This is a genomic window from Breznakibacter xylanolyticus (assembly GCF_003254275.1).
Taxonomy (GTDB): domain Bacteria; phylum Bacteroidota; class Bacteroidia; order Bacteroidales; family Marinilabiliaceae; genus Breznakibacter; species Breznakibacter xylanolyticus.
The window spans coordinates 1-57,671 of record NZ_QKZK01000020.1 but is presented as its reverse complement, the minus strand read 5'-3'; the positions used below and the strand labels follow the sequence as shown (position 1 = coordinate 57,671).

Genomic DNA, 57,671 nt, shown 5'->3' with positions numbered 1-57,671 from the left:
TGCCGGCAGACTTATTGGGGACCCTGATTTATAGCCAAAAGAACGAAGAGTTTGTGGTTCGCAAAGGGCCCTTATTTACCAATTTTGTGCTGGCCGATGAGATAAACCGTGCCCCGGCAAAGGTTCAGAGTGCCTTGCTCGAGGCCATGCAGGAACGTCAAGTCACCATTGGCGATCACACTTATCCTCTGGAGGAACCATTCTTGGTCATGGCCACCCAAAACCCCATTGAACAAGAAGGAACCTACCCATTACCGGAAGCACAGGTAGACCGTTTCATGCTCAAGGTGGTGATTGATTATCCTAAGAAAGAGGAGGAACAACTCATTATCCGTCACAACCTTGCCAAGAGTTTCCCCAAGGCATCAGCGATTTTAAAACCCCAGGACATCATTAAAGCCCGCCAGGTGGTGAAAGATGTTTACATGGATGAAAAAATTGAAAAATACATTGTCGACATCGTTTATGCCACTCGTTTTCCGGCCGATTACAAGTTGTCGCAATTCAAGGACATGATTTCATACGGCGCTTCGCCGCGTGCTTCCATCAGCCTTGCCATGGCCTCCAAGGCATATGCATTTATTAAGCGCCGCGGCTACGTAGTGCCCGAGGATGTGCGTGCCGTGTGCCACGATGTCATGCGTCACCGCATTGGCTTGTCGTACGAAGCAGAAGCCAACAACGTGACCTCAGAGGAAATCATTAGCGAAATACTAAACACAGTAGAGGTACCATGATCATTTGCCTTTGAGCATATCAAAATGCGCCGGAGTAGAATAGAATAATGGTATCAATGGTTACGTCATGATAAAAGAGGAAAGGCTAAGAATGACAATGTCATTACCCAGCCTTTTCTCAATGAAGATTGTGATAATCCCAAGGGACTAAGGATTCATTCTTTTGTCCGGCCTTTCATAAGGGACGAAACGGTGTTGTTTGGTGTGATATAGCGACAATTTCACGTTAGAAAATGCATTAGCGGCGGTTGTTTAAAGACTCATCGGTATTTCAGACAAACACCAACCCAACAACACTGTTTTTAGGATAACATTTTTGTCATCCATCAAAAAAACGAATGACTTGGAAGCAACAGAACTGATTAAAAAAGTCCGGCAGATTGAGATCAAGACGCGCGGTCTTTCCAATCACATATTTGCCGGCGAATATCACTCGGCCTTTAAAGGGCGCGGGATGACTTTTAGTGAAGTACGTGAGTATCAATTCGGCGATGATGTTCGGAACATCGACTGGAACGTGACTGCCCGACTCAATCACCCATTTGTAAAGGTGTTTGAAGAAGAACGGGAACTGACTGTGATGCTGCTCATCGACGTATCGGGATCACATGAGTTTGGTACGCAAATGCGCTATAAGCGCAATGTTGCCACCGAAATAGCAGCTACATTGGCTTTTTCGGCCATCCAAAATAACGATAAAATCGGGATGGTGTTTTTCAGTAACAAAATTGAGAAATTCATTCCCCCCCAGAAGGGGCGTAAACACATCCTTCACCTCATTCGGGAGTTAATCACCTTCACCCCCGAAAATAGTGAGACAGATATTTCGGAAGCACTGCGTTTTATGAAAAATGCCATAAAAAAACGGTGTACATGCTTTGTGATATCCGACTTTATGGACGATCGTTTTGAAGATGCGCTCAAAATTGCCAACCAAAAGCACGACATCGTGGCCTTGAAGGTGTATGATAAGCGTGAAACAGAAATTCCCCCCGTGGGATGGATGAAACTCAAAGACGCCGAGACCCAACAGATTCGTTGGGTGAATACATCAAGCAGTCAGGTGAGAGAACATTACCGACGTTGGTGGATAGAAAACCACACGCGCACGCAAACCATCTTTCGCAAGAGCGGTGTAGACCATGTTTCTGTGGCCACTGACGAGGACTACGTGAAAGCATTGATGTCATTGTTTCACAAACGCTAGGAAAGACCATGATACCATATAAAAAACGAACAGCTTTAGTACTCCTGTCCATGTCATTATTGGGCTTATGGCCGCAGAGCACTGCCCGGGCTCAAAACATCACGGCCAGCGCCAGTATTGATTCGATGCAGATTTTTATTGGCGGGCAAATAAACCTGACCCTTGAGGTGAGTCATCCCCAAGGCATGGCGGTGACATTCCCTATTTATGCAGATACGTTGGCGCAATCCATCGAAGTGGTAAACAGGGGAAAAATAGATACCCTTTCCATTGAGAACAGCCGCATTCAATTGCGACAGGTTTACCGCATCACCTCTTTCGACAGCGGGATGCACCTGATACCGGCCATCCGATTTATGGCACAAGGGGACAGCAGCCAATTTGTACAAACACGCGAAATGGCCTTGAAGGTGTATAATCCATTTGAAGAAGTTGATCCGGAAAAAGGCATTTTTGACATCAAGCAACCCATCAATACCCCATTTTCGTGGACCGAATTGATTCAATACTGGCCCTATGCAGCCGGATTTTTAGGTTTGATGCTATTGGTAGCCCTCTTTTTGGTATGGAAATACAACCGCAAGTTACTGACCCCCATCCTGGGCAAAGAGAAACCGATTGATCCCCCCCATGTGATTGCACTAAGAGAACTTGAACGCATCAAGGAGGAAAAATTATGGCAAAAGGGTCAAGAGAAGCGCTATTACAGCGACATTACAGATGTCTTACGGCACTACATTGAAACCCGTTTCACTCTGCCGGCGTTGGAACAAACTACCGATGAAATTATCCAATCGCTCCGTCCCATCGAAAGCGTTGACAACACATCATTAACCAATCTGCAAATGTTACTTCAAACATCGGATTTGGTAAAGTTTGCCAAGCACATTCCTTTGGGTGATGAAAACGATTTGAGTATGATACATGCCGTTTTCTTTGTGAATCAAACCAAGCTTGAAATCGTGAAAACGATAGAGGAACAGAAAGAAACATCGCAAAAAATCTAAATCAACAGAATGTGCATTCCACAGAAGCACATCAACCATCAATCAAAAAAGTATGTCCCAGATAAAATTTCTACATCCCGAGATGTTCTTCCTGATGCTAGGGCTGTTGCCCATGATTGGGTGGTACATCTGGAAACACAAAACCATACAGGCCTCGTTGCAAATCTCAAGTTTAAAAGGATTTGCCGCAAACAGCGGACAATGGATGGAACTGGTCAGACATTTGCCCTTTGTTCTGCGAATGATTTTGTTTGCACTCATCATCACCATTCTGGCAAGGCCACAATCGTCGAATCAACTCCAAAACCGAATCACCGAGGGTATTGACATTGTGATGACGTTGGATATTTCGGGCAGTATGTTGGCGCAGGACTTTAAACCCAACCGCCTTGAAGCGGCCAAGGATGTGGCAGTTCAGTTTATAAATGGTCGACGTGATGACAAAATCGGGTTGGTGATTTTTGCCGCCGAGAGTTTCACCCAATGTCCCATCACCACCGACCACACGGTACTCACCAATTTGTTTATGGACATTCGCACCGGGATGCTCGAAGACGGAACAGCCATTGGGATGGGATTGGCCACTGCAGTTGCCCGATTGAAAAGCAGCGAAGCCAAAAGTAAGGTCATCATACTGCTGACCGATGGAGAAAACAACCGAGGCGACATTGCTCCCATGACGGCTGCAGAGTTGGCCAAAACCTTTGGCATACGAGTTTATACCATTGGTGTTGGCACCATCGGCAAAGCCCCCTACCCCGTTCAAACCGCGTTTGGATTGCAATATCAGGAAGTGGACGTAAAAATTGATGAACCGCTGCTCAAAGAAATGGCGCAACTCACCGGCGGCGAATATTTTAGAGCCACGGATAAGGAAAAACTCCAACAGATTTATGCAAAAATTGACGAGTTGGAAAAAACAAAAGTTGAAGTGCAGGAATACACCAAGCGACAGGAAGAATACCAGATATTTGCTCTTATGGCCATTGCCTGTTTGTTGGCTGAAATAGTTCTGCGCAACACGCTTCTGCGTAATTTGCCCTGATTTATTGATTATTAACCGAATTAAAACAACCGCTATATGTTCCGATTTGCAGAACCTCAATATCTCTATTTGCTGATATTGATTCCGGCATTGGCATTTTTACAGTTGTACTTGAGCAACAAACGCAAAAAAGACATCACTCGCTTTGGAGACCCGGTGCTGCTTGACAAGCTCATGCCTCATGTATCGTATTCACGTCCTATCATAAAACACTATTTGTTGCTATTGGGCTTAGCAATGTTGATTGTAGCCATGGCACAACCTCAATTTGGATCAAAACTGGAGACCGTAAAACGTAAAGGCATCGAGTTGATGGTGGCACTGGATGTGTCGAACAGCATGAATGCCAACGACATTGAACCCAGCCGACTGGAACGAGCCAAACAAGCCATTGCTCAGTTGGTTGATAAACTTAGTAATGATAAAATCGGCATTGTGGTTTTTGCCGGTCAGGCATACACCCAGTTGCCAATCACTACTGATTATCCATCGGCAAAAATGTTTTTGAGAGGCATCACCACTGATATTCTTGATGTACAAGGCACAGCCATTGGTGCAGCCATTCAAAGCTCCGCAAGAGCATTTACGGCCACCGAAAATATTAACCGCGCCATTATCATTATTTCAGATGGCGAAAACCACGAAGACAATGCCATTGAGGCAGCAAAACTCGCCTATGAAAACGGCATTCGAATATACACTGTTGGCATGGGCTTGCCACAGGGAGGGCCAATTCCGCTGAGTCCGGGTTCCCAAACAGACTTCTTAAAAGATAAAGACGGTAACGTGGTGATTACCAAAATGAATGATCAGATGATGCAGGACATTGCTCTGGCCGGTGGCGGGAATTACATTCCGGCAAACAATATTCGTAACGGGATGAATCAGTTGGTGGAAGAATTAAGCCGTTTGGAGAAATCGGAAATCGAAAGCAAAATCTACACCGATTATGACGATCAGTTTCCCTACATTGTCCTGATTGCATTGTTACTGATGATTGCCGACTTCTGCATATTAGAACGCAAAAACAAGTTTTTTGAAAATATCCGCCTGTTCATTCCCAAGCGGCTGACCTTATCGAAATAACTCAAAAAATGATGATGATGAAACGATATCTGCTCATTGCCGGCATCTTGATTGTGAGCACACAAGCGTTTGCCCAACAAGAACGCAAGCACATCCGCAAAGGCACCTCCGAATACACGGAACAAAAATTTCTTGAGTCAGAAATAGAGTACCGTAAAGCACTGGATAAGAATCCCGAATCGTTTGAGGCCCAGTACAACATAGGTGCGTCACTCTACAAGCAGCAAAAGCTTGACGAGGCCATGAAACAATTTCAAACACTGGCTCAAACGGAAAAGGATCCGGCAAAACTGGCTCAGATATATCACAACATGGGCAACATATATTTCGCAGCCGACAAAATAGACGAAAGCATTGATGCCTATAAAAAATCATTGAAAAACAACCCATTGGACAATGAAACCCGCTACAATTTGATTGCAGCCCAAAAGAAGAAAAAAGAGCAAGAAAATCAGCAACAACAACAACAGCAACCACAAGAACAAGAGCAGCAACAAGATAAACAAGAACAGCAACAACAGCAGCAGCAACAACAAAACCAGATGAACAAAGAGGATGCTGAGCGCTTACTCAATGCCATTCAACAAGACGAAGACGATTTGCAAAACAAACGGAAAATCAACGCCGCCGAAAAGAAGCAAATTGAAAAGAACTGGTAAATCCATTACATTTGACACCCAAACTTCAGACAAGGTAATATGAAGAAGATTCTCTCAATATTGACTCTAATCATCCTGACATTCACAAGCAGCCAGGCGCAAAAATTAAAGGCCGATGCCCCTCGTGCTGTCATTGCCGGCGAAAAATTTCAGTTGCGATACTCCATCGACACTGAAGCCAGCGATCTTCGCCTGCCGGTCATGGACAATGACATACAGATTTTGATGGGCCCCAGCACCACTCAATCGACAAATATGACCATTGTCAATGGTAACGTTCAAAGAAACAGCACGTACGCCTTCACCTATATTTTAAAAATTGACCAGCCGGGCAAGTACACCATTCCATCTGCCACCATTACTTCAGGAGGCAAAAAAATAGAATCAAATGCCATTGAATTGGAAGTGGTGAAGGGAGATGATAAAGCAGCAGCTCGTCAGTCGACACAAGCAGATGAAGTTGGAGCAGCCCAAATTTCAGGAGATGAATTGATGCTAGTGGTGACAGCCAATCGCAAGGAGGTTTTCAAGGATGAACCCATTGTTCTCACCACCAAAATTTATGTCCGCGATGTTGCTTTGCAAGGAATCTCGAGTGTCAAAAACCCTGAGTTGCGCGATTTCATTTCACAAGAGCTTCCCCGAAAGGAAAACATTGAGTGGACAATTGAAAACATCAATGGCAAAACTTATAACGTAGGAGTGTACGAGCAAAAACTCTTATTCCCACAAAAAACAGGATCGCTCACCATTTCGCCGGTCGAGATTGAATTTTTGATAAAGCAGCGGGTGGCTCGTCGCTCGCAAAGTATTTTCGATGAATTTTTCGAGAGCAACTATCGCAATGTTAAAAAGTTAGTGGCATCCAAACCGCTTAATATACAGGTAAAAAATCTGCCAACTCCTGCCCCCTCCGATTTTTCGGGCGTGGTGGGAAGCATTAAAATGGATGTTTCGACATCAAAAAACCAGGTAAAAACCAATGATGGCGTCACGATCAAGTTGGTTGTTTCGGGAAGCGGGAACCACAAACTGATGAACACGCCAAAAATGAATATCCCCTCTGACTTTGATCAATTTGACCCCAAAGTGACCAACGACATCAACAACACCGTTGCCGGCATGAGTGGAAGCAAAACATTTGAATATCTGGTGATTCCTCGTCATGCGGGTGATTTCACCATCCCTCCTGTCACGCTATCGTATTTCGACATCCACACAAAACAATACAAGCAATTAAGCTCGGGCAACATCACCATCAACGTTGAAAAAGGTTCGGGCGACGAAAGTGCCGCAGTCATTCAACAATTTGCTGCATCGCGTGAAGATTTGAAATTTATCGGCAAAGACATCCGATACATCAAAACCGACAAGGGCAAAATGAAGCCTCGAGGTTCGTTCCTTTATGGCTCGCTCATGTTTTGGGTGTTGATGATAGTGCCCGTAATCGGCTTCATCATTTTCATCTTAGTGATTCAAAAGCAATTGCACGACAGTGCCAACGTGATACAAACCCGCCATCGCAAAGCGAGCAAACTGGCCACCAAACGCCTCAAGCAAGCATCACATCTATTGAAAACCGGACATAAGGAAGGATTTTACGATGAGCTGTTGCGTGCCTTATGGGGCTACATGGGCGACAAACTGAAGCTTCCCGTCGCACAACTCTCGCGGGATAATGCCAGCAACCTGATGTCACAAATGCAGGTGCCGGAAGGAACCATTCAACGTTTCATGAATATTCTCGACACATGTGAATTTGCGCGTTATGCCCCTGCATCGGGCAGTGCTGAAATGGATAAACTATATCACGAAACCATTGAAACCATCACGTTGCTGGAGAATCAAATGAAGGGAAACTACAATAGTCGCAAAGTAGCAAAGTAACAGAGCCCCTAAGTTTCACGATTTATTTGTGAATAATTCATCAAATAGAGTTTTTTAATGAACACAGAGTCAAAATAAACGCTGAGGCGCGAAGGCGCTGAGTTGGTTTGATTCATAGATTGCGTTTAAATATGAAAGCAGATAACTCAGCATTTAATCATTGTCCTCTACTTAACGAACTAAGAACTGACGCTGAGTTGCAGTGAGATAAGATGAGAACCAGTGAGGAGAAGAAGCTTCAGTGCCACTCGGTAAAAGAGTAATATAGTAGACACAAGGACACAGAGTTTAATTTTGATGTATTATATAATCCTGATAAAACTTTACTCCCCTTGTTCAAATAAAAAATCAGATAACACAAAAGAGTTATATCGTAGAGTCAAGCTAAAACTTATAAGACATGAACAAATTACTCACCATATTCATTCTCACAATTCATCTATCAGCCTGGGCAAATGACCAACGGTTCAGCGCGGCCAATGAACAATATTCCAAAAATGAGTTTGAGCAAGCCGCAACAGCCTATGAAGATATCCTGAAAACCGGGGTAGAAAGTGAAGCGCTTTATTTTAATCTGGGCAATGCCTATTATAAGCAGGGACAGCTACCGCAAGCCATTCTTAATTATGAGCGTGCCTTATTACTGGATCCAGACGATAAGGACATCCTTTACAATCTGGAATTGGCCAATAGTCAAACGGCCGATCGGATTGTTCCATTGGGCGAATTTTTTCTTACAGCTTGGATAAAGGGCATCATCAACAAGGGAACAAGTGACTTTTGGGCTTGGACAGCCATTTGGGCATTCTTAATCTGTGTGATATTTGCGGCAGTTTATGTGTATATGACCAATCCCGGAGTGAAAAAAGGGGCTTTCTACACCTCGATGATCATGCTGCTGGTGGTAATATTATCAGTAACATTTGCATCTACACAAAAGCAACAACTCACCGAGCGGAAATATGGCATCGTGTTCACACCGTCTGTCACTGTAAAAAGTTCGCCAGACATAAGCGGAACCGATATTTTTGTAATTCACGAAGGGGTTAAAGTCAAAATATTGGAAAAATTAGGTTCCTGGAATAAAATTCAATTGAAAGACGGATCAGAAGGCTGGCTGCAGGAATCAGCAGTGGTCATCATCTGAAGCCATAAAACAAAAAAAGGTTGCCGTAAATGGCAACCTTTTTCATTTTGCATGAAGCGAAGCGACATTAAATAACCACCATTGTGGCGCCGTAGCCATATTCTTTAAAGGATGCATCCTGATAATAAAGATGTTTGTATTTTGACTTAAGCAAGCGGATGATCTCCTGCTTGAGAACGCCATTGCCCACGCCATGAATAAAAATTAAACGCACCCCTTTTGTTTGCAGATGTTCTTCGATGGTATGTGTAAAAGTATCAATTTGAATTTTCATCATTTCACTGTTACTCATGCCACGAGAATCAGCCACCAATTCGTGAATGTGTAAATCCACCTCGAGAGTTTCGCCGGGCTGTAATTTACGGGTTGATTTAGTAGGCTTTGCTTGTGTGGGTATATCCTTCGCAATCCCATTCTCAATCAACTCTTCAGCCTTGACATGCAATTTGCTTTTGAGAACCGGGAATAAAAAAGCTTTTTCTTCAAAATAGTCGTTTTTCAGGGCACCTCCTTCGCGCACCAGCTTGTGCAGTTTCATCTTAAAGGTGTTGCTCACGGGTTCGTGTATGGCATAATGGCCGCCTTTTTTGAATAGGAGAAGTTGCACAACCAATGCTTTGTCATCAATCAAACGACCGGGTACTTTATCGAGCAACGGTTTAGAGAAGGGCTCAGCCACCCCCTGATACATCAAAGCCATACCGGAAGCATTGACCACCGATGACGCCACGGTATAACTGACATGAAATGGCGAATCGTTGACAAAAAACACACGAAAATCACCGGTTTGGCTATTGGGTTTATCGCCTTGTAAAAATGCCAGATATGCAACCGGATCAGCTTCGCGATCGTTGGCACGCTGAGATGTCGTCAACAACGATGCATCATCAACCTTTCGAACCTGCTCTTGACGAGGCTTCTCTTTGGTCTCGACCAAAACCACCTGCGTGATCAGGGCGGGTATTTCAAACCCGTCATTGTCTTCCACATATACCGTTTTTCCAACAATGCGAGTGACCACTCCGCCTCCCACATCGTTTAGAAAACGAACTTTATCTCCTTTTTCGATATTCATTTTATTGCTTATTATCTGCACAAAAGTAATCATTCACACCAATCATTGTTCCCATTTTTGTGACCACAATGACATGCAGCTATACATTCTTGGTTAATTTTGTGGTCTAAAACCGTGCGCATGATTCCATCTTTGTCCATCGACTCATTCAATTACCATTTACCGGACGATAAAATCGCCAAATATCCGTTAGCCGAACGGGACAATTCGAAATTACTGGTTTATCGGAACAACACCATCCATGAAAGTTGTTTTAAGTCAATCACCGATCATCTGCCGCCACATACGCAGATGGTGTTTAACAACACCAAGGTGATTCGGGCACGAATGGAATTTACAAAGCAAACAGGTGCCCGAGTTGAAATATTTTGCCTTGAGCCCACTGCACACACCGAAATGCAAACGGTATTTGCAGCCACACAAAAAACCCAATGGAATTGCATTGTGGGTAACCTGAAAAAGTGGAAAACAGGAGCACTACATAAAGAACTTGTAATCAACGGTCAACCAATCACCCTAACGGCGAATAAACTGCAATCGCTGGCCGACTCACACGTCATTGAGTTCAGCTGGAACGGCGATGTCACATTCAGCGAAGTGCTCGACGCTGCCGGCAACACCCCCATCCCACCCTATCTGAATCGTCAAAGCGAATCCATCGATACTCAGCGATATCAAACCGTCTATTCGGAGCATCAGGGAAGTGTGGCTGCACCCACAGCCGGGCTGCACTTTACCCCCATGATTATACAGCAGATGCACGACAAAGGGATCAGCACGAGGTTTGTCACACTGCATGTGGGCGCAGGCACTTTTAAGCCGGTGAAAAGCCCAACCATCGACGGACACGAGATGCATGTAGAACTCTTCACGGTCGATCGGGGCACCCTCGCCGGACTGACTCAGCACCAGGGTCCACGCATTGCAGTGGGAACGACAAGCGTACGAACCCTCGAAAGTCTTTATTGGATTGGCGTAAAACTCAGTCAAGGAGACCATTCTCTGGTGGTAAACCAATGGGATGCCTACCAACTGAAAGCCCATTTAAGTTATTCAGAAGCCATCCAACAAATCGTTGACCACCTCGACGCCAGGCAAGCCAACCATCTCACCGCCCATACAGGCATCATGATAGCGCCCGGTTACCAATTTAAAAGCATTGATGGCATGGTGACCAATTTTCATCAGCCACAAAGCACACTATTGTTGTTGCTCTCGGCATTTGTAGGTGATGCATGGCGCGACATATACAATTATGCACTGACACACGATTTTCGGTTCTTAAGCTATGGAGACAGCTCACTTCTGCTAAAACCGGGACATTAAATGCACCCAAATTAGACCTTATCGTCAAAAAAAATATATTTCTGACGACAAGGTCTACATATTTGTGTGCCCACACTTAATGCATAAAATAAAAACCCCGACCATTAATTGACATTTATAGGTTCATTGAGTTTTCGTTTTAGTCATTGTGCATCAGATATACACCCCATGAATGCTTAAAAATAAACCTCAGCATGCAGATTCGCTGCGGGGACACCTTGATTTTCAAGAATATCGTACACCTCGTGAATCATATCATAATTGCCACACATATAACAATGCGTATCGGGCGTTACCGGATGCTCTTTGAGGTAATCGGTTACACGGCCGTAATAATCACCTTCGGCATCGCGCGAGGTACAGGCCACATACCGTTTGGGCTGATAACGATGTCGTTCGTAAGCCTCCTTGCCGTGACGAACGCCATGTAAAATGGTGTAATCGATGTCACTATAAGTCTGTACAAAACTGTGAAAAGGAGAAATACCAGTTCCCGATGCGATGAACAAATGCTTGCGTTCGGCAATTTGAGCAGGATCGAGGGTGAAATACCCCATTGAATCCTGTACCACCAACGAATCACCGACTTGTAATTTTTTAAGCACAGGCGATACCAATCCGCCTTCGACTTCACGAACCAAAATCTCCAAGGCGTCATCGTCGGGCGAACTATACACTGAATACTCACGCGTGTGGATGCCATTGGGAGGGCCCACGGAAATGTGCTGACCGGCACGAAAATCCAATCCCAACCGTTCAAAACGCAGGACAAAGGTTGATTCTGTCAACTCTCTCTTTTCCAATATCTGATGTAATTTAAATAGTTTTCGTTCCATATAGACTCCGCTTTAATTATATTTTCGGATGTAAATATCGCAATTTATTCTTTCCCCAAAGACATATTCATACTTTTTTGTCTTTTATTAGCATATTTAAAAGAGGGGGTAAAGAATTAACAAAACCATCACATCCATTCCAACCACAAAGCCCGACTTTGTCGTAGTTTTACATCCCAAATGACATTTATTCACCCAAAAAAAATGATTCATATAAAAACCATGAAAATTTCGTATTTTTAATGATATTCACTGAGTCAATCATTGTGAATATCATTAACAGATACCAATTCAGTCCCTGATGTAAACAGACACCATTATGCACAGAATCAAATCCTGTTTATCTGTGAATTAAGTCAGATTAAAATGCCAATTCACAACATGAGAGTGATAAACAAAGTGAGTATTCTTTAGGTTACCAATACTCAAAACCAAATTCAACATTCCACTGCACCACAAAGCCATACATCAACCATGCTCACAAAGCCCCATAAATACATCCCCAAAGAATTCAGCTGGTTAGCTTTTAACGGACGCGTTTTACAAGAAGCTGATAAACATGACGTTCCTGTGATTGAACGGCTAAAATTTTTGGGTATCTACTCTAACAACCTCGATGAATTTTTCAGAGTTCGGGTGGCCATTCTTAAACGCATTGCCTCCCTTGGGAAACATGCTCAGGTGGAAGGTGGATCAGCAGAAGAGATTCTGGTGCGAATTCAAGATATTGTGATGCAACAATCACAGGAGTTTACGCGAGTTTACAATGGCATCATCAAAGATTTAAATGCACAAAACATTTACATCATCAGCGAAAAAGAGCTGAATGAGGAACAGGGACGATATGTGCGCCAATTTTTTCTTCGCTACGTGCGGCCACGTCTCATGCCCCTGATCATCACCAAGGAACGTGACTTGCCCGATCTTAAAGACGAAGCCATTTACCTTGCAGTAGAACTCATCTCTAATAAAAAACGCAACACATATGCCCTGGTTGAAATCCCAAGCAATCAGGTCGGACGATTTATTCGTCTACCCAACGAAGGGGATAAGAAATATCTCATTCTTCTGGATGACGTGATTCGTTACGAACTCAACGACCTGTTTTACATGTTCGAGTTTGATGAAATCAGAGCATACGTGATTAAACTCACGCGTGATGCAGAGTTGGATTTAAACGACGACATCTCCGAAAACTACGTTAAGCAAATCGCGCAAGGTTTGGAAAAACGCAAGGAAGCACATCCTGTTCGATTTGTTCATGACGAGGACATTCCCCAACCGTTTTTGGATTTACTGCTCAAAAAATTAGGTTTCAGCAAAGGAGATGCCATCATCAAAGGGGGTAGATACCATAACTTTAAAGATTTTATGGCATTCCCGGATATGGAAAGCCCCAAGCTGGTATATCCGCCATTGGTACAAATCCCGCACCCTCACATCGAATATGGGATGTCAATCTTTTCAATACTCAAAAAGCGAGACCTTCTCATCAACTTTCCCTATCATTCGTTTCACCATTTTATCGATGTGTTGCGCGAGGCATCCATTGACCCCTTGGTGCGTGAAATTAGAATGACCATTTACCGCGTGGCCAAACAGAGCAACGTGATGAACGCCTTAATAAATGCAGCCCGTAACGGCAAAAAAGTCACAGCCATCCTGGAGTTGCAGGCACGATTCGACGAAAGTGCCAATATCAAATGGTCCAATCGACTGAAAGACGAAGGCGTGCGTGTGATTTATGGTGTTCCCGGACTTAAAGTGCACAGCAAATTGTGCCTGATTTCAAGAAACGAAAAAGGCAAACTGGTGAATTACGTTGGCATTGGCACGGGTAACTTCAACGAAGACTCGGCACGAGTATTCAGCGACTGCATCCTGCTCACCCGCAACCCGGCCATTACACAAGAAACGTCTTGGGTATTTGAGTTTTTCGATAAAAACTACAAAGTCCCCCCCTACCGTCACTTACTGGTATCTCCATTCGTTCTCCGCAAAAAAATTGAACAACTCATCAACGTTGAAATTAGAAATGCCAGGGCCGGTAAACCCGCATACATCTACCTAAAACTAAACAACCTGGTTGACAACGACATGATTCAGAAGCTATATACGGCTCACAAAAACGGAGTGGATGTACGACTAAATGTACGAGGCATGATGTCACTCATGCCCATGCATGATCCCAATTTGCCACCCATTCCGGCCATTGCCATCATTGATCGCTATCTGGAACATTCTCGTCTTTATATTTTTGGAAACGGAGGAGCTGAAAAAATATATATCTCATCGGCCGATCTGATGGCACGCAACCTTGACCGAAGGGTCGAAGTTGCCACGCCCATTTACGATCCTTGTCTGAAACAGGAACTGCGCACCATGTGGGACATCCAATGGGCCGATAATTGCTCGGCGCGTTACATGGACAACGAAATGAGCAACCGCATGAAACAGCCTGTCAACGAATTGGAATACCGCTCACAAGATCAGTTTTACAAACACCTGAAACTTAAAAGCATCGAATCGTAGAACTCAACGACCTCCTTCAAAGTATAAATCCGGTTTTCAGATGATCATTCAAGACCATAATATGAGTCATAATTGAAAAGCAACCTTTAAATTTACGGTGCATTTACAACATCCATATCATCATGCCAATGAATCGCGCAAAATTCACCGTTCTACTGCTCTTCACACTCAATATTTCAGCGTTTTCACAGACCCTTGACCTCAAAGGCACCAATATTCTCGACCGTTTCGACAGCATTGTTACCCTGAAACAGGAATTTAAAAAGGCATACCAGGCTAAAGAATGTGCAGACAATTGGTCACAATATCTTCGAGAATGCAAGAACGTTCCGACAGTTGAGCCACACAGGAGCCTCAAACAGATCGTTTCGCCCGATGGCTTCATCACCCTTTATTATTATTTGCTACCAATTGCGGACACCGAAAAGAGGGTCAGTTTATTTGCGGTATATACACGAGACAGCATTCAAAGAGTCGTGCAATTCAACGAAGTGCTACCACCATTGCCTCAACCCAAGAACAGCATCAACGAGGAGATTGTATTTGCTTTCGCAAATTTGCAGGACACGGAGTTAAAAAGCTATGAATTGAAGTTTTTCAGAAAAAGCACTCCGGAACAAAGCCTCTCATATCATGACTTTTATCTAAAATGCCTATTTGAAGAAATGGCGCTGTCGCGCGACAATGACGAAAAAAACAGACTCAACGAACAGGATATCCTGCCCCGGATGTGGAAAATATGGAATGAACCATCTCTTTTTGAGAACCCCTTGTATGGTTATAACCGAATATCAACGATCATTTCGACCGATAAAAAAGTAAAAATCACAACCTGGAATGTCGAACTCAACGATGGCTCCCATCAATTCTACGGAGCAGTATCGGTTCAAAAAGAAGGAAAACCCATCACCACATACGAACTGACAGACAAAACCAACGATCTGCGGAGCCCTGATCGATTGATGCTCACGCACAAAAGATGGTACGGAGCCATCTATCTCGATATCATTCACACCAATTATAAAAAGCAGGATTACTACACACTGATAGGGTTCAAGGGAAACAACGAACTCACAAAAATTAAACTTCTCGAAGTTCTCACCATCCAACCCAACGGTGAACCACGATTCGGCAGCTCCATCTTAACCAAAGGCCCCGGTTATGCCCCCCGACTCATTTTTGAATATTCTGCCGGTGCCAATATGATGATGAAATACGATGAATCACTCAAAATGATTGTCATGGATAATCTTTCGCCATCCGAACCCATGTTTAAAAACGTCTTTCGGTTTTATGGCCCTGATTTCTCGTACAACGGATACAAATTCGAAAAAGGGAAATGGAAACTCTACCCCGATTTAGATTTGCGCAATCCCAAAACGCTCCAAGCACCAGCTAAGCCCGTTCGTAAATCAAAAATTCCTCAAACGATTCAACAATGACGATACCAATTAATACCCCATCTGATTTCAATTACTACTCAGAACAGTTTGCCGACTTACGCCTGTTGCGCTTTAAAATTCAAGAATTTGACTCACTCCCCCTTGAGCGTAAAAAATACATTTACTACCTGAGCCAGGCAGCGCTTGCCGGACGTGATATTTTATTTGACCAACACCATCGGCATAACCTTATCGTTCGCATGGTTCTTGAAGAAATGGTTCGTCAGATTCGCTCCTCAAATCAGGATGGCATCGCGGATGCACGGTTGTTGGTTTACCTCAAGCGGGTATGGTTTTCGAGTGGCATTCATCACCATTACAGCACCGAAAAAATGAAACCCGATTTTAGTCAGGATGAATTCGTCACATGGTTCAATCAATGCAATTGGCTATCTATTTTTTCTACCGATAAAGCACACAAAGCACTACATCTCATTACGGAGCTGTTGTTCAATCCTCAGCTCGACACCAAAAGGGTTTGGAACGCCCCCGGGGACGATGTTGTACAGATGTCGTGCAACAATTTCTACGAAGGTGTCACCCAAGACGAAGCCATCGCTTTTTATGGGCACCAGAAACAACAAGCAGGCGACCAATGCCCGTCGTTTGGACTCAATAGTAAATTGATAAAAACAGATGGAGTTATAAAGGAAGAAATTTGGCACCTGCATGGGAAATACGGGAAAGCCATTCAAGCCATCACACAATGGTTGAAATTAGCACAACAATCGGCCGAAAACGACAAACAAGTCAAAACCATCGATTTACTAATTCAATATTACACCACCGGCAACCTTCATCTCTTTGACCAATACAACATTGAGTGGCTCAACGACAACCTCTCCCAAACCGACTTTATCAACGGATTCATCGAAGTGTATGCCGATCCGTTGGGAATTAAGGGCACTTGGGAAGCATTGGTAAACATCACCGACGAAGAGGAAACCCGCAAAGCATCCATCATTAGTCAACATGCCCCCTGGTTCGAAAAGCATTCACCAGTGGATGCCGCTTTCAAAAAACAAACCATACAAGGGGTGAGCATGAAAATCATCAATGCCGTGATGCTGGGTGGCGATTGCTACCCGGCTTCGCCACTGGGCATTAACTTGCCCAACGCCGATTGGATACGCGAAAAACATGGCTCCAAATCGGTATCGCTGGCCAATATCAGTCAGGCACACCACTATGCCTCTCTGAAAGCCGGCGTCATTGAAGAGTTTGCAGCCAACGATGAAGAAGTGGAGATACACCGCCAATATGGCGCTGATGCAGAACAACTACACACCCATTTGCACGAATGTCTGGGGCATGGCTCTGGTCGAATGCTCCCCGGCGTGACCTCAGAAATGCTTCAATCCTATGCTTCGGTTATTGAAGAAACACGCGCAGACTTGTTCGCACTCTACTACATTTGCGATCTTAAAATGATTGAATTAAAGTTGATAACGCATTACAACCATTCGCGGGCTCAATACAACAGCTACATCCGAAATGGATTGATGGTTCAACTCACACGCATTGAACCCGGCAAACAAATTGAACAGGCGCACATGCGTTGTCGTCAACTCATTTGTAAATGGGTGTTTGAAAAAGCAGAACCCAACGGCGCAATTGAAAAGATAAAACTTCGTGGAAAAACCTACTTCCAAATTATCAACTACGGATTTGTTCGTCAACTATTTGGGAAGCTACTGCATGAAGTACAACGCATCAAATCGGAAGGCGATTATGAAGCCGCCAAGCAATTGGTCGAAACTTATGGCGTGCAAGTGGATCAAGATTTACACCAAGAAGTCCTGGCACGTTATGCGAAACTCAATTTGGTACCCTTCACCGGTTTTATCAACCCTCAGCTTACCCCGATAGACATCAACGGCCACATCACCGATGTGAAAGTGAATTATAACGAGACATTTGAAGAGCAGATGTTCCGATATAGCCGCGATTTCGGGTTTCTCACACAAGATGCGATTAAAAGCATATAACACTCGGCTAAGTGCTAAAATTTTGAAGAGATAGAACCTTCGCGATAAATAAAAGAAAAACATTATCCCCCCTCGTCTCACGCTAAATGAGATGGGGGGACTACTAACCCCAACCACCCATGAACAACACCATCCTCATCAATGGAGTCCCATCATCCACTCCCTACAACGGGATCATCACCAATGCGGTCAATATTTACGAAGTCGTTAGGGTGCAAGAGGAGGTTATCCTTTTTGCCGAAGATCATTTTGAACGCTTCCGAAACAGTTTACGCATCGCAAACCAAACTACGGTGATCACATTTGAACAATGGCATGCGTCCATAAAACAAATTATTACCGCCAACAAAATTATCCATTCCAATATTCGCTTCGACCACTTTTATTACGAAGACGGTGTAATGGATGAAGTTATTTCACCGCTCATGACGCATTATCCTTCTGAAGACGAACTCATCAATGGCGTAATGGTCATCCTTCAGCAGGCTGAACGCTCAAATCCCAATGCGAAAATCAGCGATTATCAGCTTCGCCAAAAGGCCAATGACCAAATTGCTGCCCGCCAAGCCTACGAAACCCTATTGGTCAATCACAACAATGAACTCACCGAAGGCAGCCGTTCGAACCTTTTCATTATTAAAAACAATGAAGTCTACACCGCACCTGACGCAATGGTACTGAATGGCATCATGCGCAAAAAAACCATTCAAGCCATTCAACAATTAAACCTCCCTCTGAAAATGGCATGCATCAAACAAAACGAACTATCTACATGCGATGCATTATTTATCACCGGAACCTCACCACGAGTGCTTCCCTTGCAATGCGTTGATGAAATGACTTTTTCGGCCTCCCATCCGCTCATCCTCCAAATCAGGGAGAAAGTCAATGACATGATAAAGCAATACATACAAGACTATCGGACAGCCGTTAAATCTCGTAAATAAAAAAGGCGGGATGAAACCGTTGCTTCACCCCGCCCCTCAAATATAATCAGAAGAGAGAAAAATCAAATGGCACTGCCGCCTCGTTCACCGGTACGAATGCGAATGCACTCTTCGAGGTTGGTAATGAATATTTTCCCATCACCAATATCACCATCTTTTCCCTGCGCCGAACGAGCGGCAGAAATAATGGCATTGACGGTGGTCTCAACAAATTCCTCATTCACCGCTATTTCGACACGCATCTTAGGTGTCAGTCCGGGAATGACTTTAACACCGCGATAGAATTCTTCTTTTTTTTGCTGCCCATGACCGGCGGCTCTGCTTACGGTAATCCGCTCTATGCCGGCAGCAATCAAGCTTTCACGAACCTGGTCCAACTGATAGCTTCGTATGATGGCTGTTATTAACTTCATGTTTTTAACGAAATAAATGAAACTTAATAGGTTAAAGTCAATGCATCAATTGGGATTCAACATACCATAACCACGTTCCCCGTGATAAGCATGATCTAACCCTTGCATTTCTTCTTCGGGGGTGGACTTGAATCCGAAGATTTTATCAATTAGGAAAACCAGAATTAATGTTCCAACCACAGCATAGGCAATGGCAATCACCACAGCCAATACCTGAACACCCAATTGTTGCCACATAGACCAAGAACCACCGGCCAACTCAGCCGCTTCGTTCATCCAACTTTCACGGATGAAAAAAGTTAGAGCAATGGCACCAATGATACCACCCAAGCCGTGAATTCCAAAGGCATCCAAACTATCATCATAGCCCAGTTTGTTCTTAATTACGATTGCATAATAACAGCAAATAGACGCAATCATGCCCAGAGCCATGGCTCCGGCCGGCTGAACCACACCGGCAGCAGGGGTTACAGCCACCAGTCCGGCCAACACACCACTGACAAATCCTAATGCCGTTGCTTTACCATGCAACAGACCTTCGATGATCATCCAGGTAATGGCCCCCATAGCCGCAGCGACTTGTGTAGCGGTGAGCGCCTGAGCAGTGCCCAATCCACTCGAGATGCTGCTACCGGCATTAAACCCAAACCAGCCAACCCACAACAATCCCCCACCCATCAAGGTCATCACCAAGTTGTTGGGCCGCATTTGACGGTGAGGATAACCACGTCGGGCACCTAAATAAATAGCTGCCACCAATCCGCTCACTCCTGCCGAAATATGAACAACCGTTCCTCCTGCAAAATCAATGGCGCCTTTGGCTCCAAGGTTAAACAAAAAACCATCTTCGGCCCAAACCCAATGACACAAAGGGTTATAAATCAACAACCCCCATGCTGCAATAAATATAATATAGCCTTTAAACGAAACCCGTTCGGCAAATGCACCAGCAATCAGTGCGGGAGTGATAATGGCAAACTTTCCCTGAAACATTGAAAACACATACTCAGGAACACCTCCGGACATTATGGAATCATCAATCCCCTTGAGAAACAGATAGTCAGAATTCCAACCAATCCAACCACCCAACACATTATCTCCAAAGCACATGCTGTAACTTACGACCACCCACAACACACTCATCACCCCCATGGCGGCAAAACTGTGCATCATGGTACCCAACACGTTTTTGGAACGCACCAAACCGCCATAAAACATAGCCAAACCGGGTACCATCAGGAGGACCAATGCGGTTGATGTAATCATCCAAGCCGTTGCGCCCGAATCAATCTCAGGTGTTTCTGCTGCAAATGCCGACATGGCACCCCCAAGCATTAAAAACACCAGACTAATAATTCTCTTCATAAATCGCTTTTTAAATTATTATCTGATACATTTTCAGTGCAAATTTAATCACTTTAACACTCACCCGCAATATCTATTTTCACTTTTTATTCATACACCCCATTTTTTCATACACCATGATTAAAATTCATACACACTCAATCAACATACACCCCGTATAACACCCCCTCACACATATTTATAAGCTATTTCCTCAATCAACACCCTATGATTTAATTTTCATCCAAAACAACCCAACATCTTGCCAGCAAAAAATTACAACAGTCATTCAACAATGTCAACCAGATAAAACGAAAAAAGCTTGCCATACATGGCAAGCTCAACAACATCAATCTCCATAGGAGGTTATATCAATTTATAATTCTCTAAATAGTAGTAAAAAACCGTCATCAAATGATCCGAAGTCATCTCTGGATCAATGGGGATAATCAAATCACCATACCCTTGAGCAAATTTAATTTCAAGCTCCTGCTCATCAGTCATTTCCAACGAAGCTACCAACTCATGAGAACGTATTCCCTTCAAATCAAAATCACAAATCATCTCGAATTGTTTAATCAACCTTGCAAAAATACGGGTTTACTCATTCTAAAAGATAGAATATCAACTCTTTTACACAAACATTCATTTTTTCAGGATGAACATTCACACCTCATTTACGAAACTCAATGACTTCGCATGATAAAACATTGATCTTAAATAGCGATTCATTATCGTTTAGTTAGTGCAATACGCAGAAGAGACAAGAAGATTATTAGACTAAAGACAGATAGATTAGACTAAAGAGACGAAGAGAACGGATCTAAACATCTGTATTCATCTCATCATTAGTCTCGTCAGCTCACGTCTTCTTATCTTAACTAAACGACATTACAACCTGATTATTGATAGATATTTGCTCCGAACGGGGCAAAAGAAATCAATCAAGATCGATGTTCTACCGAGCTTTCCTGACTAACGGCAGGATGTTGAAAGTGATTTGACCAATCTTTTAGCCCTGAAAATAAAACTGCACACAACTACAGCATCAACCAATGTCGTTTAGTTAAGCTGAAAGAGCGAACTAAACGACATTGAATAGCGATTCAAAAAAAAGAGACATATCTAACCCATCAGCACACAGGATCATGATTATTATTAGGAGTACAAGAGCACATTCGTACCATTATACCGACAACCCAATTACACCAAATCAGAATATCAACACTCAATTATGGCACACACTTTGCACTGACATAGTCAAACCGGTTAACAACAGATGTTCAATTTAAAAAATTAGCGCCATGAAAACCTTATATTACATCCGCAAAGCCACATTACTTACTGCCTTTATGGCCATCGGCACCATCGTTTGGAGCCAACAAAACCCAAGAAGCCAACGAAGATCAGACGACAACCGTCAGAAATATGAATCCCCTCAGAAAATTGAACGATCAGAATCGGCCAATCGATATGAAGCTCCCAAATCTCGACACAATCAGAACAATCGACAAGAGCAACACGAACGATACGATCATAACAACAAGCATCACAAAAGAGATTCATATAATGATCACTCCCGAAATCATCATCAAAAACACAGACACGCATACCATCACCAATTACCATCACATCACTACAACAAATTTTTCCACAACGGATGTGAGTATTTTCACGCCAACAACCATTTTTATCGGTATCACCCCGGATACGGATACATTAGAGTAAATGCTCCGTTTGTATATGTAAATGTATTGCCACGTCATCATGTGATGCGCATTTACAATGGCGAAAGACACTTTTATGCCGATGGTTATGTGTATCTCCCTTACGAGTATGGATACGTGCTGGTACCAGAGCCGGTCAGACCCGGAGTCTCATTTAACATTGTGATACGATAAATCTACAATTTAGAAAGTATCGATGACCAATAAAAAAGGCCGGAAAATTCCGGCCTTTTTTTTATACATATCAGAAAGAATTACTTCCCGAAATTCTCAATCCAAACACGAGCATTCACAAATGCTTCAATCCAAGGAGAGACTTGATCGTCCTTACGATTTTCGGGGTAATAAGCCCATTGCCAAGGGAAAATGGCTCGCTCTAAGTGCGGCATCATGGCCAAATGACGACCATCCCGAGAGCAAATGGCTGCACTATTAAAATTGCTTCCATTAGGATTGGCCGGATAACCGGAATGGCTATATTTCCCAGCAATGTGATAATTCTCCTCGGCATAGGGGAAACTGAATTTACCCTCCCCATGAGCCACCCACACGCCCAAACGTGTTCCGGCCAGAGAGCCCAGCATCACCGAATGGTTGGGCATGATGTCCATATTTAAGAATATAGATTCGAATTTATGCGACTCGTTGTGAAGCATTTTGGGTTTCAACTCATCCTCCGGATAAATCAACCCCAATTCAACCACCAGCTGACAACCATTGCATACCCCCAAACTCAAGGTATCGGGACGCTTATAGAATGCATCAAGAGCTGCTTTGGCTTTTTCGTTATACAAGAATGCACCAGCCCAACCTTTGGCCGAACCCAATACATCGGAATTCGAGAATCCCCCAACGAACACAATCAACTGTATATCTTCGAGAGACTCACGACCCGAAATAAGATCGGTCATGTGAACATCTTTCACATCAAAACCGGCCAGGAACATCGAATAAGCCATTTCACGATCGCCATTCACCCCTTTTTCGCGAATGATAGCGGCTTTTGGCCCTTTGGCATTTCGCTGCATGGGCGTAATGCCATACTGAGAAAATTCACCGGTAAAGCTTGTCGGGAAACTGTAACTGAGTGCCTGTTTTTTGTAATTCTCATATCGAGCAGTAGCCTGTTCCTTACCACTTTGCTTACAATCGAGCAAATATGAGGTTTTGTACCAAATATCACGATAAGCATCAATATCCAGGTTCAATGTACAATCGGCGGCTTTGATGGTCACCACACGATTTTCAACAGGTGCACCAATCACTTGATACTGTATTTCAGCCGCATCAAGCAATGCAAAAACCTTCTCAGATTCTTTCACCTGGATGATCACCCCCGGATTTTCACTGAAAAGTACCTTTACGAGATCTTTTTCCTCCAGCGAAGAGACATCAATCGACAGACCATAAGATTTATTGGCAAAACACATTTCGAGCAAAGCAGTCACCATACCACCAGCTGAAATGTCGTGTCCGGCTAGAATTAACCCTTCATGCACCAATTTCTGAATGGTCTCGAAAGCTGTAGCAAAGTACTCGGTATCGGTCACACAAGGTGCTTCGGCACCAAGCTTACCAACAACCTGCGCAAAACTGCTTCCACCAAGCTTCAAGGCATCATACGACAAATCAATGTACAACAACTGAGTATTCTTATCCTTCTTCAGAACCGGCTCCACAATTTTGCGGATATCAGAAACCTCTGCAACCGACGAAATAATCACCGTTCCGGGAGAGTACACCTTGTCACCATCAGGATATTTCTGTGTCATCGACAACGAATCCTTGCCGGTGGGGATATTGATTCCCAAATCGCAGGCAAAATTACTCACCGCTTCAACAGCATCATACAAACGAGCATCTTCACCCTCATTTTTGCAAGGCCACATCCAGTTAGCACTTAACGAAACGCCCTTAAGACCATGTGTGAGAGGTGCCCACACCAGGTTGGTTAGTGCCTCAGCAATGGAGAGTACCGAACCGGCTTCGGGATCGATGAGGGCAGCCGCCGGTGCATGACCAATAGAGGTTGCAACACCTTTTACACCATCATAATCAATGGCAGTGGCTCCAAGGTTATTCAAGGGCAACTGAATTTCGCCGGCACACTGCTGTTTAGCAACCTTCCCGGTCACAGAACGATCCACCTTATTGGTTAACCAATCCTTACAAGCCACCGACTCGAGTTGCAATACATCTTTGAGGTACGACTCAATTTTGGACACATCATAAGCCACATCAGCAAAAGCAGCCTCTACAGCAGTATCATTCATCACTGTTTTAGGAGGATTCCCAAACATATCGGCCAACTGAAGATCGATGGGTTTATGCCCCTTATCATCTTCAAAACGGAAATGCATATCGCCGGTACATTCACCCACCACATACATGGGGGCACGTTCACGTTCGGCCACCAAACGCATTTCCTCAATATCTTCCTGATGCAAAACCAATCCCATTCGCTCTTGAGACTCATTCCCTACAATTTCCTTGTGCGAGAGTGTTGGATCACCTACCGGGAGTTTATCGACATGAATGGTACCACCTGTGGTTTCAACCAGTTCGGACAAACAATTGAGGTGACCACCCGCACCGTGGTCGTGAATGCTCACGATAGGGTTTTTATCCAACTCAACCATGGCACGAATGGCATTCATGGCACGCTTCTGCATTTCAGGATTCGAACGTTGCACAGCGTTTAATTCAATGGCATTGGCAAATTCACCTGTCGCGACCGATGATACGGCTCCGCCGCCCATGCCAATGCGATAGTTATCACCACCTAACAACACCACTTTATCGCCCGGTTTGGGTTCTTTTTTCAAGCTATCTTCGGCTTTACCAAAACCAATACCGCCGGCCATCATGATGACCTTATCGAAAGCAAACTTTTTTTGATTTTCCATGTGCTCAAACGTGAGCACCGAACCACAAATCAAGGGCTGTCCGAATTTATTTCCAAAATCAGAGGCTCCGTTTGAAGCTTTGATGAGGATTTGAGATGGAGTTTGATACAACCAAGGACGTTCGGGCATATCATTTTCCCACTGACGATCCTGCTCGAGACGAGAATAAGATGTCATGTAAACAGCTGTACCGGCCAAAGGCAAAGAACCAATCCCACCAGCCAACCGATCCCGTATTTCACCACCGGTTCCGGTTGCGGCTCCGTTAAAAGGTTCAACGGTCGTGGGAAAGTTATGAGTTTCAGCTTTAAGGGAAATCACAGTATTGATATCGCGTACATCAAAAAAATCGGGCTTATCCTGCGTAACCGGAGCAAACTGCTTAGCCACAGGCCCCTGAACAAAGGCCACATTGTCTTTGTAAGCCGACACAAGAAAGTTGGGATTTTCTTCGGATGTTTTGCGAATGAGTTTAAACAATGAACTGGGTTTTTCCTCCCCATCAATCACAAAAATGCCATTAAATATTTTGTGACGGCAGTGTTCAGAGTTGACTTGCGAAAACCCAAACACCTCACTATCGGTTAATTTACGTCCCAATCGGGCACTCAAGCCATTCAAATAATCAATCTCAACGCTGCTCAATGCCAATCCTTCTTTTTGATTGTACAAAGCAATATCATCAATATAAAGAATCGGATCAGGCTGTTTGTGGATATCAAAGATATCCTGTTTCAATCCATTATACAAACGTTGCAACATGGGATCAAAAGAAGCGTTTTCGTTCTCCACCGCAAAAAACTCTTCGATGCGGTCAATACCGGTCACCCCCATATTTTGTGTAATCTCTACAGCATTGGTACTCCAGGGAGTAATCATCTCCTTACGAGGCCCCACGTAGAATCCAGGAACATCGTTTCCTTCCATCAGCGTTGCTCCCGAGAACAACCACTCCATTTTTTGAACCTCATTGGCACCAAGCTGCGACTGACTGCCCACGGCAAACACCAATCCGGAATGACCCTTGAAAAACAGAACCATGTATTGTGATTTTTAAGTATTTATGATTTCACGATAACAATTGGGCACAAATTTAATATAAATGCACCAAACCCAACAGCTAAATCAACCATCATCACGAAAAAATGGCTACCCGGAACGGATAACCATTTTTCAGAAAAGAATCTATGAACAAAAAAAACTATCGTTGTGAATAATGCACACGCGACTGTTCACGCAATCGAGCAGCACTTGTTTCGGGGGTGATGTCACGTTGCGCATTGGCCAACATTTCGTAACCCACCATAAACTTTTTAACCGTAGCCGATCGCAGCAGCGGCGGATAAAAATGCATGTGCAAATGCCACTCTGGATGATCCTTGCCGTCCGTAGGAGCTTGATGAATGCCGGCTGAATAGGGAAATGACACTTCGAAGAGATTGTCATATATAATGGTCAATTCTCGGTATGCCGCAGCAAAACTTTGTTTCTCCGCATCAGTCAATTCCAGCAAATTAGCCACACGACGCTTGGGAGCCAACATGGTTTCAAAAGGCCATACAGCCCAGTATGGCACAAGAGCCACAAAATGTTCATTCTCGAAAACAACACGAGATTTCTTTTTAACTTCGGCCTCAACATAATCGGTCAACAAAGCGCGTCCGTGACGATTGTAATAATCAGACTGACGAGACTGTTCCTTCATCGGCTCCACAGGCATTGAACTTGAGGCCCAAATCTGACCATGAGGATGCGGATTACTGCACCCCATCATGCTGCCTTTATTTTCAAATATCTGCACATAATGAATAAAAGGCTCTGCGCCAATTTGCCGATACTCATCACACCAAAGATCGACCACTTTGCGAATGGCATCAACCTCCATTTGAGGAATGGTCAAGTCGTGGCGGGGCGAAAAACAGATGACCTTACAAATCCCACTTTCACTCTCAGCCTGAAACAATTCACCATCTTTTTCAGAACCGGCAGGCGATTTTTCCATTAACGCAGAAAAATCATTGACAAAAACAAACGTCGAATCATATTTAGGATTCAAATAACCACCGGCACGTTCGTTGCCGGGACAGAGATAACAACCCGGATCATATTCAGGTCGTTTTTCCTGCTCCGATTTTTCAATTTGGCCTTGCCATGGGCGCTTAGCCCTGTGTGGCGACACCAATACCCACTCACCCGTTAAAGCATTAAAACGTCGATGAGGATGATCTTCCATGTGGAAAGTCGATTGACTTGTACTCATATTGCAATACTATATAATTACATTAAACGACGGGCTCCATCACCCGTTTCAGCCACATAAAAATCGGGCACCAATCCGGTTTTGGCTGTATATCCGGCAGCAACTTCTTTCATAAAACGCTCAACAGCATCTTTATGAACCAGACTCACAGTGCAACCACCAAAGCCGGCACCTGTCATACGTGAGCCAATCACCCCCTCCACGCTACGAGCCAGAGACACCATGGCATCCAATTCAACACCAGTCACTTCATAATCGGCCGCCAATGAATCATGCGAGAGGTTCATCAATTGACCAAAAGCCTTTAAATCACCGGCCTTTAAATGAGGAATGGCATCCACCACACGCTGATTCTCAGAAATGACATGACGGGCACGGCGCAACACCGTTTGATCGTGAATGGACGCCTGAAGCGTTTCAAATTCTGACAAATTGATGTCCCCCAAAAACTGAATGGACTTAACGGTAGAAATCGCCTCAACTGCTTTTTTACATTCAGCCACTCGCTCATTGTACTTCGAATCAGCCAGGCCGCGACGTTTATTCGTATTGGCAATCACAATGCGATAATCGCCTAAAGCGACGGGAACTTGTTCATACACCATGGTGTCGCACTTCAGAGCCATGGCGTGATCCTTCTGCCCCATTGCCACGGCAAACTGATCAAGTATACCACAATTGACACCCACGAAATTGTTTTCGGCAGCTTTACCCATCCAAGCCAATTCTAAATTGGTAAATCCGGTTTTAAAGTATTCATTGCACATCACCGCCGTCACCAATTCCAACGAAGCCGATGAAGAGAGACCAGCGCCATTGGGAATATTACCCGACACTAAAATATCCATACCAGCCACACGAACACCTTTATCTGCAAACTCCTTCATGACACCCAATGGATAATTCACCCAGGCACCATCAGGATGTTTCTGTGATATTTTCTCCGTTTTAACGTTCACCTTTAAATCAAAATTGGTTGAAGCAAAACGAATCTCATCAGAACCATTTAAACGAGAAACAATGTAAGTTCCAAAGCTCAAAGCACAAGGAAACACGTAACCGCCATTATAATCGGTATGCTCCCCTATCAGGTTTACACGTCCGGGCGAAAAGAATACTTGTAACTCCCCGTCGCCATACAACCCAATAAATTGTTGTTTTAATTGATTGATATCCATAATCTACATTTATATTTTCTACCAGTGGGTACTGGTGGGTAAAATTACAAATTAATTGAGAAAGATCACCACCCCAAATAAAAAAAATCAAAGAGTACTACGAACAATCATCGAAGAAGGGTTGCGAACCCTTCCCCGCCCAAATTCTGTCACCATTTTGGCAATAGATTCGCCCATTTTTTTAAAATCAGTCGAAATTGTGGTCACACCACCTGCAATCACCTCTTTTAATGGGACATCATTGATAGAGATAATCCCAAAATCCTCACCTATACGCAAGCGATTCCGATGCGCATTCTTAATAACCTGAACCAAATCTAAATCGTTTGGTAAAATATAAACTTCACCGGGCTTCACATCCCGATTGTCAAATGAAGAGATTACCTCACGACTCAGTTGATGATCGTTACAGAATCGAACAAATCCGTCAACAAACCCAATCGGCTCCTTACCGCCGGGATAAGCCAACACAAAATGATTATATTTTAACAGCAATGATAAACCAGACAAAAGGCATTGATATATATCATCTTCAAAGTCTTGATAAACGGCAGGATAAGACGTTCCTAACTCCGGTGTAAGCTGATCGATTAAATAAACTTTGTCGGCCGGTAATTCTTTTAAAATATGACCAATGGACGTTAAATTTCCAGGCAAAATAACAAAAGATGTATACCGCGATGCATGATCACGAATCAAAGATTGAAAAACCCGATGATTAAAATGATGGAAATATAAATCGACCTGAGCCGTATCGGGCAATGCATGGATAAACGAATTATAAAGAGTTTCCTTGAAGGCATTAAATTCGTCAAACAATAGAAAAATCTTCTGATCCACATTCACATTGGTACTCTCAATGTAATAACCGATACCGGGCATCGCAGCCACCACCCCCCGGGCTTTTAACTCACTAAATGCCAACATCACAGTATCGCGTGACAATGAAAATTCATGCGCAATATCATTGATTGACGGCAATTTATCGCCTCGCTTGAGGCTTCCGCGCTGCACAGATTCCAATATTGAATTGATGATCTGGCGATACTTGGCTTGACGGGCTTGGTCGGAAATGTGAACTATTTTTTTTGACATATATCAAAATCGGTTTTATCCTTTCGGCGACAAATTTAGATTTTTTCATAAATTTGCTGCAAATTCATTGATAAATAGATACACAATGCATATCAAACACGAAAATTGGGGGACATATCAAAATCAACCTGTTTCATTATACACCCTCTCAAATCCGGGAGGCATCGAGGTTAAAATCAGCACTTATGGTGGTATCATCACCAGCATTCTGATGCCCGACAAGAATGGAAAGCGGGAAGAAATCACATTAGGATTCGATAAACTTGATGATTATCTGTCGCAACAGTATTTAGAAGGATGTCCATATTTGGGAGCATTAATTGGACGATATGCGAACCGAATTGCCAAAGGGAAATTTACGTTGGGAGGTCAAAATTATCAATTTGCCATCAACAATGGAGAGAACCATTTGCACGGAGGCATCCAGGGATATCATCGTAAAAACTGGGAGGCCACAGCATTCCAAATGCCTGGTAAGGTGGGCATCAATCTTGAGATTTTTAGCCCCGACATGGAAGAAGGTTATCCCGGCAACCTCCATTTAATGGTCACCTACACCCTCACGGAGCAAAATGAGTTGGTCATCGAATACCAAGCAACAACAGATAAAACCACCCACGTCAATTTTACCAACCACGCGTATTTCAACCTGAATGGGTGTAACGAAAATGTTGAAAGCCATCAATTGCAACTTTTTGCAGATTGCTATACAGAAGTAGATGATTCAGCCATTCCCACCGGAAAAATTCTAACCGTAAAGGGTTCAGCCATGGATTTCACAGAACCAAAAGCAATTGGTGACAGAATCAGCGAAGTTCAAGGTCGTGGCTATGACCACAATTATATCATTAACGGCACTGCTGGTGACTTACGCATTGGCGCCATTGCCATTGACGAGAAATCGGGGCGTAAATTAGAGATGTACACCACAGAACCCGCCGTTCAGCTCTATACAGGCAATTACCTTGATGGCACCTTTAAGCGAGGCAATACCATTTTTAATGAACGTTTCGGATTCTGTCTCGAAGCACAACATTATCCCGACAGCCCTAATCAGCCTGAATTTCCGTCAACTTTATTACACTCAGGGGAAAAATATCATCAAACCACGGTATATAAATTTTCATTAGTATAACACACCTTCTGAATATATCCACAGAAGCGAACATCGACCCCCAAAAATTGTTCTTTCAGCAGGATAATTCATAATTTGACCAAAAAGCGGGCATGCGAAGAAAAAAATATTTTTCAAATATGATTTCTTTTGCAATATTTGCAAATGGTTTGGAATTGTAAAAAATTTGAACCTAATCTACCACATCCCGTAAAAACCTAACGGACGTAAAAGACTACAATGCATTTCAACACGAAATCAACATTCATAATTCTACTCCTGACAGTGATGTCAATACCTTCTTTTTCACAATACAGGAGAAAGAAATTTGATATTTCTGAAGGTTTACACATCGTTCCCCTAGGGGGCGTCAACGTATTTTATGGTGACTTGGTGGATAAATCAAGGACGAGTTTTACGTTAGGAGTTGCAGCTGAACGCGAAATGACGACCTTTCTCAATGCAAGGGTCAGCTTCATGGGTGGGCGCATGGCAGGGAAGCAATTAAATGGTCAAGATCAGGTGTATGCTTATTTCTCTAACTTTTATACAGAATTTAGCTTAGGTGCAACCTATCGTCCACTTGATCACACCTTAGGTTATTTTCGTCAACGCTCTTTTAATCCTTATTTGATAGGGCAGATTGGCATTAATTACTTTAATGCCACAGAGAGATATGGTGAAGGTGCCGGTGAATTTCAAACAACACATCCTAATTACGGACAACCACGATTAGATCAGGTTTGGCATAAAAAATCAGGGGTAACGCCACTGTTTTCGTTGGGTGGAGGTTTAACTTATTACTATAATTCATTATTTTCATTTAAACTAGAATTAATAGCAAACAAGCCATTGTCAGATGAATTGGACGGCCACAAAGAGTGGGATGATAATGTAGGTAACATTCACCCAACTGATGCCGGAGACTTTTATTACACTGCAAATGTTGGTTTAGACATCACGCTCAACCCGAGCCGATGGAAAAACGAGCCCAAGTATACGCGTAAAGCTTATCTTAAAATCAGAAAAGCACAGATGCGAAGCGGTGGAACCAAGAGAAAATTACCACAACGCCCAAAACCACGGCGACGTTAATAATCACAAAGAAGCTCCCTTTTCAGGGGGCTTTTTTTGTAACTTTGTGAGGACACAATATCTACAATGGATTTTAAAATCATTTCAGAATACTCCCCCACAGGGGATCAACCCAATGCCATCAAAGAACTTGCAGCGGGCATTGGTTCCGGAACAAAATTCCAGACTCTGCTGGGCGTCACAGGATCGGGTAAAACATTCACCATCGCCAATGTCATTGAACAGGTGCAACGTCCGACATTGGTTTTGAGTCACAACAAAACATTAGCGGCTCAGCTGTATGGAGAGTTTAAAAATTTCTTCCCCAACAACGCCGTTGAGTACTTTGTGTCGTACTACGACTATTATCAACCCGAAGCCTATCTACCCGTCACCGACACCTATATTGAAAAGGATTTGGCCATCAATGATGAGATTGAAAAACTCAGGCTAAGTGCCACTTCAGCGCTGCTCTCGGGGCGTCGGGATGTGATTGTGGTTTCGTCGGTATCGTGCATTTATGGCATTGGCAACCCGGATGACTTTCACGCCGGTGTGGTGCGCATCAAACAAGGGCAGATCATTGCGCGGAATCAGTTTTTGAGAATGCTGGTCGATGCGCTCTACTCGCGAAATGAGGTGGAGTTTAGCAGAGGCAACTTCAGAGTCAAGGGCGATACCATTGAGATATACCTGGCCTATACTGACCATGCCTATCGCATCATTTTTTGGGGCGACGAGATAGAAACCATCGAGACCTTTGACCCCGTCAACAACATCACGCTCGACAAACATGATCATGCCCTGATTTACCCGGCCAACATTTTCGTGACGTCCAAGGAGCGCATTCATGACGGGATTCGGCAAATACAGGATGATTTGGTGATACAGACTGCTTTCCTCAGGGATGTGGGCAAAAGCCTCGAGGCCAAACGACTGGAGGACAGAGTCAGCTACGACCTTGAAATGATTAAGGAACTGGGATATTGCCCGGGCATCGAAAACTATTCGCGCTATTTTGATGGCCGCAAAGAGGGATCACGGCCGTTTTGTTTGATTGATTATTTCCCCAAAGACTTTTTGATGGTGGTGGACGAAAGCCACGTGACCATTCCACAAATACGTGCCATGTACGGCGGCGACCGGGCGCGAAAAATCAACCTGGTTGAATACGGTTTCCGCCTGCCCGCGGCCATGGACAATCGCCCGCTAAAATTCGAGGAGTTTGAAGAGATCATCCATCAGATGATATTTGTGAGTGCCACCCCTGCCGATTATGAATTGGCCAAAAGTGAAGGCGTGCTGGTGGAACAAGTCATTCGCCCCACAGGACTCCTGGACCCGCCCATTGAAGTGCGCCCCAGCCTGAACCAAATTGACGATCTGATTGGAGAGATTAAAAAGCGCATCGAGAAGAAAGAACGCATCCTGGTGACCACCCTCACCAAGCGGATGGCCGAGGAGCTGACCAAATACCTGCAACGGATCAACATCCTTTGCGAATACATCCACTCAGACGTGGATACCATGGATCGCATCACCATTATGGAAAACCTGCGTAACGGGAAGTTTGACGTGTTGGTGGGCGTGAACCTGCTGCGCGAAGGGCTAGACTTGCCGGAGGTATCGCTGGTGGCCATCCTGGACGCCGACAAGGAAGGCTTCCTGAGGTCGGAACGTTCGCTCACACAAACGGCGGGGCGTGCGGCCAGGAACATCAACGGGCTGGTGATTATGTATGCCGACAAAATCACCCAATCGATGCAAGCCACCATCGACTCGACCGAACGACGACGAGCCAAGCAGCTTGCTTACAATGCAGAAAACCACATCACGCCGCAGCAAATCATCAAGCAGCAAAACCGTATATTTGGCGAAGTGATAGAAGAGAAAACCGGACGTCACAGCTATGTTGAGAAAGACGAGAAAGCCGATGTGGCAGCCGATCCCGTCGTAGGATACATGAGCAAAGAAGCCTTGAAAAAAGCCATTGAAGCGACCAAAGCCGCCATGCAGGCAGCCGCCAAAGAACTTGATTTCCTTTCGGCCGCACAACATCGCGACGAAATGTACCGACTACAGGAACTATTAAAAAGCAAAGCATAACCAAACCACCCTAGAATTATGGCATTGAGAAGAAGATCCCAATCGTTTCGACCATCGCGCAAATGGATGGTCATCATGGCATTGACCGGCATTGTGGCACTGACCGCATTAGGGGTCGGATATCGCTACTACAGGTGGTTTTTCGCATCGAACATCATCACCCCAGGTACCGAAGCGCATTACATTTACATTCCCAATGGCGCTGAATTTGACGAAGTGATGGCGCTTTTGCAACGGGAAAAGATATTGAAAAGCACCCCTTCGTTTCATAAAGTTGCCCAACTGATGAAATACCCTTCGCTGATCAAAGGAGGGCGCTACCGGGTGCGGACGGGCATGAGCAACTACGAACTGGTGTCGGCACTGCGGGCAGGCAAACAGTCGCCCGTGAAGCTGACCTTCACCAACATTCGCACCAAGGCCGATTTGGCCCATGTGGTGTCGCAAAAGCTGATGACCGATTCGGCCGAGCTGGTGAAATTACTGCACGACAACGACTACCTCAAGCAATACGATGCCACCAGCCAAACGGCTCTGGCACGCTTTATCCCCAACAGTTACGAGCTGTACTGGAACACCGACGCCAAAGGATTTGTAGAACGGATGCACAAGGAGTATCGACGCTTTTGGAGCGAGCAACGCACCCAACAGGCGCAGCGCACCCAACTCACACCCGATGAAATCAGCACATTGGCCTCGATTGTTGACGAGGAGACCCAAAAAAACGACGAAAAACCCATTGTCGCCGGATTGTATCTCAATCGGTTAAAGAAAAGAATGCTGCTACAGGCCGACCCGACGGTCAAATTTGCCCTGGGCGACTTCACCATCAAGCGCATCCTGCACAAAGACCTGGAAATTGACTCCCCCTACAACACCTATAAGTATGTGGGACTGCCTCCCGGCCCCATTCGCATCCCTTCCATCACTGCCATCGATGCCGTGTTGAACGCCCAACAACACGACTATTTGTACATGTGTGCGCGGGAGGATTTTTCGGGCTATCACAATTTTGCCAAATCATTGGCTCAGCACAATGTCAACGCGGCCAAATATCGCAAGGCACTTAAAGAACGGAACATCTGGCGGTAACTCGCTGACATTTGATCAACGCTCACCTCCGACACATACACCCGGTTTCGTGGTAGATGGTCTACCAGCCTCGTGACAGACCATCGATCAGCCTCGTGATCGATCGTTGAACAGCCTCGTGATCGACGACACGCAAGCCCCCTTTCGCACGAATCGAACGCCTCGGTTCGACTCATTGATACAAAAGAAAGGAATTAGTAAGAAGTTGATTTACTTACAGCACAGCATCATTGGACGCATCGCCAATGATGTTGACCTCTTTTTCGAGATGCACGCCAAACTTGGCCAACACATCCTGCTCAATGGCATGAGCCAATGCCACAATTTCACGGCCGGTGGCCTGACCACGATTGATGAGCACGAGCGCCTGAAGCGGGTGCACGCCGGCCTGCCCCATCACAACCCCCTTCCATCCGGCGGTATCGATGAGCCATCCAGCCGGAAGCTTCACGTGCCGATCGTCGACCGGGTAAACGGGCATGTGGGGATATTGCATCTTTAAGCGATCGGCTAGGGAGATATCGACCACGGGATTTTTAAAAAAGCTGCCGGCATTGCCCGTCACAGCGGGGTCGGGCAACTTGGCCATACGAATGGCCATAACGGCTTGTCGCACGTTAGACAGGGTGACCTCGCCCATCCTGGCCACTTCCTCACTGAGGTTGCCATATTGAAGATGAAACACCGGCAACTTCGACAAACGAAACATCACCCGAGTCACCACCAGTTGATTGCGATAACGGTCGGATTTAAAGATGCTGTCGCGATACCCAAATCGGCATTCGTGCTGCGAAAACAGGAGCTCAGAACCATCGCGAAGGTCAATGGCGTGCACCTGATGAATGGCATCGCCCGCTTCAACCCCGTAGGCACCCACATTTTGCACCGGAGCAGCCCCCACGTGACCAGGAATCAGCGAGAGGTTTTCGAGCCCATAAAAGCCCATCTGCACGGCCCAGGCTACCAAATCGTCCCACACCTCGCCGGCAGCCGCCTCCACCCAAACGGCCTCATCGGTCTGGGAGATGATGCGAATGCCCTTGTTGACCGGATGAATGACCAGCGCTGCGACATCGGCCACCGGCAAAAAGTTGCTCCCCCCGCCCAGTACCAATGGCTCGACACCCTGCAATGCGCCGGAACGAATGAGGGCTGTAAGCTGGCTGACGTCAGAAAATTCGAAATAAGAGTGGGCATTGACATCGATGCCAAATGTGTGGAGCGGTTTTAGAGGAACCTGATGGAGGATGGAAACGTTCATGCGTGTTGATAATTTTGCGCCAAAGATACACAAATGAGCACATCCACCCGACACGAAGGCTCATCGAGGCCATTCATAAAGCAATGTCGCTTCGTTAAAATAAGAAATCGTCAGCGAATGAGATTGCGGAACGCTGTGTCTCAATCTGTGCTCACTCTGTGAAGTAATGGTTTATTAAACTGAGTTTTCAATAAACGCAGAGGCGCGAAGGCGCTGAGTTGGGTTATTATGTACATTGCGTTTAAATATGAAAGCAGATAACTCAGCATTTAATCATCTTCCTCAACTTAACGAACTAAGAACTGACGCTGAGTTGCAGTGAGATAAGATGAGAACCAGTGAGGAGAAAAAGCCACAGTACCACTCGGTAAAAGAGTTATATAGTAGTTAAAATAAACGCAGAGGCGCGAAGGCGCTGAGTTAATCTGTAACATTTTGCGTTTAAATAAGAAAGCAGATAACTCAAAAAAGTTATAAAGTAGACACTGAGTAAAAAACACAAACCACCTTCAATGTCGTTTAATTAAGCCCCAATGGGGCGCCAGCATTAGAGTTGGGCAAAGCCCTACTTAAGAGCTCAAGCCTTGAAGAGCTTAGGCTTACGCCCCATCAGGTCTCTAAAATTGAGTTTACATTCATCATAGGGCGATGCCCTACGCTACTGTTTATCGCCCTTTCAAGGCTTCCCTCAACGACATTGATTCAACATCGATTAATAAGGAGCAATGTTTTGCCCTCAAAAAGTTTTTTTGCCCATCTTTGTCGTCATCAAACCACAGACACATCACCACATGACCGAAACCAGCCAAACATCAAGCCATAATACAGCCGACAGCAACGAACCCGTCGTGTCGTTGCACAACCTGCTCATTCGCCAGGAAGACAACGTGGTGCTCAAAGACGTGAACCTGAAAATTCAGAAAGGCGAATTTGTGTACATTATTGGGAAAGTGGGCAGCGGCAAATCGAGCCTGCTCAAAACGCTGTATGCCGACCTAACATTGGCCGAAGGCGAAGCCAACGTTTCGGGGTTTCATTTGCAGAAAATTAAGAAAAAGGAAATCCCCTACCTGCGACGCAAGATGGGCATTGTGTTTCAGGATTTTCAATTGCTGATGGATCGATCGGTGTACGACAACCTGCTGTTTGTACTTCAGGCAACGGGATGGAAACACAAAAAGGAGATGGACAAGCGCATACGTGATGTGCTGGCGCGGGTCGACATGGTTCACAAAGGGTACAAAATGCCACACCAGCTCTCGGGAGGCGAACAACAACGCATTGCCATTGCCCGAGCCCTGCTCAACGAACCCGAACTGATATTGGCCGACGAACCCACCGGCAACCTCGACCCCGAGACATCCGACGAACTGATGAAACTGCTGCACATGATTCGCGAAGAGGGACGATCGGTGATCATGGCCACACACAACCACAATCTCATCAAACGCTATCCCGGGCGCACGCTCAAATGCGAAAACGCCCGCCTGGTGGAAACCGGGCAGGAAGAAATAGAACTGGACATCTAATTATCAAAAGACTCCCCACAAGGGAGTTTTTTTTGTGGGATATTTTAGTCATTTTAAACCTTCAAGGTCTTTGAGACCTTGAAGGTTTAGTGGAGGTTTGGTGAGGCACTCAGTCATTCGAGGGCTCCAATCACCCGTTCACCACCGCCATTCACCCACTGAGGGGATTTGAGTTTCGGCATTCCCCCCTGACCGATATGTTTGCACTCAAATCAATCCCTTTTCACATGAAACGCACAACACCCTTCGCCCGATTGAAAATGAGTTACGTTATCTTATGGATGATCAGTTTGTCGATGCCGCTGATGGCACAGCAAACCCAAACCATCCGGGGACAAATCATCGACAAAGCCAACCGCCAACCCCTGCCCGGCGCCACGGTGGTGGTACCCGGATCCACCCCACCCATCGGAACCACCAGCAGCGGTGACGGGTGGTTTAAACTCACCAACATCAGCGTGGGACGCGTGAACCTCGAAATCAACTTTCTGGGGTATCAACCCGTAGTTTTAAAAAACCTGGAGCTGACATCGGGGAAGGAACTGCTGCTCAACATCGAGATGGAAGAAAGCACCCAAAACGTTGGCGAGGTAACGGTGAAGGCCTCCAAGCCCAAAACATCGGCCATCAACGACATGGCGCTCATCAGTGCCCGATCGTTTACCGTGGAGGAGACCGAGAAATATGCCGGCAGTCGCGGCGACGTGGCGCGCATGGCCTCCAACTTTGCAGGGGTGTCGTTTGCCAACGATTCACGCAACGACATTATTATACGCGGCAATTCCCCACAAGGGCTCCTTTGGCGGCTCGATGACGTGGACATCCCCAACCCCAACCACTTTGCCGAAAACGGCACCACGGGCGGCCCGGTTGGGATGCTCAACAACAATGTGCTGCGCAACTCTGACTTTTTCACGGGTGCCTTCCCGGCCGAATATGGCAACGCCCTCTCGGGAGTCTTTGATCTGCGCATGCGCAACGGCAACAACGAACAGTACGAGCACCTGTTCCAAATAGGCTTCAACGGCTTTGAAGGCGGCAGCGAAGGCCCCATCAGCCGGGCGGGCAAAAGTTCGTACCTGGTCAACTATCGTTATTCCACTCTGGCGGTGTTCGACAAAATAGGGTTCAACATGGGCACGTCGGGCATTCCCTATTATCAGGATGTGACCTTCAAACTCCACTTCCCCACCCGCAAAGGCGAGGTGTCGATGTTTGGGTTGGGCGGCAAAAGCAGCATCCTGATGCTCGACAGCAAGCAAGCCGACCGCGACCTGTACAGCAACGACGGTCAGGACTTGGACAACCGCTCAAAGATGGGCGCCACCGGCATCAGCTACTTGCACTACCTCACCCCAAAAACCTACGCGAAAGTCACCCTGTCGGCACTCTATCAAAACGGAGGCACCGACATCGACACGCTGGACATACAGGGCCACAAAACCCGCACGGTGACCCACGACATTTCGGAATACCGACTGAGCGCCGCTTTCACCACCGGCACTAAATTCAGTGCCTCGCTCTCGAGCAAAGCCGGCATCAGCATCGACCAAATGGGCTACGACATGTACACCCAAACCTGGGACGATGACATCCACGGGCTGAAAGAGCGACTCAACACCGGCAAACCATTGGGTCAAGGCGGTTACCTATTGCGGAGTTATGCGCAATTCATCAGCAAAATGGGTCACAACATCAGCATCACACCCGGGGTGAACCTGCTGCACCACACCCTGAGCCATCACACGGCCATAGAGCCACGCTTGGGCGCATCGTGGCAATATGCCCCATCACGAAAAATCAACGTGGGCTATGGCATGCACGCCAAAACCCATCCCCTGTCGGTGTACTATTTAAAAACCCTCATGGCCAACGGGCAAGCCATTGAAACCAACAAGCACCTCGATTTCACCAAGTCGCACCAGATGGTGGCCGGCCATGACTGGAACATCAACCATCACATGCGCATCAAAACAGAGGTGTATTACCAATGGTTATATGATGTGCCCGTTGAAACTGCCCCGTCGTATTTCAGCCTAATCAACGGCGGCGCGCACTGGGGCATCGAAGCCGAAGACAGCCTGGTGAACCGGGGAACCGGTAACAACTACGGATTGGAGCTCACACTGGAACACTTTCTGAACCACGGCTACTACTATTTGGTAACCGCCTCACTGTTTGAATCGACCTACCGGGGAAGCGACGCAGTGACGCGAAACACCGCTTTCAACGGCAACTATGTGGTGAACCTGTTGGGCGGCAAAGAATTTAAGCTGAGCCCCACCCAAGCGCTGTCGCTGGATGTGAAAGTGACCATGGCCGGCGGAAAACGCCGCATCCCCATTGACGAGGGGCGCTCACGTCAAACCGGCGAAACCGAGTACGACGAAAGCCAGGCGTTTGAAACCCGACACCCCGATTTCTTTAAAACCGACTTTAAAATCAGCTACAAAATCAACAAAAACAACATCACACAGGAGTGGCAACTCTATTTTGAGAACCTCACCGACCACAAAAACGTGCTCAACGAAAGTTATAGTCAATCCAAGAATCAAGTGGTGGAAAACTATCAATTGGGATTCTTCCCCATGATGCAATACCGGATAACTTTTTAATTTTACCGCCCATCGCACCATGAACACAACCATCAAACACCTCAAATGGATTTTCATTCTGTGCCTGATGACATGCACGCTCATCCCGTTGTATTTTGTCATTGGGAACCTGTCATATCGCTGTGACATACACGCGAACATTATTGTCATCAACATCGTGTTCTCGCTACTAGCAACCGTCCTGAACGCATCGGCAGTGATGCTGTTTTCAAAACTAATTTTAAACACGCGCTATCCCTGGCACAAGAGTAAATCCAAACGGGTATTCATTGAACTGGTGAGCACCAACATGATTAGCGTGGCGGGTAGCTCCCTTGTGTTTAGCCTGTTTATTTTCACTTTTGGCAAAGAACAGATGGATGATTTTGAAAACTCACTAACTGCCATCTGGTTCCAAATTGCCACCATTTCCATCATCATCAACAGCATGTCGGTAGCTGTGCACGAAGGGCAATACCTGTTTCGGGAGTGGATGAAATCGAAAATTGAAACCGAACAACTCCGTCGGGAGATTGCCGAAACCCAATACGCGGCATTGAAAAACCAGGTGAACCCGCACTTCCTGTTCAACAGCCTGAACTCGCTGGCATCACTGATTCGCATGTCGCCCGACAAAGCCATTGAATTTGTAGACAAGTTTTCGAAAATCTATCGCTATGTGCTCGATGTGAACGAAAAACTGGTGGTTCCGTTGGCCGATGAACTGGCGTTTTTACAGTCGTACCATTTTTTGCAAACCATCCGGTTTGGGGAGAATCTGCAATTGCACATTCATTTGAATGACGAAACGCGCAATCGCTATGTGGTTCCGCTGGCACTTCAACTCATCATCGAAAACGCCATCAAACACAACGAAATCTCCACCGCTCACCCACTGAACATCACTATCCGCAGCAGCGACACCCACCTGGTGATCACCAACACGTTGCGATTACGCACAACCCTGGAGCCCTCCAATGGCATTGGACAGAAAAATATCATTCAACGCTATGAGCACCTGAGCGATTTGCCCTGCACCTTTGCACTGAATGGCAATCAATTCGAAGCACACATTCCGCTGCTGGACGAATAATCAACACCCCAAAACACATGAACATCCTCATCATAGAAGACGAAGCGCTGGCGGCCAACAACCTGGCCGAAATGATACAAAAGCTGATTCCGGAGGCGCACATCGTGGCCAAAATCGAATCGGTGCGCGAGGCGGTTTCCTGGCTGAAAAACAACACACCGCAGCTGATATTTTGCGACATTCAACTATCGGATGGCATCTCGTTCAGCATCTTTGAGCAAACTCAGGTCAACACGCCCGTCATCTTCACCACCGCCTACGACCAGTATGCCATCAAAGCATTTAAAGTCAACAGCATTGATTACCTGCTGAAGCCCATCGACGAGCAAGCGCTGAAAGGTGCCATGGATAAATATCAACGCACCACTCATTCATCGCCCATTGATTATGAAGCGCTCATTGCCACCCTCACCCAACGCACCGAATATCGCGAACGATTGGTGGTGTATGTGGGGCAAAAAATGGTGACGGTGAAATGCAGTGACATTTCCCACTTCTTCACCACCGATGGCAATGTGTTCTTCACCACCTTTGAAGGCAAAACCTACGATGTCGACTTCACACTCGACAAACTGGAAGGCATGCTCAATCCCCGGCACTTTTATCGTATCAACCGTCAAATGATCATTCACATCGAGGCCATCGACACCATGTACCACGCCTCCAAAAGCCGCATCAAACTGACCATCCGACCACCATTTAACCAGGATGTGTTTGTGAGTTTTAACAACACGCCGGGGTTTAAAGAGTGGCTGAACCGATAAAACGACCTCAGACGCCCGTTTGGGCATGACTCAACGACGTCGTTTCGTCGCTCATCAAAGACGAAAGAATCTTTTCATCTTCGCCCATCTCGATGCCCGATACCGTGACAGCCGTTTCAATCAAGGCCAGATGCGAATATGCCTGCGGAAAGTTACCCAGCAATCGACGGGTTTTAAAGTCCAAATCTTCGCTGAAAAGGCCAAGGTGATTCCCCGACTTTAGCAGTTGCACAAAACGGCGGCGGGCATCATCGTGCTTTCCAATTTTAAACAAGGCATTGATGAGCCAAAAGGTGCAAATGGTAAATGCTGACTGAGGCAACCCAAAGTCATCCTTATTTTTATAGCGATATAACAAACCATTGTTCGACAAATCCTCGGCAATGGCCTCAACCGTTTTCCGAAACCGTTCATCAGAAGCCGGTAAGAAACCATAAGTCTCCATCAACAACAACGAAGCATCCATATCCTCAAAGCCATAAGCCTGCGTGAACGACTGACGCGATTCGCTCCACCCGTTGCGAAGAATATCGTTCCGAATCTCCTCACGCAACAACGTCCAACGCTCAATATACCGGGGTTGATTGAGAATTTCGGCAATCTTCACGCCCCTATCGGCCGCCATCCAACAAAGCACCTTGCTAAACACAAAATGACGGTTCTCATTGCGTAACTCCCAGATGCCACGGTCGGGTTTTTGCCAGTTTTTTGACACCGTTCGCATGATGCTGCGCACCACAGTCCACAAATCTTCCCCAAACTCCAACGTGGTGGTATATAACTTGAAATGCTGATGAATCACATCCATGAGGATGCCATAAATATCGTTCTGCTTTTGATGATAAGCCGCATTTCCCACCCTGACCGGCCGTGAATTAGCGTACCCGCTCAAATGTGACAGCGTTTTTTCGGTCAATTTGCGTTCGCCATCAATGCCGTACATGATTTGCATTTTATGCCCTTTCTCGGGCAATAACCCAATGATGTAACGCAAATATTTTTGAGCCATCTTCACATGCCCCAATTGCGACATGATGCGAATCACCATGGAGGCATCGCGTATCCAACAAAAACGGTAATCCCAGTTGCGTTCTTCGCCAACGGTCTCGGGCAAGGAGGTGGTTAAAGCAGCTAAAATAGCTCCGGTTTTATCGTAACTGAGCATTTTTAACACCAAGGCACTGCGAATGATTTCTTCGGTGAAGAACTTGTAACGCGTGGTACGCTCAGCCCAATTTAACCAATAAACCTTGGTGCGTTGCAGTTTTAAATTGGTGCGTTGAATATCCTGACGCAACAATTTTTGATTATAACATAACAACATGAAACGATCCTCATTGATATCAATCCAATTCCCATTTACAACATCTTGTTTGGGAAGATCGGTATAGAGATAAACCGATTCATATTCTTTACCAATGGTAAATGCTTTGATGTAATCAGTTCGCACATCGACATGGGTTTGAGGATGTGCATACTCCATTCGGGGATCAAAATTGACGCGAATGGAACAAACACCACTCACCAATCGAATGTAACGCACAATGTCACAAGGGTTATATATCTCACCGCTTTCGGACAAATAGCGGGGCATAAAGTCATGTATTTCAATCACGCCCGTTTCTGACACAAAAGTCGTGATGAGAATATTGGTGCGAAATTCATATCGTTGCGAAGTCGTTTTCAGGTCTTTCACATCAATTCCCCACGAACCACCTTTCTTCTCATCTAAAATGCGGGCAAACATAGATGGGGAGTCAAATTTGGGAACACAAAACCAATCGATGGAACCATTTTTCAAAATCAATGCGGCACTTTTACAATTGCCAATCACGCCATAGTGTAAGTTATTCATAATCTAATCGTTTTAATACGCCCACACGGTCAACATGTCAACAACATGGGGGCATCATCATCTAAACATTCAGGTAATATAGCCATTTTTTTAGTATATTGGGAAATCTCAACAGCAATCACCACCTGCTTTCAGCCTCGAAAAAACAGACTTAATCACATATAAAAAGGGCAGATTCGCCCCACGAATATTAACATAACACCATTATAAACTCATTTCAAATGACCAAACTCCATATCCTTTCAAACCGATTGCCATTTAGCGTAAAAAAAAATGATGAAAAAATTGAATTAATCCCCAGTGTGGGAGGATTAGCCACCGGCATGAAGTCCGTTTACGGACAATTTGAAGGGTCGTGGATCGGATGGCCCGGTGTGGAACTCGACACATGCACCACAGAACAGCTACTGGAGATGAATGCCATGCTCAAAGAAGAAAAGTGCATCCCGGTACATCTGACTCACAACGAAACCTTACATTATTACGAAGGATTTTGTAACAAAACCATCTGGCCTTTGTTTCACTACTTCACACAATATGCTGAATATGATGCAGCCGATTGGGAATCGTACGTGAACGTCAACCGAAAATTTGCCGATGCAGCACTCTCGATCATTGGAGACGACGATTATATATGGATACACGATTATCATTTACTGCTGGTTCCACAAATGATCAAAGAAACCAAACCATCGGTTACCATTGGCTTTTTCCTTCACATTCCGTTTCCATCATTTGAAGTCTTTCGACTCCTGCCCTGGCGTATGGAAATCCTTAATGGCCTGTTAGGGGCTGATTTGATTGGCTTTCACACCTTCGATTACGAACGCCACTTTTTCAGTTGCGTGCGCCGATTGATTGGCTACGACATTACGCTCAACCACATCAACGCCCCCGATCGACTCATTTTGGTAGATGCTTTTCCAATGGGCATCGACTACATGAAGTTCCACGAGTCATCCCGACATCTGGACAAACAATCAGAGAACGAAAAATCGGATTTCACCAAGCAACTTGAAGATTTCATCTTGCAATCACCCGATCGCAAACTGATCCTCTCCATCGACCGGATGGACTACACCAAAGGCATCCCGCATCGGCTCAAGGCATTTGCCAATTTTTTACAAAACTACCCTGAATATCGTCAAAAGGTGACACTCATCATGTTGGCCGTTCCCAGTCGTGACGAAGTGGAGCATTATCAGCTACTCAAAAAAGAGGTGGATGAACTGGTGGGTAAAATCAACGGGATGTTTGGGGACATCAATTACACCCCCATTTGGTATTTCTATCGATCTATGCCCTACCAAAACCTGGTTGAGTTATACCATGCGTGTGATGTGGCACTCATCACCCCAGTGCGCGACGGAATGAACCTGGTGGCAAAAGAATACGTTGCAGCACGTACCGGCATTGATGGCTGCATTATTCTCAGCGAAATGGCCGGAGCTGCCAAGGAATTGGGCGAAGCCATTCTGGTAAACCCCAATAATGACAACGAGATTGCCGAAGCCATCCGGCAAGCCATCTCGATGCCTGCAGACGAGCAACAGGAGCGGATGGAACGCCTGCAAGATCGCATCAAACGATATGATGTGTTTAAATGGGCCGCCGAATTTGTCAACAGCATGCACAAAGTTCAACACCTGCAATCGGAATACAACACACGAAGAGTAACTCCTGCTGTGGTTCAAACCATTGTAGAAAAATACCGATTGGCCGCACAACGGGTGATCTTTTTAGATTACGATGGAACCCTGATGCCATTTTTCAAAACGCCACAGGAAGCCAAACCCGATCAGCAAGTTCTCAACATCATCAAACAACTGACCCTAAACCCAAAAAACCTGGTCACCATCATCAGCGGACGCGATAAGGACACGCTTGGCAAATGGTTCGACAACATTCCGGTCAACCTGATTGCGGAACATGGCGTGTGGATTAAACGGAGTCAGCAAACCTGGCAAATGCCACAAGTCGTGAATAATAAATGGATGGATGGCATCCGCCCGTTGCTCGAGGGGTTTGTGGATCGAACACCGGGAACGTTTATCGAAACAAAAAACTACTCATTGGTGTGGCACTACCGCAAGGCAGAACCCGAACAAGGTGAAAAGAGAGCCAAGGAGCTGAAAGACGAGCTGACCCATCTTATCTCAAACATGAACCTCGAAATCATGGAAGGAAATAAAGTGATAGAGGTGAAAAACGGCGGCATCAATAAAGGAAGCGCCGCATTGCAGTTCCTGGGGAACCGTCACCACGACTTCATCATTGCCATTGGGGATGATTACACCGATGAATACATGTTTAGAGAATTGCCGGCCAATACCATCAGCATCAAAGTTGGCCACACGCGAACCAATGCGTCGTACCAAATCGACTCCGTCGCACACGTCAGGGCTGTGCTCGAAATTTTGGGAACCACCTAAGCTTTGCGCTGATCGGGAATTCTGTTTTGCCTGATTGGTAATGCACGGCATCATTGAGAACCATAACAGCGGGAATCCTCATTACAAAAAGTGTCGTTTCGAACCTTAAATTGGTCGGAACGACACTTTTGCAATACAATGAATCAAGAAAACCAAAAACTTTAACTAGCGATTAAAAACATTGCGCAAAACAGGCAAATCGCACTCCCACACCAGTTCGCGAGATGCCTTGATGGCATTGTCGCACATCATTTGGTAAGCCACTTTATCCCCACGCAACTGTTCAATAGCCCTGGCAATGGTTTCAGGGTTCAAATCGTCGAGCAACAATCCGGTTCCCATATCACCAACCACTTTACGGATTTCGGGAAAATTACTGGCCAACACCGGAATGCCGGCTTGGGCAAAATCAAAAATTCGATTGGGCAATGAGTAATAATAATTGAGTCCGATGTTTTCGAGCAGACACAATCCCACATCAGCAGAGAGGGTGTAGGCGGGCAACTCGTCGAAGGGGATGCGACCGGTCATCAACACCTTATGCTGCACGCCGACACGTTCCACCTCGCGTTGCACCAATTCGGTTTCATCGCCACTCCCAACGATGACCAGTAAAACATTGTCGAGATAAGCCAGCGCACGAATGGTCTCAACAATTCCACGCCCTTTATTAATGGCACCCTGGTAAACAAGCTTAAAACGAGAATCAACAATGGCCGGCTGAACATGCGTCATCGACTTTAATTCCGGCAAGTTGCGTACCACCTGAAAAGGCACACCATATTTTTTTTGGTAGATATCAGCAATGGAACCACATACGGTATATGCCCGGTCAACGCCACCAATCGTATGGCGTTCCAACCACTGCCACACCTTTTTCACCACCGGCCGATGCTGCAATTCGGGCACTTCGGGAAAATACTCGTGACTGTCGAACACCAATCGAAACCGCCCCAGCCATTTGGCCATGCGGCAACCGGTGAGCGTATCAAGGTCGATGGACAAAACGGTATGTGAGGGGTTATAAATCAGATACCACCAGAGTCGAAGGTTAAACTCGGCATAAAACAAAGGGCCATTGCGAAACATTAGCCGCAGCACCTTGATGGAGTAAGGTTTTGATGATGGTAACCGAACGGCCTTACACTGTGCCGTCACACATTCGACCCGATAGCCCATCGACATCAGGCTCATGGCGGTTTTATGAACACGGTAATCGGTGTTCATGTCGCCTGTGAGGCAAATGCGAACAAGAGGCAAGTGAAAGTCTGGCGATTGGGTAGGTGAGATGGAATAGGAAAAAAGCTGCTTTTTCATGATAAAGCCATGACGGCTTGGGTTGATTTTTATGGCTCTATTTTGATTTGTATGGGTAATCATAAGCATCAATTCACTTAGGCCAATATTTCGTGCCCTCAAGCCGGGCAGGCTCTTACTTTTTGGCTACAGCCCCAAAAAGTAAGCAAAAAAGGCCGCCGCTGACGTAAAATGGCTAAAAATCATAGGCCTTCGCTAAAATCTGCGAACTCGCAAGCTCAAACAGCGCATATTTTTTAACGCTCAGGCCTATGATTTTTTTAACGCCATTTTCCGAAGGCGGCTTAGTTACCTTGATTGATTTCGTGCTTTCATATTTTGTTTACCCACAGGATTCGACATAGAGCCATTTTTATTTAGAAACGATGTGCCTATTCATTTATTGAATCTTCGTCTGGGTTTTTCACAAATCAATTAATCAACAAAACAATTCAACAATCTGATTTTGCACAAACGATCTCATTATAAGCCATCCATCCCAACCATCTCCTTCCCTGCCGTTGGCCATCATCAAATCATATAAGCCCATTTTTACTATATTTAGCCCCCGATTCAAAATCAGATACCAAAAACAATGTCGTCACGTTGATGATTTGTCGGTCATTGTATTGCATTGAGCGCTTTACACCTGAACCGACATTCTGAAAACCACGTCATTCACCCAAAGAGAAACCATTATCATCGACACATGCATAAACTATTGGTCCCGTTGATGGTCAGCTGCCTGATGCTACAGGTACCTGCCTTTGCACAATCCACTTATCGCAACACTACACCCGAACCGGCCTACACCAGGGCTGTAGAATTATTTGAACACCAAAAATACGGATCGGCTCGCCAAGCGTTTCACGAATGGCGCACCCAGCACGCCAACATGCCTTCCCCTCTCCTGCCCGAAGCTGCCTTTATGGAGGCACGTTGTGCACAACTGCTCAAAAATAGTGACGCGGCATATCTATACGACAAATTTCTGATTGACTTTCCCGAGAGCAATAAAATTCCGTTTGTCTATTTCCACAGTGGTGAAATCATGCAGGAAGCAGGCAAATTCAAGCAGGCATCGCTGCTCTATGCCAAAGTGGATGCCAATGCATTGGACGAAACAACCCGTTACGACTATTGGTTTAAATCGGGTTATTGTCTTTTTATGCAGGAAGATTACGACCGTTCCCTCAATTATTTCCTGAAAGTAAAGGATGCCAACACCCAATGGAAAACCCCAACCCTGTACTATTATTCTCACATCATGTACATGAAGGGGAAATACGACACCGCCCTACAAGGATTTCGCCAACTCGAAAAAGAGCCGGCATTCAGCAAGATTGTCCCTTTTTACATCGCCCAGATTTATTATTTGCAAAAGGATTATGACAAGGCCATCAGCTACGCCGAACCACTTATTGCCACTGCCACCGGCGACCGCAAAACCGATATGAACCGCATCGTGGGGAGTGCCTATTTTGCCAAGAAAAACTATGCGCAAGCCATTCCATACCTCGAATCGGCAGTGCAAGCCACCCGCAAGCCCTCGCGCGAGGACTATTACAACCTTGGCTTTTCGCATTACTATCAAAAAAACTATGACAAGGCAGCCGATTATCTCTCCAAAGTCACCTCGGCCGACGACGTGATGTCACAAAACGCTTATTACCACTTGGGTGAATGTTACATTCAGATCGATGATAAAAAACGCGCCCGCGTGGCATTTGAGGCGGCGGCCAAATACGACTTCGATAAGAGCATTCAGGAAGATGCCATGTTCAATCATCTCAAACTCAATTACGAGATGGCCTTTTCGCCGTTTAATGAAATCATTAACGGCTTCATCAAATTTATCGACACCTTCCCCAACAGCAGCAAAATCGACCAGGCCTACGACTACCTCGGTAAAGCCTTTCTGACATCGAAAAACTACAAACAGGCACTCGATGCGATGAAAAGCATCAAATCGAAGAACGCCAACACCTACAAGGCCATGCAACGCATTGCTTACTATCGTGGGCTTGAACTCTACACATCACTTCAGTTTAAAGACGCCATTGACTTCTTCACCCTCAGCCTGGCCAATGGCGAATACGACAAAGACCTGAAGGTAAAAGCCATGTATTGGCGCGGCGAGGCTTACTACCGCCTGGGCTACCTCGACAAAGCCAAAACCGACTACAACAGCTTTATCCTCAATTCAGCTTCCTATCGACTGCCCGAATACAAAACCGCCCATTACAACATGGGATATGTCTTTTTTAAAGAGAAAAACTACAGTGAATCCGGCAACTGGTTCCGTAACTACGCTCGCCAGGCCGGAAGTGAAAAATCAGCCATGGTGGCCGATGCCTACAATCGCATCGGCGACTGTTTGTATGTCAACCGCGACTTTAACGGTGCCATTGGTTATTATCAATATTCAGCCAACATTTCATCGGTAAGCCCCGATTACGCATCATATCAAATTGCCTATTGCCACGGTTTGTTGCGCAATCATGACGAAAAAATTACCCTGTTGAAAAAACTCATCGCTCAGTACCCCAACTCGCAATACGTGGACGATGCATATTATGAAATTGGCCGTTCGTATGTGGCCATCAATCAACTCAACGACGCCATTTATCATTATAAAATCGTCAAGGAGAAATTTCCACAAAGCACCTTCGCCAACAAAGCCATGCTTCAATTAGGTTTGGTGTACTACAACAGCGGCGACTTGGATAATTCATTAGCATTTTACAAGCGCGTGGTCAACGAGTTCCCCAATACTGCAGAGGCGCAGGATGCACTCCTTGGCATCCGTAACATTTACATGGATCGCAACGACCCCGATGGCTATTTTGCATACACAGCCACCGTGAAAGGGTTGGCTAAAACTGCCGATAGCGAAAAAGACTCGCTCACGTTTGAAAGTGCACAACGCTTGTACATGAAAGAAGATTGCGACCGGGCGGTGCCTCTACTTCGCAACTACACCACCAGCTATGCCAATGGTCGTTACATCATTGATGCCCATTATTACCTGGCCGAATGCCTGATGAAACAAAATCAGTCACAGGAAGCTGTGGTGTCGTACGACTATTTGGCCGATGCCCCGCGCCACCTCTACACCGAAGAGGCCATTATCCGCTCGGGTAGCATTCACTATAACGCCAATCGCCCGGACAAAGCGCTACAACGTTTCGAACAGCTGGAACCCATCGCCGACATGGCCGAAAATAAGCTCGAAGCCCGCATCGGTCAACTCCGATGCCTGGTGAAACTCAACCGCACCGAGGCCATCATCTCTGCTGCCGACAAAGTATTGACATCGCCAAAATTAGCCCCCGAAATTGAACGAGAAGCCCGTTTTGCCAAAGCCAAGGCCAACCTTGCCATGAATGACAAAACAGCTGCGCTAAACGACTTCAAACTTTTGTCGGCCAACACACGAAGCACCGAAGGTGCTGAGTCGAAATACCTTGTGGCACAACTGGCCTATGATGGCGGAAACGATGCAGAAGCCGAAAAAGTCATCTTTGAACTGGCCGATACGGGCACGCCCCATCAGTATTGGCTGGCCAAAAGTTTCATCCTGCTGTCGGACATCTATCTGAAACGCGGCGAGAATTTCCAGGCACAACAGTACCTCGAAAGCATTCTGGAAAATTACGATGGCAAAAACGACGACATCCATGCCATTGCCACCCAGCGTCTCAATGCCATCAAAGCGCTTTGAAGCCCATCACATTGAATGAAGTCATTAATATTCGAAGACTAAGACCATGACACCATCCATCATAAAATCCAAGCTAACAACGATAACACTGCTGCTGCCGGTCATCCTGACAGCTCAGCAAACCATTAACCAGGACGTGCGTGTGGTACGTGAATACACGCCAACCATCTCCGACGCCACCAAAATGGATCAAATGCCCGTGCTCGATGACACATCCACCTATCGTCCTGTATTCCGATACAGCATCCTGAGCCGTCCCATTGAAACACCCGGCAAAATTGACCCCATCTCTCCGGCCCGTCTCAATGCCGAACGGGCACCCATGGTCACCAACACACGCATTAAAGCCGGTGCAGGACTCAACAATTCATTGATGGGCGAAATTGATTACAACATGCCTGCATCGAAAGATTACCAACTTGGGCTCTCCCTGCGGCAGCACTCATCGTGGGGAAAGGTAACCCACGAGAATAGCCGAGAGGCGGATGCCCCGTTACACGAAACATTTGTAGGGGCCAATGTCAAACGTTTTTTCACCGGCACCACTCTCACTTCGCACATCGACTACAAGCGCCGAGGTTACGAATACTATGGCATGGAGACGTTTGATACGTTGCAGAACTACTGGATTCCCAATCACAACGACCCGATAAAAGGCAACGACCTAAAGGTGAATTCCGCACAATACACATCCCAATTTTCGATGGGATTAGGACTGAACAATCGCGCAACGGCCTCCGACGATTTTCAATGGAATGGCAATATTGACTTTTCATCCTTTGGAAACAAAACAGGCGTCAAGCAAAACCAGCTCGACCTCGCCGGACATATTTACACCCCTGCCGGAAATCTTTACTTTGCTGCTGACCTGGACATGAATTTCTACAAAGTATCGACGCCCGACACCATTGGGCCAATGTATTCCTTTGATGATCGACAAATATCTCTCGTGAAAGCACTTCCCCGATTGGGCTACAATTTTGGCAACGGTTATGTGGAAGGCGGATTGCTACTCATCTCCGAAATGGGGCGCGATGACGACGAAATGCGCGCTGCTCCCCACCTCTATGCACAGCTGGATGTGGCACAAGGCATCGTTTCATTGTTCGGGGGCATGACAGGTCAACTCAACCGAAATGACTATGCCACCATGCAATTCAGCAACCCATTTATCTCACCCGACGTGAATATCCAGAGCAGTTTTTATGGCATGAATCTGCTGGGGGGCATCAAAGGGAACTTCAGCAGTGCTGCATCCTTCTCGGCGAAAGTTGAGTATAGCATCTTTAACGATGAACACTTCTTTGTGAACAACAGCTACGAACGCGTATCCAATGGAACCCGTGATTACGTGAACCGATTTGGCGTGGTGTACGACGATGGTTCCCTATTGAAATTGGGTGGTGAAATGCTCATCACCCCCCTAAAAATGCTCAGCGTGAAGCTTTCGGGTAATTATTACGCATGGGAACTGGATGCACTCGCCAATCCGTACCACAAACCCAATGTCGATTTAGGCTTGGGTGTCAACATCAAAGCCACTGACGACCTGCACATATCAACCAACGTCACTTACGTGGGACAACGCAAGGCATTACTCAACACATTGATTCCGGTTGAGAAAAACCTCGATGCCATGGTCGACATCAACATTGGCATCCGTTACGACTACACTCGCAGCTGGTCGTTTTGGGCTCAGCTCGATAACCTGGCAGCACGTCAATATTATCAATGGTACGGCTACCCATCTTACAAAGTCCATGCAATGGCAGGAGCCACATTCTGTTTCTGACAAATCATACACAATACATTCATCCACACAGCCGGAACTGAAAGCTTCAGTTCCGGCTGTTTTTGCTTGACTTACTCACAACCCGCTCAGCAAGCAACGAAAAAAATCACAAAAGCATCTCTCACGCCACAAGCACTGATTTAGACCACAACATCACACACAGCAACGATCACAAATTGTTAATAAAAAGCCTCCGACAAACCATCTTTAAACAGTTCATTTTACTATATTTGTAGGTCTTTTTTGAAGGTGAGAAAACGCCTTCGCAATAAAACCAAGTGATACCATGAGCGACGACATTTTGCAAGAGAAATTAATTGAACCAAAAGACTATTCGGCCAGCAGCATCACCGTGCTCGAAGGCCTGGAAGCCGTTCGGAAGCGACCGGCCATGTACATTGGCGACATTGGCGAAAAAGGGCTTCACCACCTGGTGTACGAAGTGGTTGACAACTCCATCGATGAGGCTTTGGCCGGACATTGCAATCACATTGATGTCACCATCAACGAAGATGACTCCATCACTGTATCCGACAATGGACGGGGCATCCCGGTCGATTTTCACGAAAAAGAGGGCAAGTCGGCTCTCGAAGTGGTCATGACCGTGCTTCATGCAGGAGGTAAGTTCGACAAAGATTCCTATAAAGTATCCGGAGGTCTTCACGGCGTGGGGGTATCGTGTGTGAATGCACTTTCAACCCTGTTGCGTGCCGAAGTACACCGTGGCGGCAAAATGTACGTTCAGGAATTCTCCATTGGAAAGCCCCTTTTCGACGTTAAGGAAATTGGAACAACAGACAAAACAGGGACCATCGTCACCTTTAAGCCTGATGATTCAATATTTACCACCACAACATATAAATATGACATTTTGGCCAATCGCATGCGCGAGCTGGCATTTTTGAATAAAAACATCGAGATCATCCTTACCGACTTGCGCGAGAAGGATGCTGATGGGAATGCTAAAACAGAATGTTTTCACTCCACTCGCGGACTCGAAGAATTCGTAGAATTCATTGATCAATCGCGCGAGAAGCTCATTGAAAAAACCATCTATATCACTACAGAAAAAGGTGGTATTCCGGTGGAACTAGCCATCCACTACAACACGTCGTATAGTGAAAACATCCACTCGTACGTCAACAACATCAATACCATTGAAGGGGGGACACACCTCACCGGATTTCGCCGTGGCTTAACCCGAACCCTCAAAACATGGGCTGAAAAATCGGGGCTGCTCGACAAAGTGAAATTCGACATCAATGGTGACGACTTCCGCGAAGGACTCACAGCGGTCATCTCGGTAAAAGTTCAAGAACCACAGTTCGAGGGTCAAACCAAAACCAAACTGGGTAACAGCGACGTAAGCCTCTCGGTTGATCAGGCGGTGAGCATCGCCTTGGGCAATTATTTGGAAGAAAACCCCAAAGATGCCAAAACCATTGTTAGCAAGGTGATTCTTGCAGCAACAGCACGTCATGCTGCCCGGAAGGCTCGTGAACTGGTACAGCGAAAAAGCGTGATGACCGGCGGTGGATTGCCTGGGAAATTGGCGGACTGCTCGGAACGCGACCCTCACCAATGCGAGATATTTCTGGTCGAAGGGGACTCGGCAGGTGGTACAGCCAAACAAGGTCGTGACCGTCGTTTCCAAGCCATCCTACCTTTGCGCGGTAAAATCCTGAACGTCGAAAAAGCTTTACAACACAGAGTATTCGATAGCGATGAAATCAAAAACATATTCACAGCCCTAGGTGTGACCATTGGAACCAACGAAGATTCAAAAGCACTCAACCTTGATAAACTCCGTTACCACAAAATTGTGATCATGACCGATGCCGATGTGGACGGGCGCCACATCAACACACTCATCATGACATTCATGTTCCGCTACATGAAAGACTTGGTGAGCAATGGGTATCTTTACATCGCCACTCCTCCGCTTTACCTCTGTAAAAAAGGGAAAGTGGAACAATACTGCTGGACAGAACAACAACGCCGTCACTTCATTGACACTTATGGCGGAGGTAAGGAAGACTCAGTTCACACTCAACGATACAAAGGTTTGGGAGAGATGAATGCGGAGCAGTTATGGGACACCACCATGAACCCTGCTAACCGCACATTGCGTCAGGTGACCATTGAAAGTGCCGCCGAGGCCGACCGCATTTTCTCAATGCTCATGGGCGATGATGTACCGCCACGTCGGGAGTTCATTGAACGAAATGCCACTTACGCTCGAATTGACGTTTAATAATCAATATAAAGGTGCCTTACAAGGGCACCTTTTTTAATTGACCTTCAATACCATAAATCATCTTAATCGACAAAGAATACAGGTGAAGGTATATTAATGGTCTCACATGATGCAAAAAACCCAAATTGATATTATTTTTGCATGATTATAACCACAGAAGAAATATGACACCATTGCTCATTAAGCTACTGATTCCCTTAACCTTTTTAATTTCATTCATCATTGTTTTTTTTGCCGTTCCCACCATCTTACGGGTGGCACAAACAAAGAACTTGTTTGATGAACCCAACAAACGTTCCATCCACAAAACACGCGTCCCAACCCTTGGCGGATTAGCCATTTTCATTGGATTCACGTTCACTTATTCCTTTTTTATCGATGTGATTGAATATTCACACATCCCCTATCTGTTGCCGGCATTGCTCATCATTTTTGCCATCGGTATTAAAGACGATATATTGGTAACAGCTCCCATGATTAAACTGATGGGGCAATTAATTGCAGCCTTTATCATTGTGGGCTTAGGCGACATACGCATCACCGATTTTCAAGGATTTTTCGGCATACAGCCCAGTTATTTAGGAAGTGTCATATTTTCAATTGTATTTGTAGTTTTTATCATCAACGGTTACAACCTCATTGATGGCGTTGACGGGTTGGCTGCCATAACCGGCATCATCACCATCATTGCATTTTCATTCTGGTTCCAGATAAACAACTCGTTGCACATGCCCATCATGTGTGCCACACTCACCGGCGGGTTAATGGCTTTTATGTATTACAATGTCTTTTCAAAACGGCAAAAAATATTCATGGGCGACACCGGCTCTTTGATCATTGGCTTTTTATTAGCCGTAACTGCCATTCGTTTTATTGAATTCAACAAACCTGAAAATCAGGCCAACTTAATTTTCACCATGAATTCAGCTCCAGCGGTGGCTGCCGGCATCATGGTCATTCCCATCATGGACACGCTCAGAGTATTTTTCTTACGTCTATCCAGGGGATTATCACCGTTCACAGCCGACAAAAACCACATACACCACCGCCTGTTGACACTAGGATTGAGCCACTTGCAAATCAGCCTGGTGATTGGTGCTGTAAACATTGCATTCATCATTTTGGCTTATGCCCTAAGGAATATGGGGACATTAAAATTGTTCCTTTTATTAGCAATCATGGGTATTATTGTCTCGTACATCCCCTCACACCTGATTGAACGCAAAAAAAGAAAAATGAGAGCGGCCGCTCGCTTATAATATTAAAGTGCCTCGTCAAGGGGCACTTTTTTTATGCTCATCTCCGAAGCCATCGCTTCAACACGCCTTTTACACCCCCCACACCATAGCGAAACACCAGATAATCGTTTTCGGGAATAATCTCTCGAAATATGAGCTTTAGTTTCAACCCAATGCCCTGCGTCCTCAATATTTGACGAACGGTTTGTAATCGATGCATTTCCTTTATTTTCGCGGGATCGGTGAAATATTGAGCCGAAGGAAAATTGACACCTGGCACAATATCCATCACACTACCCGGCAATAAAAGCATGCACCAGTCAAGCACCTGCATAACCTCTCGGGCAACAACAGGATTTAACCCATCTTGCAGCTTTCCATCCAAAATTCATTAAAAAAACACCTTTTTTCACCTCAAAATAGTCTCTTTTGCTCTATTTGCTTTTGTAATACATTGATAATCAGTGTCTGAATTTTCGAAAAATCATTTGTAGTACACAAGGGGGTATTGTATATCAGCGGTTTACATGTTTACTTTGGGGCATGTATTTCAAAGTATCCATGCGCACCAACCCCGAAACGGGAATCTATAGCGGTTATTACCGT

Annotated in this window: 40 protein-coding genes (1 of these 40 running past the window's edge); 27 read left to right on the top strand and 13 right to left on the bottom strand. The window is 45.5% G+C overall.

Features of this window, described 5'->3' with window-relative positions; genetic code table 11:
- The 8 genes from LX69_RS11925 to LX69_RS11890 form a co-directional block, all read left to right on the top strand.
- On the top strand, nucleotides 1–737 hold the 3' portion of the coding sequence (locus tag LX69_RS11925; protein WP_111446283.1) for an AAA family ATPase. Its footprint begins 259 nt before the window's first position; only the last 737 of its 996 coding nucleotides appear in the window; its start codon lies off the left edge, out of view; the stop codon is at nucleotides 735–737.
- 343 nt (nucleotides 738–1,080) lie between these two features.
- Nucleotides 1,081–1,944 (top strand): DUF58 domain-containing protein, encoded by an 864-nt coding sequence (locus tag LX69_RS11920; protein ID WP_111446282.1) that lies wholly within the window; start codon nucleotides 1,081–1,083, stop codon nucleotides 1,942–1,944.
- 8 nt (nucleotides 1,945–1,952) lie between these two features.
- Entirely contained in the window at nucleotides 1,953–2,951 is a 999-nt protein-coding gene (locus tag LX69_RS11915; protein ID WP_146260724.1) for a hypothetical protein, read from the top strand.
- A gap of 52 nt (nucleotides 2,952–3,003) precedes the next feature.
- Nucleotides 3,004–3,996, top strand: coding sequence for a vWA domain-containing protein (locus LX69_RS11910; RefSeq protein ID WP_111446280.1), 993 nt, complete (start codon nucleotides 3,004–3,006; stop codon nucleotides 3,994–3,996).
- 36 nt (nucleotides 3,997–4,032) lie between these two features.
- The gene (locus tag LX69_RS11905; protein WP_111446279.1) at nucleotides 4,033–5,082 is read left to right on the top strand and encodes a VWA domain-containing protein; all 1,050 of its coding nucleotides are present in this window, start codon (nucleotides 4,033–4,035) and stop codon (nucleotides 5,080–5,082) included.
- A 17-nt stretch (nucleotides 5,083–5,099) separates the two neighbouring features.
- Nucleotides 5,100–5,741, top strand: coding sequence for a tetratricopeptide repeat protein (locus LX69_RS11900; protein ID WP_245935010.1), 642 nt, complete (start codon nucleotides 5,100–5,102; stop codon nucleotides 5,739–5,741).
- A gap of 39 nt (nucleotides 5,742–5,780) precedes the next feature.
- Nucleotides 5,781–7,628 carry a BatD family protein gene (locus tag LX69_RS11895; protein ID WP_111446278.1) on the top strand — a complete coding sequence of 616 codons (1,848 nt, stop codon included), beginning with the start codon at nucleotides 5,781–5,783 and terminating at the stop codon, nucleotides 7,626–7,628.
- A 400-nt stretch (nucleotides 7,629–8,028) separates the two neighbouring features.
- Nucleotides 8,029–8,775: a tetratricopeptide repeat protein gene (locus LX69_RS11890; RefSeq protein WP_111446277.1), complete on the top strand. Its 747-nt coding sequence runs from the start codon at nucleotides 8,029–8,031 to the stop codon at nucleotides 8,773–8,775.
- A 67-nt stretch (nucleotides 8,776–8,842) separates the two neighbouring features.
- Here the strand turns inward: LX69_RS11890 and LX69_RS11885 are convergent, their stop codons facing one another.
- Nucleotides 8,843–9,850 (bottom strand): Smr/MutS family protein, encoded by a 1,008-nt coding sequence (locus tag LX69_RS11885; RefSeq protein ID WP_170124363.1) that lies wholly within the window; start codon nucleotides 9,848–9,850, stop codon nucleotides 8,843–8,845.
- A 120-nt stretch (nucleotides 9,851–9,970) separates the two neighbouring features.
- Here LX69_RS11885 and LX69_RS11880 point away from each other — a divergent pair, with 120 nt between their 5' ends.
- Nucleotides 9,971–11,176: an S-adenosylmethionine:tRNA ribosyltransferase-isomerase gene (locus LX69_RS11880; RefSeq protein WP_111446275.1), complete on the top strand. Its 1,206-nt coding sequence runs from the start codon at nucleotides 9,971–9,973 to the stop codon at nucleotides 11,174–11,176.
- 176 nt (nucleotides 11,177–11,352) lie between these two features.
- Here the strand turns inward: LX69_RS11880 and LX69_RS11875 are convergent, their stop codons facing one another.
- Complete coding sequence (locus LX69_RS11875) at nucleotides 11,353–12,012, bottom strand: ferredoxin--NADP reductase (protein WP_111446274.1); 660 nt, start codon at nucleotides 12,010–12,012, stop codon at nucleotides 11,353–11,355.
- Between the two features lie 474 nt (nucleotides 12,013–12,486).
- On the opposite strand from LX69_RS11875, the gene ppk1 reads away from it, so the two are divergent.
- The 4 genes from ppk1 to LX69_RS11855 all read left to right on the top strand — a co-directional run bounded on the left by ppk1 (nucleotide 12,487) and on the right by LX69_RS11855 (nucleotide 18,921).
- Nucleotides 12,487–14,544 carry a polyphosphate kinase 1 gene (gene ppk1 / locus LX69_RS11870; protein WP_111446273.1) on the top strand — a complete coding sequence of 686 codons (2,058 nt, stop codon included), beginning with the start codon at nucleotides 12,487–12,489 and terminating at the stop codon, nucleotides 14,542–14,544.
- A gap of 128 nt (nucleotides 14,545–14,672) precedes the next feature.
- The gene (locus LX69_RS11865) at nucleotides 14,673–15,986 is read left to right on the top strand and encodes a hypothetical protein (protein WP_111446272.1); all 1,314 of its coding nucleotides are present in this window, start codon (nucleotides 14,673–14,675) and stop codon (nucleotides 15,984–15,986) included.
- Complete coding sequence (locus tag LX69_RS11860) at nucleotides 15,983–17,974, top strand: dipeptidyl-peptidase 3 family protein (protein ID WP_111446271.1); 1,992 nt, start codon at nucleotides 15,983–15,985, stop codon at nucleotides 17,972–17,974. Before LX69_RS11865 ends, LX69_RS11860 begins: the two co-directional genes overlap by 4 nt.
- A 119-nt stretch (nucleotides 17,975–18,093) precedes the next feature.
- Nucleotides 18,094–18,921, top strand: coding sequence for an aminotransferase class IV (locus tag LX69_RS11855; RefSeq protein WP_111446270.1), 828 nt, complete (start codon nucleotides 18,094–18,096; stop codon nucleotides 18,919–18,921).
- Nucleotides 18,922–18,983: 62 nt separating this feature from the next.
- Here LX69_RS11855 and LX69_RS11850 read toward each other — a convergent pair whose 3' ends face one another.
- From LX69_RS11850 to LX69_RS11840, 3 genes are all read right to left on the bottom strand, one after another.
- Nucleotides 18,984–19,334, bottom strand: coding sequence for a P-II family nitrogen regulator (locus LX69_RS11850; protein WP_111446269.1), 351 nt, complete (start codon nucleotides 19,332–19,334; stop codon nucleotides 18,984–18,986).
- A gap of 45 nt (nucleotides 19,335–19,379) precedes the next feature.
- Nucleotides 19,380–20,699 (bottom strand): ammonium transporter, encoded by a 1,320-nt coding sequence (locus LX69_RS11845; RefSeq protein ID WP_111446268.1) that lies wholly within the window; start codon nucleotides 20,697–20,699, stop codon nucleotides 19,380–19,382.
- A 345-nt stretch (nucleotides 20,700–21,044) separates the two neighbouring features.
- Nucleotides 21,045–21,242: a hypothetical protein gene (locus LX69_RS11840; RefSeq protein WP_111446267.1), complete on the bottom strand. Its 198-nt coding sequence runs from the start codon at nucleotides 21,240–21,242 to the stop codon at nucleotides 21,045–21,047.
- Nucleotides 21,243–21,982: 740 nt separating this feature from the next.
- Here LX69_RS11840 and LX69_RS11835 point away from each other — a divergent pair.
- Nucleotides 21,983–22,579 (top strand): hypothetical protein, encoded by a 597-nt coding sequence (locus tag LX69_RS11835; RefSeq protein WP_111446266.1) that lies wholly within the window; start codon nucleotides 21,983–21,985, stop codon nucleotides 22,577–22,579.
- A gap of 80 nt (nucleotides 22,580–22,659) precedes the next feature.
- On the opposite strand, the gene purL is transcribed toward LX69_RS11835, so the two are convergent.
- The 4 genes from purL to LX69_RS11815 all read right to left on the bottom strand — a co-directional run bounded on the left by purL (nucleotide 22,660) and on the right by LX69_RS11815 (nucleotide 29,844).
- Nucleotides 22,660–26,352: a phosphoribosylformylglycinamidine synthase gene (purL, locus tag LX69_RS11830; RefSeq protein WP_111446265.1), complete on the bottom strand. Its 3,693-nt coding sequence runs from the start codon at nucleotides 26,350–26,352 to the stop codon at nucleotides 22,660–22,662.
- Between the two features lie 160 nt (nucleotides 26,353–26,512).
- On the bottom strand, nucleotides 26,513–27,544 hold the full coding sequence (locus LX69_RS11825) for a UDP-glucose--hexose-1-phosphate uridylyltransferase (protein ID WP_245935009.1): 1,032 nt from the start codon (nucleotides 27,542–27,544) through the stop codon (nucleotides 26,513–26,515).
- Between the two features lie 44 nt (nucleotides 27,545–27,588).
- Complete coding sequence (locus tag LX69_RS11820) at nucleotides 27,589–28,749, bottom strand: galactokinase (RefSeq protein WP_111446263.1); 1,161 nt, start codon at nucleotides 28,747–28,749, stop codon at nucleotides 27,589–27,591.
- Between the two features lie 87 nt (nucleotides 28,750–28,836).
- Complete coding sequence (locus tag LX69_RS11815) at nucleotides 28,837–29,844, bottom strand: GntR family transcriptional regulator (protein ID WP_111446262.1); 1,008 nt, start codon at nucleotides 29,842–29,844, stop codon at nucleotides 28,837–28,839.
- A gap of 85 nt (nucleotides 29,845–29,929) precedes the next feature.
- Between LX69_RS11815 and LX69_RS11810 the strand changes: the two genes are divergently transcribed.
- From LX69_RS11810 to mltG, 4 genes are all read left to right on the top strand, one after another.
- Nucleotides 29,930–30,979 (top strand): aldose epimerase family protein, encoded by a 1,050-nt coding sequence (locus LX69_RS11810; protein ID WP_111446261.1) that lies wholly within the window; start codon nucleotides 29,930–29,932, stop codon nucleotides 30,977–30,979.
- Between the two features lie 267 nt (nucleotides 30,980–31,246).
- On the top strand, nucleotides 31,247–32,053 hold the full coding sequence (locus tag LX69_RS11805) for a hypothetical protein (RefSeq protein WP_146260723.1): 807 nt from the start codon (nucleotides 31,247–31,249) through the stop codon (nucleotides 32,051–32,053).
- A gap of 66 nt (nucleotides 32,054–32,119) precedes the next feature.
- The gene (uvrB, locus tag LX69_RS11800) at nucleotides 32,120–34,138 is read left to right on the top strand and encodes an excinuclease ABC subunit UvrB (protein WP_111446259.1); all 2,019 of its coding nucleotides are present in this window, start codon (nucleotides 32,120–32,122) and stop codon (nucleotides 34,136–34,138) included.
- Nucleotides 34,139–34,156: 18 nt separating this feature from the next.
- Complete coding sequence (gene mltG, locus LX69_RS11795; RefSeq protein ID WP_111446258.1) at nucleotides 34,157–35,230, top strand: endolytic transglycosylase MltG; 1,074 nt, start codon at nucleotides 34,157–34,159, stop codon at nucleotides 35,228–35,230.
- Between the two features lie 214 nt (nucleotides 35,231–35,444).
- Here the strand turns inward: mltG and murB are convergent, their stop codons facing one another.
- A complete protein-coding gene (gene murB / locus LX69_RS11790) occupies nucleotides 35,445–36,491 on the bottom strand; it encodes a UDP-N-acetylmuramate dehydrogenase (protein ID WP_111446257.1) in 1,047 nt (348 codons plus the stop codon).
- A gap of 791 nt (nucleotides 36,492–37,282) precedes the next feature.
- Between murB and LX69_RS11785 the strand changes: the two genes are divergently transcribed.
- The 4 genes from LX69_RS11785 to LX69_RS11770 all read left to right on the top strand — a co-directional run bounded on the left by LX69_RS11785 (nucleotide 37,283) and on the right by LX69_RS11770 (nucleotide 42,471).
- On the top strand, nucleotides 37,283–38,020 hold the full coding sequence (locus LX69_RS11785; RefSeq protein WP_111446287.1) for a cell division ATP-binding protein FtsE: 738 nt from the start codon (nucleotides 37,283–37,285) through the stop codon (nucleotides 38,018–38,020).
- Between the two features lie 227 nt (nucleotides 38,021–38,247).
- Nucleotides 38,248–40,635, top strand: a complete 2,388-nt coding sequence (locus LX69_RS11780) for a TonB-dependent receptor (protein WP_170124362.1) — start codon at nucleotides 38,248–38,250, stop codon at nucleotides 40,633–40,635.
- A gap of 19 nt (nucleotides 40,636–40,654) precedes the next feature.
- Nucleotides 40,655–41,707, top strand: a complete 1,053-nt coding sequence (locus LX69_RS11775) for a sensor histidine kinase (RefSeq protein WP_111446255.1) — start codon at nucleotides 40,655–40,657, stop codon at nucleotides 41,705–41,707.
- Between the two features lie 17 nt (nucleotides 41,708–41,724).
- Nucleotides 41,725–42,471, top strand: a complete 747-nt coding sequence (locus LX69_RS11770; RefSeq protein WP_111446254.1) for a LytR/AlgR family response regulator transcription factor — start codon at nucleotides 41,725–41,727, stop codon at nucleotides 42,469–42,471.
- Between the two features lie 7 nt (nucleotides 42,472–42,478).
- Here the strand turns inward: LX69_RS11770 and LX69_RS11765 are convergent, their stop codons facing one another.
- Nucleotides 42,479–44,326 carry a glycoside hydrolase family 15 protein gene (locus tag LX69_RS11765; RefSeq protein WP_111446253.1) on the bottom strand — a complete coding sequence of 616 codons (1,848 nt, stop codon included), beginning with the start codon at nucleotides 44,324–44,326 and terminating at the stop codon, nucleotides 42,479–42,481.
- Nucleotides 44,327–44,547: 221 nt separating this feature from the next.
- Here LX69_RS11765 and LX69_RS11760 point away from each other — a divergent pair, with 221 nt between their 5' ends.
- Nucleotides 44,548–46,758: a bifunctional alpha,alpha-trehalose-phosphate synthase (UDP-forming)/trehalose-phosphatase gene (locus LX69_RS11760; protein WP_111446252.1), complete on the top strand. Its 2,211-nt coding sequence runs from the start codon at nucleotides 44,548–44,550 to the stop codon at nucleotides 46,756–46,758.
- 165 nt (nucleotides 46,759–46,923) lie between these two features.
- Here LX69_RS11760 and LX69_RS11755 read toward each other — a convergent pair whose 3' ends face one another.
- Nucleotides 46,924–48,075, bottom strand: a complete 1,152-nt coding sequence (locus tag LX69_RS11755) for a glycosyltransferase (protein WP_170124361.1) — start codon at nucleotides 48,073–48,075, stop codon at nucleotides 46,924–46,926.
- A 688-nt stretch (nucleotides 48,076–48,763) separates the two neighbouring features.
- Here LX69_RS11755 and LX69_RS11750 point away from each other — a divergent pair.
- The 4 genes from LX69_RS11750 (at nucleotide 48,764) to LX69_RS11735 (ending at nucleotide 57,086) form a co-directional block, all read left to right on the top strand.
- Nucleotides 48,764–51,778: a tetratricopeptide repeat protein gene (locus tag LX69_RS11750; protein ID WP_111446250.1), complete on the top strand. Its 3,015-nt coding sequence runs from the start codon at nucleotides 48,764–48,766 to the stop codon at nucleotides 51,776–51,778.
- Between the two features lie 46 nt (nucleotides 51,779–51,824).
- Nucleotides 51,825–53,570, top strand: a complete 1,746-nt coding sequence (locus LX69_RS11745; RefSeq protein WP_111446249.1) for a TonB-dependent receptor — start codon at nucleotides 51,825–51,827, stop codon at nucleotides 53,568–53,570.
- A gap of 286 nt (nucleotides 53,571–53,856) precedes the next feature.
- The gene (gene gyrB / locus LX69_RS11740) at nucleotides 53,857–55,824 is read left to right on the top strand and encodes a DNA topoisomerase (ATP-hydrolyzing) subunit B (RefSeq protein WP_111446248.1); all 1,968 of its coding nucleotides are present in this window, start codon (nucleotides 53,857–53,859) and stop codon (nucleotides 55,822–55,824) included.
- Between the two features lie 167 nt (nucleotides 55,825–55,991).
- A complete protein-coding gene (locus LX69_RS11735) occupies nucleotides 55,992–57,086 on the top strand; it encodes a glycosyltransferase family 4 protein (protein ID WP_111446247.1) in 1,095 nt (364 codons plus the stop codon).
- Nucleotides 57,087–57,123: 37 nt separating this feature from the next.
- On the opposite strand, the gene LX69_RS11730 is transcribed toward LX69_RS11735, so the two are convergent.
- Nucleotides 57,124–57,450, bottom strand: coding sequence for a hypothetical protein (locus LX69_RS11730; RefSeq protein WP_111446246.1), 327 nt, complete (start codon nucleotides 57,448–57,450; stop codon nucleotides 57,124–57,126).
- Nucleotides 57,451–57,671 lie beyond the last annotated feature (221 nt).

Excerpts from the sequence above, each read along its gene's own strand:
- LX69_RS11785 (WP_111446287.1), top strand. The coding sequence starts at position 37,283 with ATGACCGAAACCAGCCAAACATCAAGCCATAATACAGCCGACAGCAAC.
- LX69_RS11900 (WP_245935010.1), top strand. The coding sequence starts at position 5,100 with ATGAAACGATATCTGCTCATTGCCGGCATCTTGATTGTGAGCACACAA.
- LX69_RS11890 (WP_111446277.1), top strand. The coding sequence starts at position 8,029 with ATGAACAAATTACTCACCATATTCATTCTCACAATTCATCTATCAGCC.
- purL (WP_111446265.1), bottom strand. The coding sequence starts at position 26,352 with ATGGTTCTGTTTTTCAAGGGTCATTCCGGATTGGTGTTTGCCGTGGGC.
- LX69_RS11895 (WP_111446278.1), top strand. The coding sequence starts at position 5,781 with ATGAAGAAGATTCTCTCAATATTGACTCTAATCATCCTGACATTCACA.
- LX69_RS11865 (WP_111446272.1), top strand. The coding sequence starts at position 14,673 with ATGAATCGCGCAAAATTCACCGTTCTACTGCTCTTCACACTCAATATT.
- LX69_RS11915 (WP_146260724.1), top strand. The coding sequence starts at position 1,953 with ATGATACCATATAAAAAACGAACAGCTTTAGTACTCCTGTCCATGTCA.
- LX69_RS11810 (WP_111446261.1), top strand. The coding sequence starts at position 29,930 with ATGCATATCAAACACGAAAATTGGGGGACATATCAAAATCAACCTGTT.
- uvrB (WP_111446259.1), top strand. The coding sequence starts at position 32,120 with ATGGATTTTAAAATCATTTCAGAATACTCCCCCACAGGGGATCAACCC.
- LX69_RS11780 (WP_170124362.1), top strand. The coding sequence starts at position 38,248 with ATGAAACGCACAACACCCTTCGCCCGATTGAAAATGAGTTACGTTATC.
- LX69_RS11885 (WP_170124363.1), bottom strand. The coding sequence starts at position 9,850 with ATGAATATCGAAAAAGGAGATAAAGTTCGTTTTCTAAACGATGTGGGA.
- LX69_RS11755 (WP_170124361.1), bottom strand. The coding sequence starts at position 48,075 with ATGAAAAAGCAGCTTTTTTCCTATTCCATCTCACCTACCCAATCGCCA.
- LX69_RS11775 (WP_111446255.1), top strand. The coding sequence starts at position 40,655 with ATGAACACAACCATCAAACACCTCAAATGGATTTTCATTCTGTGCCTG.
- LX69_RS11770 (WP_111446254.1), top strand. The coding sequence starts at position 41,725 with ATGAACATCCTCATCATAGAAGACGAAGCGCTGGCGGCCAACAACCTG.
- LX69_RS11850 (WP_111446269.1), bottom strand. The coding sequence starts at position 19,334 with ATGAAGTTAATAACAGCCATCATACGAAGCTATCAGTTGGACCAGGTT.
- LX69_RS11835 (WP_111446266.1), top strand. The coding sequence starts at position 21,983 with ATGAAAACCTTATATTACATCCGCAAAGCCACATTACTTACTGCCTTT.
- LX69_RS11840 (WP_111446267.1), bottom strand. The coding sequence starts at position 21,242 with ATGATTTGTGATTTTGATTTGAAGGGAATACGTTCTCATGAGTTGGTA.
- LX69_RS11805 (WP_146260723.1), top strand. The coding sequence starts at position 31,247 with ATGTCAATACCTTCTTTTTCACAATACAGGAGAAAGAAATTTGATATT.
- LX69_RS11815 (WP_111446262.1), bottom strand. The coding sequence starts at position 29,844 with ATGTCAAAAAAAATAGTTCACATTTCCGACCAAGCCCGTCAAGCCAAG.
- LX69_RS11760 (WP_111446252.1), top strand. The coding sequence starts at position 44,548 with ATGACCAAACTCCATATCCTTTCAAACCGATTGCCATTTAGCGTAAAA.
- LX69_RS11905 (WP_111446279.1), top strand. The coding sequence starts at position 4,033 with ATGTTCCGATTTGCAGAACCTCAATATCTCTATTTGCTGATATTGATT.
- ppk1 (WP_111446273.1), top strand. The coding sequence starts at position 12,487 with ATGCTCACAAAGCCCCATAAATACATCCCCAAAGAATTCAGCTGGTTA.
- mltG (WP_111446258.1), top strand. The coding sequence starts at position 34,157 with ATGGCATTGAGAAGAAGATCCCAATCGTTTCGACCATCGCGCAAATGG.
- LX69_RS11820 (WP_111446263.1), bottom strand. The coding sequence starts at position 28,749 with ATGGATATCAATCAATTAAAACAACAATTTATTGGGTTGTATGGCGAC.
- LX69_RS11765 (WP_111446253.1), bottom strand. The coding sequence starts at position 44,326 with ATGAATAACTTACACTATGGCGTGATTGGCAATTGTAAAAGTGCCGCA.
- LX69_RS11860 (WP_111446271.1), top strand. The coding sequence starts at position 15,983 with ATGACGATACCAATTAATACCCCATCTGATTTCAATTACTACTCAGAA.
- LX69_RS11825 (WP_245935009.1), bottom strand. The coding sequence starts at position 27,544 with ATGGAAGATCATCCTCATCGACGTTTTAATGCTTTAACGGGTGAGTGG.
- LX69_RS11845 (WP_111446268.1), bottom strand. The coding sequence starts at position 20,699 with ATGAAGAGAATTATTAGTCTGGTGTTTTTAATGCTTGGGGGTGCCATG.
- LX69_RS11745 (WP_111446249.1), top strand. The coding sequence starts at position 51,825 with ATGACACCATCCATCATAAAATCCAAGCTAACAACGATAACACTGCTG.
- LX69_RS11910 (WP_111446280.1), top strand. The coding sequence starts at position 3,004 with ATGTCCCAGATAAAATTTCTACATCCCGAGATGTTCTTCCTGATGCTA.
- murB (WP_111446257.1), bottom strand. The coding sequence starts at position 36,491 with ATGAACGTTTCCATCCTCCATCAGGTTCCTCTAAAACCGCTCCACACA.
- gyrB (WP_111446248.1), top strand. The coding sequence starts at position 53,857 with ATGAGCGACGACATTTTGCAAGAGAAATTAATTGAACCAAAAGACTAT.
- LX69_RS11750 (WP_111446250.1), top strand. The coding sequence starts at position 48,764 with ATGCATAAACTATTGGTCCCGTTGATGGTCAGCTGCCTGATGCTACAG.
- LX69_RS11855 (WP_111446270.1), top strand. The coding sequence starts at position 18,094 with ATGAACAACACCATCCTCATCAATGGAGTCCCATCATCCACTCCCTAC.
- LX69_RS11735 (WP_111446247.1), top strand. The coding sequence starts at position 55,992 with ATGACACCATTGCTCATTAAGCTACTGATTCCCTTAACCTTTTTAATT.
- LX69_RS11880 (WP_111446275.1), top strand. The coding sequence starts at position 9,971 with ATGATTCCATCTTTGTCCATCGACTCATTCAATTACCATTTACCGGAC.
- LX69_RS11875 (WP_111446274.1), bottom strand. The coding sequence starts at position 12,012 with ATGGAACGAAAACTATTTAAATTACATCAGATATTGGAAAAGAGAGAG.